The sequence below is a fragment of the Lactobacillus sp. A27 genome (genome assembly GCF_016742815.1).
In the GTDB taxonomy this organism is placed as follows: domain Bacteria; phylum Bacillota; class Bacilli; order Lactobacillales; family Lactobacillaceae; genus Lactobacillus; species Lactobacillus gallinarum.
On record NZ_JAEHNT010000013.1, the window covers coordinates 1 to 55,019 of the forward strand.

54 protein-coding genes and 4 pseudogenes are annotated in these 55,019 nt (G+C 36.3%); 41 read left to right on the plus strand and 17 right to left on the minus strand.

All coding sequences use genetic code 11. The features are described 5' to 3' along the window. Window positions 1-147: 147 nt before the first annotated feature. Window positions 148-606 (minus strand): annotated as a pseudogene (locus JEM49_RS02230) (transposase); the annotation flags it as partial. A 165-nt stretch (window positions 607-771) separates the two neighbouring features. On the opposite strand from JEM49_RS02230, the gene JEM49_RS02235 reads away from it, so the two are divergent. From JEM49_RS02235 to JEM49_RS10415, 6 genes and pseudogenes are all read left to right on the plus strand, one after another. Beyond that, window positions 772-960, plus strand: a complete 189-nt coding sequence (locus JEM49_RS02235) for a hypothetical protein (RefSeq protein WP_201873436.1) — start codon at window positions 772-774, stop codon at window positions 958-960. A gap of 270 nt (window positions 961-1,230) precedes the next feature. Continuing rightward, window positions 1,231-2,916: an arginine--tRNA ligase gene (gene argS, locus JEM49_RS02240; RefSeq protein ID WP_201873437.1), complete on the plus strand. Its 1,686-nt coding sequence runs from the start codon at window positions 1,231-1,233 to the stop codon at window positions 2,914-2,916. Between the two features lie 110 nt (window positions 2,917-3,026). Next, a complete protein-coding gene (locus JEM49_RS02245) occupies window positions 3,027-3,938 on the plus strand; it encodes a class II fructose-bisphosphate aldolase (RefSeq protein WP_025005521.1) in 912 nt (303 codons plus the stop codon). A gap of 69 nt (window positions 3,939-4,007) precedes the next feature. Continuing rightward, entirely contained in the window at window positions 4,008-4,535 is a 528-nt protein-coding gene (locus JEM49_RS02250; protein ID WP_087176095.1) for an NUDIX domain-containing protein, read from the plus strand. Continuing rightward, window positions 4,528-4,797 carry a hypothetical protein gene (locus tag JEM49_RS02255; protein ID WP_087176096.1) on the plus strand — a complete coding sequence of 90 codons (270 nt, stop codon included), beginning with the start codon at window positions 4,528-4,530 and terminating at the stop codon, window positions 4,795-4,797. Before JEM49_RS02250 ends, JEM49_RS02255 begins: the two co-directional genes overlap by 8 nt. A gap of 148 nt (window positions 4,798-4,945) precedes the next feature. Beyond that, a pseudogene (locus tag JEM49_RS10415) lies at window positions 4,946-5,319 on the plus strand (hypothetical protein); the annotation flags it as partial. A gap of 44 nt (window positions 5,320-5,363) precedes the next feature. Here JEM49_RS10415 and JEM49_RS02265 read toward each other — a convergent pair. After that, complete coding sequence (locus tag JEM49_RS02265; RefSeq protein ID WP_087176097.1) at window positions 5,364-6,014, minus strand: Crp/Fnr family transcriptional regulator; 651 nt, start codon at window positions 6,012-6,014, stop codon at window positions 5,364-5,366. 156 nt (window positions 6,015-6,170) lie between these two features. Between JEM49_RS02265 and JEM49_RS02270 the strand changes: the two genes are divergently transcribed. The 7 genes and pseudogenes from JEM49_RS02270 to JEM49_RS02295 all read left to right on the plus strand — a co-directional run bounded on the left by JEM49_RS02270 (window position 6,171) and on the right by JEM49_RS02295 (window position 10,467). Next, a complete protein-coding gene (locus JEM49_RS02270) occupies window positions 6,171-6,725 on the plus strand; it encodes a hypothetical protein (RefSeq protein WP_087235635.1) in 555 nt (184 codons plus the stop codon). A 10-nt stretch (window positions 6,726-6,735) separates the two neighbouring features. Then, on the plus strand, window positions 6,736-6,903 hold the full coding sequence (locus JEM49_RS02275; protein ID WP_164480599.1) for a hypothetical protein: 168 nt from the start codon (window positions 6,736-6,738) through the stop codon (window positions 6,901-6,903). Window positions 6,904-6,952: 49 nt separating this feature from the next. Then, window positions 6,953-7,123 (plus strand): helix-turn-helix transcriptional regulator, encoded by a 171-nt coding sequence (locus tag JEM49_RS02280; protein ID WP_201873438.1) that lies wholly within the window; start codon window positions 6,953-6,955, stop codon window positions 7,121-7,123. Window positions 7,124-7,227: 104 nt separating this feature from the next. Next, complete coding sequence (locus JEM49_RS02285) at window positions 7,228-8,343, plus strand: ATP-binding protein (protein ID WP_201873439.1); 1,116 nt, start codon at window positions 7,228-7,230, stop codon at window positions 8,341-8,343. Between the two features lie 110 nt (window positions 8,344-8,453). After that, a pseudogene (locus JEM49_RS02290) lies at window positions 8,454-9,100 on the plus strand (GyrI-like domain-containing protein). A gap of 54 nt (window positions 9,101-9,154) precedes the next feature. After that, window positions 9,155-9,385 (plus strand): hypothetical protein, encoded by a 231-nt coding sequence (locus JEM49_RS10420; protein WP_242509733.1) that lies wholly within the window; start codon window positions 9,155-9,157, stop codon window positions 9,383-9,385. Window positions 9,386-9,513: 128 nt separating this feature from the next. Further along, on the plus strand, window positions 9,514-10,467 hold the full coding sequence (locus JEM49_RS02295) for an MFS transporter (protein ID WP_242509734.1): 954 nt from the start codon (window positions 9,514-9,516) through the stop codon (window positions 10,465-10,467). A gap of 305 nt (window positions 10,468-10,772) precedes the next feature. On the opposite strand, the gene JEM49_RS02300 is transcribed toward JEM49_RS02295, so the two are convergent. Then, window positions 10,773-11,540, minus strand: coding sequence for a MurR/RpiR family transcriptional regulator (locus JEM49_RS02300; protein WP_025005529.1), 768 nt, complete (start codon window positions 11,538-11,540; stop codon window positions 10,773-10,775). 169 nt (window positions 11,541-11,709) lie between these two features. Between JEM49_RS02300 and JEM49_RS02305 the strand changes: the two genes are divergently transcribed. After that, complete coding sequence (locus tag JEM49_RS02305) at window positions 11,710-13,014, plus strand: PTS sugar transporter subunit IIC (RefSeq protein WP_201873441.1); 1,305 nt, start codon at window positions 11,710-11,712, stop codon at window positions 13,012-13,014. 195 nt (window positions 13,015-13,209) lie between these two features. Further along, window positions 13,210-14,319, plus strand: coding sequence for an ATP-binding protein (locus tag JEM49_RS02310; RefSeq protein WP_201873443.1), 1,110 nt, complete (start codon window positions 13,210-13,212; stop codon window positions 14,317-14,319). A 36-nt stretch (window positions 14,320-14,355) separates the two neighbouring features. Here the strand turns inward: JEM49_RS02310 and JEM49_RS02315 are convergent, their stop codons facing one another. Both JEM49_RS02315 and JEM49_RS02320 read right to left on the minus strand, forming a co-directional pair. Further along, window positions 14,356-15,465 (minus strand): acyltransferase family protein, encoded by a 1,110-nt coding sequence (locus JEM49_RS02315; protein ID WP_201873445.1) that lies wholly within the window; start codon window positions 15,463-15,465, stop codon window positions 14,356-14,358. Window positions 15,466-15,549: 84 nt separating this feature from the next. After that, window positions 15,550-16,437, minus strand: coding sequence for a LysR family transcriptional regulator (locus JEM49_RS02320; protein ID WP_201873447.1), 888 nt, complete (start codon window positions 16,435-16,437; stop codon window positions 15,550-15,552). A 103-nt stretch (window positions 16,438-16,540) separates the two neighbouring features. Here JEM49_RS02320 and JEM49_RS02325 point away from each other — a divergent pair, with 103 nt between their 5' ends. The 8 genes from JEM49_RS02325 (at window position 16,541) to JEM49_RS02360 (ending at window position 23,775) form a co-directional block, all read left to right on the plus strand. Continuing rightward, window positions 16,541-17,461, plus strand: a complete 921-nt coding sequence (locus JEM49_RS02325) for an acyltransferase domain-containing protein (protein ID WP_342211664.1) — start codon at window positions 16,541-16,543, stop codon at window positions 17,459-17,461. Next, window positions 17,458-19,101, plus strand: a complete 1,644-nt coding sequence (mdcA, locus tag JEM49_RS02330; protein WP_201873451.1) for a malonate decarboxylase subunit alpha — start codon at window positions 17,458-17,460, stop codon at window positions 19,099-19,101. Before JEM49_RS02325 ends, mdcA begins: the two co-directional genes overlap by 4 nt. A gap of 18 nt (window positions 19,102-19,119) precedes the next feature. Continuing rightward, window positions 19,120-19,419 (plus strand): malonate decarboxylase subunit delta, encoded by a 300-nt coding sequence (locus JEM49_RS02335; protein WP_013086721.1) that lies wholly within the window; start codon window positions 19,120-19,122, stop codon window positions 19,417-19,419. Then, window positions 19,409-21,067: a biotin-independent malonate decarboxylase subunit beta gene (mdcD, locus tag JEM49_RS02340; protein ID WP_201873453.1), complete on the plus strand. Its 1,659-nt coding sequence runs from the start codon at window positions 19,409-19,411 to the stop codon at window positions 21,065-21,067. Before JEM49_RS02335 ends, mdcD begins: the two co-directional genes overlap by 11 nt. A 14-nt stretch (window positions 21,068-21,081) precedes the next feature. After that, complete coding sequence (locus JEM49_RS02345; protein WP_342211665.1) at window positions 21,082-21,726, plus strand: malonate decarboxylase holo-ACP synthase; 645 nt, start codon at window positions 21,082-21,084, stop codon at window positions 21,724-21,726. 1 nt (window position 21,727) lies between these two features. After that, on the plus strand, window positions 21,728-22,525 hold the full coding sequence (locus JEM49_RS02350) for an alpha/beta fold hydrolase (protein WP_089143107.1): 798 nt from the start codon (window positions 21,728-21,730) through the stop codon (window positions 22,523-22,525). Window positions 22,526-22,535: 10 nt separating this feature from the next. Beyond that, window positions 22,536-23,354, plus strand: coding sequence for a triphosphoribosyl-dephospho-CoA synthase (locus JEM49_RS02355; protein WP_025005539.1), 819 nt, complete (start codon window positions 22,536-22,538; stop codon window positions 23,352-23,354). Between the two features lie 91 nt (window positions 23,355-23,445). Then, window positions 23,446-23,775, plus strand: a complete 330-nt coding sequence (locus JEM49_RS02360) for a hypothetical protein (protein WP_013086716.1) — start codon at window positions 23,446-23,448, stop codon at window positions 23,773-23,775. A 65-nt stretch (window positions 23,776-23,840) separates the two neighbouring features. Here JEM49_RS02360 and JEM49_RS02365 read toward each other — a convergent pair whose 3' ends face one another. After that, window positions 23,841-25,268 (minus strand): 6-phospho-beta-glucosidase, encoded by a 1,428-nt coding sequence (locus JEM49_RS02365; protein WP_201873455.1) that lies wholly within the window; start codon window positions 25,266-25,268, stop codon window positions 23,841-23,843. 131 nt (window positions 25,269-25,399) lie between these two features. Then, complete coding sequence (locus JEM49_RS02370; RefSeq protein WP_201873457.1) at window positions 25,400-26,131, minus strand: MurR/RpiR family transcriptional regulator; 732 nt, start codon at window positions 26,129-26,131, stop codon at window positions 25,400-25,402. Between the two features lie 189 nt (window positions 26,132-26,320). Between JEM49_RS02370 and JEM49_RS02375 the strand changes: the two genes are divergently transcribed. Both JEM49_RS02375 and JEM49_RS02380 read left to right on the plus strand, forming a co-directional pair. Beyond that, window positions 26,321-27,640: a PTS sugar transporter subunit IIC gene (locus tag JEM49_RS02375; RefSeq protein ID WP_201873459.1), complete on the plus strand. Its 1,320-nt coding sequence runs from the start codon at window positions 26,321-26,323 to the stop codon at window positions 27,638-27,640. A gap of 61 nt (window positions 27,641-27,701) precedes the next feature. After that, a complete protein-coding gene (locus JEM49_RS02380) occupies window positions 27,702-28,622 on the plus strand; it encodes an ROK family protein (RefSeq protein ID WP_201873461.1) in 921 nt (306 codons plus the stop codon). A gap of 45 nt (window positions 28,623-28,667) precedes the next feature. Here JEM49_RS02380 and JEM49_RS02385 read toward each other — a convergent pair whose 3' ends face one another. Continuing rightward, window positions 28,668-29,420: an MIP/aquaporin family protein gene (locus JEM49_RS02385; RefSeq protein WP_025005542.1), complete on the minus strand. Its 753-nt coding sequence runs from the start codon at window positions 29,418-29,420 to the stop codon at window positions 28,668-28,670. A 219-nt stretch (window positions 29,421-29,639) separates the two neighbouring features. On the opposite strand from JEM49_RS02385, the gene JEM49_RS02390 reads away from it, so the two are divergent. The 3 genes and pseudogenes from JEM49_RS02390 to JEM49_RS02400 all read left to right on the plus strand — a co-directional run bounded on the left by JEM49_RS02390 (window position 29,640) and on the right by JEM49_RS02400 (window position 33,300). Beyond that, the gene (locus JEM49_RS02390; RefSeq protein ID WP_241146831.1) at window positions 29,640-30,176 is read left to right on the plus strand and encodes an MgtC/SapB family protein; all 537 of its coding nucleotides are present in this window, start codon (window positions 29,640-29,642) and stop codon (window positions 30,174-30,176) included. A 197-nt stretch (window positions 30,177-30,373) separates the two neighbouring features. Further along, complete coding sequence (locus tag JEM49_RS02395; protein WP_098043838.1) at window positions 30,374-31,429, plus strand: alpha-hydroxy-acid oxidizing protein; 1,056 nt, start codon at window positions 30,374-30,376, stop codon at window positions 31,427-31,429. Between the two features lie 278 nt (window positions 31,430-31,707). Beyond that, window positions 31,708-33,300: pseudogene (locus tag JEM49_RS02400) on the plus strand (multicopper oxidase family protein). 77 nt (window positions 33,301-33,377) lie between these two features. Here the strand turns inward: JEM49_RS02400 and JEM49_RS02405 are convergent. Then, window positions 33,378-34,235, minus strand: coding sequence for an RluA family pseudouridine synthase (locus JEM49_RS02405; protein ID WP_098036482.1), 858 nt, complete (start codon window positions 34,233-34,235; stop codon window positions 33,378-33,380). A gap of 88 nt (window positions 34,236-34,323) precedes the next feature. Here JEM49_RS02405 and JEM49_RS02410 point away from each other — a divergent pair, with 88 nt between their 5' ends. The 5 genes from JEM49_RS02410 to JEM49_RS02430 are packed head-to-tail and all read left to right on the plus strand — an operon-like array spanning window position 34,324 to window position 41,430. Further along, window positions 34,324-36,381, plus strand: a complete 2,058-nt coding sequence (locus tag JEM49_RS02410; RefSeq protein ID WP_201873463.1) for a PBP1A family penicillin-binding protein — start codon at window positions 34,324-34,326, stop codon at window positions 36,379-36,381. A gap of 17 nt (window positions 36,382-36,398) precedes the next feature. Further along, window positions 36,399-36,749, plus strand: a complete 351-nt coding sequence (locus JEM49_RS02415; protein ID WP_025005546.1) for a YlbF family regulator — start codon at window positions 36,399-36,401, stop codon at window positions 36,747-36,749. Window positions 36,750-36,757: 8 nt separating this feature from the next. Further along, window positions 36,758-37,978, plus strand: coding sequence for a metallophosphoesterase family protein (locus tag JEM49_RS02420; protein WP_087235644.1), 1,221 nt, complete (start codon window positions 36,758-36,760; stop codon window positions 37,976-37,978). Continuing rightward, window positions 37,959-40,460: an ATP-binding protein gene (locus JEM49_RS02425; RefSeq protein ID WP_201873465.1), complete on the plus strand. Its 2,502-nt coding sequence runs from the start codon at window positions 37,959-37,961 to the stop codon at window positions 40,458-40,460. The genes JEM49_RS02420 and JEM49_RS02425 overlap by 20 nt, the downstream gene beginning before the upstream one ends. Beyond that, entirely contained in the window at window positions 40,453-41,430 is a 978-nt protein-coding gene (locus tag JEM49_RS02430) for a 3'-5' exoribonuclease YhaM family protein (RefSeq protein ID WP_201873467.1), read from the plus strand. The genes JEM49_RS02425 and JEM49_RS02430 overlap by 8 nt, the downstream gene beginning before the upstream one ends. A gap of 43 nt (window positions 41,431-41,473) precedes the next feature. Here the strand turns inward: JEM49_RS02430 and JEM49_RS02435 are convergent, their stop codons facing one another. From JEM49_RS02435 to JEM49_RS02450, 4 genes are all read right to left on the minus strand, one after another. Next, complete coding sequence (locus JEM49_RS02435; RefSeq protein WP_056945503.1) at window positions 41,474-41,896, minus strand: PAS domain-containing protein; 423 nt, start codon at window positions 41,894-41,896, stop codon at window positions 41,474-41,476. A gap of 138 nt (window positions 41,897-42,034) precedes the next feature. Beyond that, window positions 42,035-42,937: a peptidylprolyl isomerase PrsA gene (locus JEM49_RS02440; protein WP_025005549.1), complete on the minus strand. Its 903-nt coding sequence runs from the start codon at window positions 42,935-42,937 to the stop codon at window positions 42,035-42,037. A 117-nt stretch (window positions 42,938-43,054) separates the two neighbouring features. Next, window positions 43,055-43,390 (minus strand): hypothetical protein, encoded by a 336-nt coding sequence (locus JEM49_RS02445; RefSeq protein WP_201873469.1) that lies wholly within the window; start codon window positions 43,388-43,390, stop codon window positions 43,055-43,057. 9 nt (window positions 43,391-43,399) lie between these two features. Further along, complete coding sequence (locus tag JEM49_RS02450; protein ID WP_003627196.1) at window positions 43,400-43,837, minus strand: HIT family protein; 438 nt, start codon at window positions 43,835-43,837, stop codon at window positions 43,400-43,402. A 90-nt stretch (window positions 43,838-43,927) separates the two neighbouring features. Here JEM49_RS02450 and JEM49_RS02455 point away from each other — a divergent pair, with 90 nt between their 5' ends. The 7 genes from JEM49_RS02455 (at window position 43,928) to JEM49_RS02485 (ending at window position 48,107) form a co-directional block, all read left to right on the plus strand. Then, window positions 43,928-44,671, plus strand: a complete 744-nt coding sequence (locus JEM49_RS02455) for an ABC transporter ATP-binding protein (RefSeq protein ID WP_025005551.1) — start codon at window positions 43,928-43,930, stop codon at window positions 44,669-44,671. After that, a complete protein-coding gene (locus tag JEM49_RS02460; RefSeq protein WP_201873471.1) occupies window positions 44,664-45,863 on the plus strand; it encodes an ABC transporter permease in 1,200 nt (399 codons plus the stop codon). Before JEM49_RS02455 ends, JEM49_RS02460 begins: the two co-directional genes overlap by 8 nt. Window positions 45,864-45,874: 11 nt before the next feature. Beyond that, window positions 45,875-46,528 (plus strand): tRNA (guanosine(46)-N7)-methyltransferase TrmB, encoded by a 654-nt coding sequence (gene trmB / locus JEM49_RS02465; RefSeq protein ID WP_087176134.1) that lies wholly within the window; start codon window positions 45,875-45,877, stop codon window positions 46,526-46,528. Window positions 46,529-46,597: 69 nt separating this feature from the next. Further along, window positions 46,598-46,918, plus strand: a complete 321-nt coding sequence (locus JEM49_RS02470; protein ID WP_025005554.1) for a thioredoxin family protein — start codon at window positions 46,598-46,600, stop codon at window positions 46,916-46,918. Window positions 46,919-46,937: 19 nt separating this feature from the next. Beyond that, window positions 46,938-47,585 carry a YtpR family tRNA-binding protein gene (gene ytpR / locus JEM49_RS02475; RefSeq protein ID WP_012212147.1) on the plus strand — a complete coding sequence of 216 codons (648 nt, stop codon included), beginning with the start codon at window positions 46,938-46,940 and terminating at the stop codon, window positions 47,583-47,585. 99 nt (window positions 47,586-47,684) lie between these two features. After that, window positions 47,685-47,858 (plus strand): hypothetical protein, encoded by a 174-nt coding sequence (locus JEM49_RS02480; protein WP_198565284.1) that lies wholly within the window; start codon window positions 47,685-47,687, stop codon window positions 47,856-47,858. Between the two features lie 27 nt (window positions 47,859-47,885). Then, window positions 47,886-48,107, plus strand: coding sequence for a hypothetical protein (locus JEM49_RS02485; RefSeq protein WP_207187900.1), 222 nt, complete (start codon window positions 47,886-47,888; stop codon window positions 48,105-48,107). Window positions 48,108-48,325: 218 nt separating this feature from the next. Here JEM49_RS02485 and JEM49_RS02490 read toward each other — a convergent pair whose 3' ends face one another. After that, window positions 48,326-49,645 (minus strand): hypothetical protein, encoded by a 1,320-nt coding sequence (locus JEM49_RS02490; protein WP_201873473.1) that lies wholly within the window; start codon window positions 49,643-49,645, stop codon window positions 48,326-48,328. Between the two features lie 94 nt (window positions 49,646-49,739). On the opposite strand from JEM49_RS02490, the gene murC reads away from it, so the two are divergent. Then, window positions 49,740-51,053: a UDP-N-acetylmuramate--L-alanine ligase gene (gene murC / locus JEM49_RS02495; protein ID WP_201873474.1), complete on the plus strand. Its 1,314-nt coding sequence runs from the start codon at window positions 49,740-49,742 to the stop codon at window positions 51,051-51,053. A gap of 56 nt (window positions 51,054-51,109) precedes the next feature. On the opposite strand, the gene JEM49_RS02500 is transcribed toward murC, so the two are convergent. From JEM49_RS02500 to JEM49_RS10425, 3 genes are all read right to left on the minus strand, one after another. Beyond that, entirely contained in the window at window positions 51,110-52,444 is a 1,335-nt protein-coding gene (locus JEM49_RS02500) for an MATE family efflux transporter (RefSeq protein WP_201873475.1), read from the minus strand. 107 nt (window positions 52,445-52,551) lie between these two features. Continuing rightward, entirely contained in the window at window positions 52,552-53,529 is a 978-nt protein-coding gene (locus JEM49_RS02505) for an SLAP domain-containing protein (RefSeq protein WP_201873476.1), read from the minus strand. 98 nt (window positions 53,530-53,627) lie between these two features. Then, complete coding sequence (locus JEM49_RS10425) at window positions 53,628-54,932, minus strand: M1 family metallopeptidase (RefSeq protein WP_242509735.1); 1,305 nt, start codon at window positions 54,930-54,932, stop codon at window positions 53,628-53,630. Window positions 54,933-55,019 lie beyond the last annotated feature (87 nt).

Sequence of the window (55,019 nt, forward strand, 5' to 3'; positions counted from 1 at the left end):
TAAATAAAAGAACTTAAATAACCGTCTCAGTATAACAGTAACTGGGACGGTTTTTAAGTACACTATTTTATTTGACGCTTACTTAGAAACTGTCAAATCTTTTGTGTAAATAGTTCTTTCTCGTAAATTGATTTTTTAATCATTTATTTAATCAAAATAGGATTCTAAGGTATCCTGAACCTGACCAAAGCCTTTATGAATTCGGTTGAAATAGCGGTCATTGTAGCTCATTGCCTGGATGCCAATAAATGCATCAAGCGACTGTTCAGTTAGAAATTCTGCTTTAGGCTTAGCCTTGCGCTTAATGACGTTGTTAAAGGATTCAATCATGTTGGTTGAATAAATTGAAGCTCTGATTTGTTTGGGATAATTGTAGAAGACCAGCAAATCGGGCTCAATTTCTTTCAAACCTTTGATGACATGGCTATAAGCTTTATTCCATTTGGCATAGAATTCGTGCAAGACAGCTGCAGCTTCTTTTTTGCTTGTCTGTTGATGTATCTGCTTGAATTCGTTCATGATCTTTTCGCGGTCATCCACCCGGACTTTAGCACAGATATTGCGCATGACATGAACCAGGCAGCGTTGAAAATGAGCTTTAGGGTAAGTCCTGGTCATTTCTGTATGTGTTTTTTGTTCAAACCAATCATACGAGAAAGGAACTCCTTTTTCTAATGTTTAAAGAAATAAATTTAAGGAATCGTTCATCCTTACATAAACTATTTTACAGTCTCGGATTTTTACTTACATAAGCGTAAGACAGCAATTCAAGTGGCGTGGGAATTAAATAATTTTTCAAAAGAAAGAGAAATAAGGACATTATTGTCATTAGCAAAAGTAGATAATAATGTTACTGACTTTTGTATAGTTACTTGGCAACAAGAAGAAACGATTCATCAAGATAATGTAACGATCAATGTAATTCCACTTTATAAATTTTTATTAGCTGAACAAAGATAGTTTTTTACTCAAATCAGTAGCAGGAGCCGTCTTTTCCTGTTATAATCATCTTTGCTAGTAAGTTAGAAGTAGTAGTTATTTTCTTTATTTAAGCGAGTCTATGTTGGTGAAAGATAGGCAATAAAAAATAATGAAGGCGTGTCTAACTGAATTAATAATGATTTTAAATAAGCGGATACTTTGTATCAATTTGAGTGGTACCGCGGGTTAATGCTCGTCTCTTTCTATCTAGAATAGGAAGAGGCTTTTTTGTTTAGAAAAGAGGAAAATATGGACTTTAAGAATGAAGTTGTTGACTTAGTTGCTAGCCAAGTTGATTTACCAAAAGAAAAAATTGCAGCCTTAATTGAACGTCCAAAAAATGCTAAGATGGGTGATTATGCTTTCCCAGCATTTATTTTGGCTAAGACTTTGCATAAGAACCCTGCAATGATTGCACAAGATATTGCAGAAAACTTAAGTAGTGACAATTTTGCTAGCATCAAAGCAGTTGGACCTTACGTAAACTTTGCTATTGATCATGAAAAGCTTGTTTCTTCAACCTTGAAGGATGTTTTATCTGAAAAAGAACATTACGGTGATCAAAAATTAGGCGAAGGTAATGTACCAATTGATATGTCTTCACCTAACATTGCTAAGCCAATGTCAATGGGTCACCTTCGTTCAACAGTAATTGGTAATTCAATTGCTAAGACTATGGAAAAGGTTGGTTACACTCCAATTAAGATTAACTACCTTGGTGACTATGGTACTCAATTTGGTAAGTTGATTGCTGCTTATAAGCATTGGGGTAATGAAGAAGACGTTAAGAAAGATCCAATTATGAATCTTTTCCACTACTACGTTCGTTTCCACAAAGAAGCTGAAGATAATCCTGAACTTGATGATGAAGGTCGTGAATGGTTCAAGAAGCTTGAAGACGGTGATCCAGAAGCAGTTAAATTGTGGAAATGGTTCCGTGAAGTTTCTCTTGAAGACTTCAAGCGCATCTACAAGGAATTGGGCGTAACTTTTGATTCATACAACGGTGAAGCTTTCTTCAACGATAAGATGCAACCAGTAATCGATGAATTAAAGGAAAAAGGCTTACTTCACGAATCACGTGGTGCACAAGTTGTAGACATGGGACCTGATGAAAATCCAGCAATTATTGTTAAGTCAGATGGTACTTCAATTTACTTAACTCGTGACTTGGCAGCTGCTGAGTGGAGAATGAAGGAATACAACTTCGTTAAGATGATCTACGTTGTTGGTAACGAACAAGCTCAACACTTTGTAGAACTTAAGACTGTTCTTAAGAAGATGGGCTATGATTGGTCAGATGAGATTCACCATGTTCCATTTGGTTTGATCACTCAAGGTGGTAAGAAGTTATCTACTAGAAAGGGTAACGTTGTCTTCCTTGATCAAGTATTAAAGGATGCCGTTTCTCTTGCTAAGAAGCAAATCGAAGAAAAGAACCCAGATTTGGCTGATAAGGATCAAGTTGCTCATGACGTAGGTGTCGGCGCAGTTATTTTCCACGATTTGAAGAATGATCGTTTAGACAACTTTGACTTCGATTTAGATGAAGTTGTCCGTTTCGAAGGTGATACTGGTCCTTATGTTCAATACACTAATGCTCGTGCACAAAGTGTTTTGCGTAAAGCCGCTGCAATGGGTGAAAAGCCAAGCGAAGGAGCCTTTGCCTTAGACGATGACTGGGCATTTGCCGTAGCTAAGGATTTAGCGGACTTCCCAAGAATTATTGCAAGAAGTGCTGACAAGTTCGAACCATCTGTAATTGCTAAGTTTGCTCTTGATTTAGCTAAGAAATTTAACAAGTACTATGCAAACGTGAAGATCTTAACTAAAGATGACAAGATTGGTGCTCGTCTTGCCTTAGTTCAAGCTACTTCAATCGTTTTGACTGAAGCACTTAGACTCTTGGGTGTCAATGCTCCTAAGGAAATGTAACTGAAAAATTATGAAAATTAAAAAATAACGCTTACATTTTGTGAAAGATTGTTCATAATCCCAGAATTAGGGTACAATATGCATGTAAGATATTTAGGAGGTATTTTTTAATGGCTTATTTTGACAACGGTAATCAAATCTTTAAAGATGCTCGTAAGAACCATTACGCTGTAGGTGCTTACAACACTAACAACTTGGAATGGACTCGTGCAGAATTACGTGCTGCTGAAGAAACTAGAACTCCATTGTTGATCCAAGTATCAACTGGTGCTGCTAAGTACATGGGTGGTTACAAGTTCGTTAAGGACATGGTAGCTGACCAAATGGATTCAATGAACATCTCAGTTCCAGTTATCTTGAACTTGGACCACGGTGACTTTGAATCAGCTAAGGAATGTATTGCTCTTGGTTACTCATCAGTTATGTTTGATGGTCACGCACTTCCAACTGATGAAAACTTAGCTAAGACTAAGGAAATCATCAAGTTAGCTCATGAACGTGGTATTTCAGTTGAAGCTGAAATCGGTAAGATTGGTGAAAACCAAGGCGGCGGTGAATTAGCTTCTGTTGAAGATGCTAAGAAGTTCGTTGCAGCTGGCGTTGACAAGCTTGCTTGTGGTATTGGTAACATCCACGGTGTTTACCCAGCAGACTGGAAGGGCTTGAACTTCGACCGTCTTAAGGAAATTGCTGAAGCTGTTCCTGACACTCCACTTGTACTTCACGGTGGTTCAGGTATTCCTGAAGACCAAGTTAAGAAGGCTATCCAACTTGGTATTGCTAAGATCAACATCAACACTGAATTCCAATTAGCATTCCAAGAAGCTACTCGTAAGTACATCGAAGACAAGAAGGACCTTGACAAGAAGGCTAAGGGTTATGACCCACGTAAGTTGTTATTGCCAGGTGCAGAAGCAATTACTGCCAAGATGAAGGAAATGATTTCTTGGATGGGTACTAAGACTATCGATGACGAACTTAAGGATGCTTCATTCGACCGTTCATCATTGAACGAAGAATAATCATTGATTATCAATTAAAATAAAACTCAGCTTTGGCTGAGTTTTATTTTTTTCTAGAAAGAAAAAGTTATGAAAGAATTAAACCTCCAATTGAAAGACACTGAATGGCCATTAGAATATATTGATCATGATCGTAAAATAGTGCGAGCTATCGTGTTTGATGACCAGGAAAATTATTATTTTGTTAGAGCTAAACGTGATGACGACTTTGGTAAGGCAACGCTAATTGAAACTTCAGGTGGTGGCGTTGAAGCTGGTGAAGATTTAGAAACGGCGCTAAAGCGAGAGCTTAAAGAAGAATTAGGTGCTGAAGTTGAGATTATGCATAAAATCGGTATAGTTAGTGACTACTATAATTTGATTCATCGCCATAATATTAATAATTATTATCTTTGCAAAGTCACTTCTTTTGGTGAAAAACATTTAACTAAGGATGAAATAGAAGATTTTCATTTGTCGACTTTAAGGTTGAGTTATCGGGATGCTGAAAAAGAATATCAAAAATGTGCGGAAACTAAAATTGGTAAATTAATTGCGGACAGAGAGTTACCGGTTTTAAGAAGAGCAAAAGTGTTGCTGGGTGAAAATTATGCGTGAGATACCAGTTAAACAAGTAAAGTCATTAATAAAACAGCTATTGAAAAGCAAAGAATCAAAACGTGTGGTGTTGCTTACTAAGAAGAAAGATCGTTCATTAACAGTTGAAGTTGATGGTGAGCAAATGAAATTAACTGAGCAGGGATATGAGAATTCTGTTAATACATTTGCGATTGCTGATAATGTAGCAAAGCATGCTTTCACTGCGGCTTTTAAGCGTGAGTTTCCACGAAGTCATCAGGTTTATGTGAGTGAGAAGTGAGATTTAATTGTAATTAACTAATATGTATGTTTAGCTGATTTTTAGCTTATAATTAGAAGTGGAATATCTTAATTATTGATCAAAGCATGGCTCAACCTTTGTTGAGCTTTATTTTTTTGTAAATATGATGTCAAAATAGTGTGAATTTAAGGTTCAAAAAGTTAAGTTTAGAATAGAAAAAGTTCTTAACGTTAAGGGCCGCGGTGCTGGTGCACCAGTATATTTGGTTGCTTCTAAGGATAAGAAATATTCTAGTTGGACTACTCAATCTGGTTTGCAATACTATTACTTAAATAGTAAAGCAATGAAGAATGTGAAAAAGCCACTTATGAGAATTGCTAATAGATTGAATACTAGTCTTAAGAAAGTAAACAACAAGCGTGACTTTAATGCTGCTATGAAGGCTGCTAAGAAGTTGCATGGTAATCAAAGAAAGTTTGTTTTACGTTCATTGAAACAATTAAAAAAGATGGTTCAATGAACGTGGGTGGAACTAATCTATTAATTTTTGGTTTGCAATAAAATAAATAAGCTCAGCATCTGCTGGGCTTTATTTTTTACATAATTCATCTTTCCATCTTAATCCAGCGTCCATGTACTTCAATTTTGCCATCTTTTTCTAGTTCTTTTAACTTACGGCTAAATGTCTCCGGCGTAATTCCCAAATAGCTGGCTAAGTCCTTTTTCTTCAGTTCTAATTTGACTTCATTTTTACCTTGTTCATTGGCCAAGTCATTTAGGTAAGCCAATATCCGTTCTTTGGCATCTAAAGTATTTCTAAGCACTGAATTGTGTTCAATTGCCACTAATTTTTCACCAAAATTATTTAAAAGCTTCAATGATAAATCCGGTGTTTTTTGCAAAAGGTTTTGAAAATCAGCACGATTAATTGAGCATACCCAGGTGTCCTCCACAGCTTCAACAAAATTTTCACTTTCGCTTTGTTTGAATAAATGTTGCTGGCCTTCGATATCACCTTTTTGGAGTATACCTAGCACAACTTCTTTACCATCTTTTGATAGATTGTAGACTTTTGCTTTTCCCTGATCGATGACAATCATGCCATCTTTGCCGTCGTCAGGTTGCCTAATGATACTTCCTTTAGGAAATTTTTGTTGGTGTTCGGAGACGGTTACTAGTTTTTCTTTTAATTCAATTGGTAAATCAGTAAAAAGGGCTGCTTTGCTTAAGCAAGCAATTGGTGAATATTTTGTCATAAAAATCATCTTTTCTAAAATTCTTGATTTAAATCAATTTTATCATAATAGCTTCTTAATTATAATTAATTACGATAAGTGTTGAGACAACAAATTATTACTCAAAGATTGTATGATGAATTTGAAAACATCATAGTATAGAGAGGAATTATTAAGATGAAAAAATATATTGCACACATTACCCCATTAAATGCAGATAAGATCGGTTGCGAAGCTCATGGCACCGCTGAATTTACTGAAGATGGCGACAAGCTTCATGTCAAAGTAGAAATGTTCGATACTCCTAAGAATATTGAACACTGGGAACACTTCCACGGCTTTCCTGATGGTAAGGAAGCTCATGTTCCAACTATGGCTCAGGATAAAAATCATGATGGTTTCATTGATTTACCAGAAACTGAAGAAGTATCAGGTACAACCATGGTGCCATTAGATGATGCGCCACAAGACATGAACATCCCTCACGATGGTTATCCTGTTGCAGACGAAAACGGTCATTACGAATACGAAATTGATATTCCATTGGAAAAATTACAAGCTAAGTTCAAGGATGCCTTTGGCACTGAAGATCTTCAATTAGATAAACGTGTAGTTTATGTACATGGTGTACCAAAGGATCTTGAATTGCCTGACACCGTTGGTGGTTGCGTAATGAGCTATGATGCGCATACAACTTTGCCAATTGCTGCAGGTAAGATTGAAAAAGCTTAAGGTGAATTTAATGCAAAGTATTTTTTTGAAGATTTTGTGGTTAATTTGTTACTTAATTACCGCGTATTTTACCTTTAGCGGAAAAATGATGCCGGCAATGGACTGGATGGCAGGAACAATGCTAGCTGAAGCGATTGTTTCTTTCGTTTATTGTTTGATTAATAAGAAAAAAGCTTAATAAAAAAAGCCCGAAGTTTGTAGTGCGGTACAATTTCGGGCTTTTTTGATTGGTAGCTGATAAGGATGGGTCACAGGAACAATTAGCTAAGAAAGTTGATGTTTCAAGACAGACAATCTCGGCGATTGAAAAAGGTAATTACAATCCATCGGTTAATTTGTGTATTAAAATTTGTCAGACACTAGATAAGACTTTAGATGATCTGTTTTGGCCAGAGTGAGAAATTGAGTTAATTATAAAAGAAGTATAAAATAAAAGATAATAATTATAAAAACTCTATAAAACGTAAATTTTGATTATAAAAAATCTATAAAAAGGAATCTTATGGAAGAAAAAATGTTAAATCCGTTTATGCCTAGTTTTGGACGTTTTCCTAAAATTATCATTGATCAACAAGAAGCATTAACCGATTATTTGACAGGACTGCAAACACATAATGCTAAATATCAAACGTCTTTGGTGTATGGAACGAGAGGATCGGGAAAAACTGTTTTTCTTTTAAATGTTCAAAGGTCTTTAGAGAAATTAGACAATTGGATATTCATTCGTTTAAGCAATGGGCAAGGTAATCTATTATTCCAATTAATGCATGGTCTTCAACGAGCAGCAAGGATTTCATTAGTTGATTTATTAAAGAATGTTAAAAGCTTAAATATTATGGGAAATGGTATTACCTGGCAAGCATTACAAGAATCTCAGCAAATTGATTATGATGAATATATTTCTATTTTATTGAGTCGCTTAAAAAAGCAAGGCAAATCTATTTTGATTGGCATTGATGAAATTGAAATTAGTGATGATGTGCGAGCCTTTGGATCAGAATATCAAACTTTAATTGGTGATGAATATGATATTTCATTATTAATGACAGGATTACCAAGCAGAATTTCTGAAGTACAGAATGATAATACTCTTACTTTTTTATTGCGTAGCAATCGGATTTACTTATCTCCGTTAGATGAGGAAACAATAACCGCTAGCTATGAGAAGGCATTTACTAAAGGTAAACGTGAAATTGACTTCATGGTATTAGATGAAATGAGTCGTGCGGTAAAAGGCTACGCTTATGCTTTTCAAACTATTGGTTACTATGCCTGGCGTTTTAGTCAAGAGTCTTTGCAGCTAGATGAGGAGGTCTTAAAGCAGACAATAGAGGCCACTAAAAAAGATTTATTCAGAAATGCTTATGAAAGAATGTATATGGACATTTCTAAAACCGATCGTGACTTTATTAATGCGATGATTAAAGCTGGAACCAATCGGGTGACAACAAAGCAATTGCAAGATATTTTGCATAAACCGATTAACTATATTTCAGTATATCGTGCACGCTTGCTAGATGATCAGTTGATTACTTCACCTGAAAGAGGAGTAGTTCAACTGGCACTGCCATTTTTTGCAGAGTTTGTGGAAAAATCTAATTTAGAACATTTAGCTTAAAGAAAGTGAAGATATAGATATGAGTAAATACGATCAATTATGGCTTTGAAGTGAAGAAAATTTCACTTAAGAATAAGACAGTTAAATTTCATCAACTATAGAGGCAGAATATGGCTTACGATTTTAAAAAGAAGAAAAACAATTCTATCGTCCGGGCAAGAAGCCTGAATTGGTTGATGTTCCGCAGATGCAATATCTAGCTGTTCAAGGTCAAGGCGATCCCAATCAAGAGGGCGGAGAATACAAGCAGGATCTACAATTGTCGTATAGTCTAGCCTATACAATTAAAATGAGTAAAAAAGGCTCACATCAGATTAAAGATTATTTCGACTTCGTGGTTCCACCGCTTGAAGGATTTTGGTGGCAAGATGGCGTTGAAGGCATTGATTATGCTCACAAAGAAAAGTTCAATTTCATTTCCTGCATTCGGATGCCTGATTTTGTGACAGATGATGTTTTGACTTGGACTAAAAAAGAAGCTGCAGTTAAGAAGGGGTTGGATTTTTCACCAGTTAAATTACTTACTTTGACTGAAGGAAAATGCGTGCAAATCATGCATCATGGCAGTTATGATGATGAGCCAGCTACAATCGACAAGATGCATCAATTTATTACTGAAAATAATTTGAAATTAGATTTTTCGGATAAGCGGCGTCATCATGAAATCTATTTATCAAATCCTCAACGTACAAAGTTAGAAAATTTAAAAACGATTATTCGCTTGCTAGTTAAAGAAAAGAAGATGAAAAATGACTAAAAAGTTACGCCACGTTTGGTGATGGCGATTTTATCCGCAAGGATGCTCTCGTTTTTGGGAATCCTTGACGAAACGGCAACGACAGTTACTTTTCCAATCTTGACCAGAGATTTTGCGATTACTACCGATCAAGTTCAATGGGTTAACACCTTGGTGTTGCTAGTGATTGCGACGATTGTACCGATTAGTTCTCAGATTAGATTGCGAATTCCTACTAAAAGTATTTTTATTCTAGGAGTTTCGTTATTTATAGTGGGTTTGCTGATTGATATCGTTACTCCATAGTTTGACCTTTTGTTAGTGGGTCGAGCCTTGCAAGGAATCGGTACCGGTATAGGCTTGCCGCTGATGTACAACATTATCTTAGTTGAAGTACCTAAAGAAAAACTCGGCTTCATGATGGGATCGGGACGATGATTACCGCTTGTGCCGTGGCCTTTGGGCCGGTGTTCGGTGGTATCGTAACTGATGCACTTAATTGGCGTTGGATTTTCATCATTTCACTTTTTCTGATTATTATTAGCCTGCTAACAGGGATGTATTCAATCGGGCAAATCAATCCTTTGCAAAAAGTGAAGATCAAGTACGGTCAGTGGCTGTCTCTTGCTGTTGCTTTAGTTTGCTTAATGCTAGGCTTTACTCGAATTGCCAAATATTCATTCCTGTCAGTTCCAGTTTTAGGCTTTTTAGTTTTAGGAATCATCAGCTTATTAATTTGGCTAAAAATATCTTGGTCCGATAAGGAAGCCTTGATTAGTCCTCAATTATTTAAAAATTTGCGTTTTAGCATGCAACTAATTGCCTATTGTTTTGCTAAAATTGCGACTTTGGCCTTAGGCTTCATCTTTCCAATCTATGTGCAAGCCGTTAATCATGGATCCGTTTCTCTGGCTGGTTGGATTACATTTCCAGGTGCGGTGATAAATGCCTTGATGGCAGCCTTAGCAGGAAAGCTGCTCGATAAAAAAAGTGCGCGTTTGCCGATCATTATTGGCGTAATTGCCAGTCTAACTAGTTTGATTTTGATGAATAAATTAGCACCACTCAGCAGTATTGCCATTGTATTATTGTATGTTCTTTATTATGGCGGTTATGGGATGTGTTTTGGCAGTCTGATGACCAGTGGATTGATTACTTTGAGCAAAGCCAACCATGCCCAAGGCAATGCGATCTTCAATACTTTGCAGCAATTTTCTGGAGCACTCGGAACTGCATTAGCTGGGACTTTGATTGCGATTGCACAAAATAATCATGTAGGTAATGGCACGGCAATAGGTTCTAAGTGGACGTTTATGGTGCTGCTTGTGCTGATAATTGTTAATTTAGTCCTTGCACTAGTATTTGTACCGAAGAAGAAAAGTAAATAGTAAAAGGTTAAAATTATGACTTTTAAAAAATGATAAAAGTTTAAAATTTTTAGATACTGTGGAAGCATTGCAAGGCAAAAAAGAGGTAGAAAATCATACCATTGCTAAAATTGGTAGTTTAAAAGATTTAGATCAATGGATGGATAGTTTATGATTTGTAAGTTCAGTGAAAGCTGAACTTTTTTATTTTGCTTTGTTTAATAATTAAAATCTTCGAAAAATTGATCAATACATTAAGCTAAATCATGGTAATTTTGATTAATATAGAAAGCATAAAGTAAAAGGCTCAGCAAAAGCTGGGCCTTTTATTCACGTTCTTTTTCCTGATCTTGTTTTTGCTTAATTAGATCTCGATTCTTTCCAATTAATATTTCAACTAGTCCTTCAACTATATACATTGCCGGAATTTGTGAAGAAAGATCACAATATTTAAATAATCGTTGCTTATGTTCTTGATAATTAAGCACATATTTACTGATGTTTGCAATAGTACTAGTTGGATTACTGGTGATAGCTACTACTTGATTATCAGAACGTTTAGTACAGTAATTAAGTTGTTCGATTAATTCGGTAGTTTCACCTGAGACCGAAAAGCAAATAATGGTATTGTTACTGGTATTTTCTAGTTGTCTATTTAATGGATAAAAAGGATCGGTAATAGGAAATGCGTTGAATCCTAATAATGCTAGCATTCTTGCAGCATAGACGGCGGTGGAGGCAGAATTGCCAGTTCCCATGATAGGAATATTATCAGATTGATAAAGTTGATCAGCAACGACTCGCAATTTGTTTTCAATATCATTAGGAAAATTTTGTTGATCAATAAATGTTAATGCTTTTTGAGGTGCAACGGTTTGATTGATATTTTTTAAATAGGCTTTGAATTCAGGAAAGCTTGCAAAGCCTATTTTATGAACAAAACGCATTACTGAGGAATTAGCCACATGCGTCTTTTTGGCAATATCACGTACACGCATATACGCTACTTTTTCGGGATTATTAACAACAAAACGGTAAACGGAGAGTTCTACATCTGATAAGGATGAAAGATTATTAAAATCAAAAATAGCCATTCTTTTCCTCCCAACGAATAAATTTATAATTCAATTATAAAGAACACAGTGTTCGAATAAAAGAACAGAAACCTAAAAGTATAGATTTTTACCAGATAAGGCTAAAACTATTGTACTATTATAAGCGCTTACATAGAATAGAAAGCGAGATGAAAAAGGAGGAAAGATTGTGAATAATCTACAAAAATTTCTAGATAAGTTTTTAGCACCAATAGCTAAATGGATGGGAAACAATTTGTTCTTCTCATCTTTAGCAGATGCTTTCATGAAAGTAACTCCAATTACTTTGGGTGGTGCCTTCGTTCTGTTAATTGGTAATTTACCAATTCCAGCTTGGACTAACTTTTTACAAAAAATAGGTTGGGCAACACAATTTAACGCTGCACAAAATGCAACTATGAATGTATTGTCACTCTTTGTTGTATTTAACTTTGCTTATGTTTACGCAGAAAAATGTAAATATAATCCATTGCCAGCAGGATTGCTTGCTGCATCAAGTTTTATGATTTTAGCTCCACAAGATTATATGGCTAGAGCATTTGGGACGCACGCTAAGTTGACTCAAGTGACAGCATTTGGTACCAATTACCTTGGTTCATCTGGTATGGTTGTTGCTATTCTTGTTGGTTGGGTTGTCGGGATGCTTTACGTATTCCTCAATAAAAAGAATATCGTAATTAAATTGCCTGACAGTGTTCCACCTAATGTTTCAGCTTCACTTCAGCCATCATTAATTGCCGGAATTATTTTGGTATTAATGACTTTAATTAGAGGAGCATTTAGTTATACTGCATTTGGTAACATCTTTGATTGTGTTACTAAATTGGTTCAAACACCACTTCAGACATTTACTGCTTCTCCAATTAGTATTATTGCTATTTACACCTTGGCTAATGTTTTATGGTTCTTTGGTATTCACCCTAACATGGTTTATGGTATTGTAATGCCAATTATCATTGCTAACGGTATTGTTAACCAGAATGCATTTAAGGCTGGTCAACCAATGCCATACGTCACCATGGCAATGCTTTCTGTCATTTTAAACAGTGCTTTTGGTGGTCAGGGTGCTACAATCGGTTTAATTATTTCTATGTTTAGAGCAAAATCTGATCGCTACAAACAAATGTTAAAATTGGCCGGAGTACCAGCATTGTTCAATATTAATGAACCATTGGTATTCGGGATGCCAATTATGTTAAACCCTGTTTTCTTCTTACCAATGCTGTTTGAACCTATCATTAATGGTTTGGTAAGTTGGGGATTGATTGATTTGTTCCATGCTACTGTTAACCCATTTATTCAATTACCATGGACTATGCCTGGTGTTGTTCAAGCATTCTTCTCAGGTGGTATTCCATTCTTTATCATCGCTATGGTTGTAGTAGTCTTAAGTACTTTGATTTGGTTCCCATTCTTCAAGATTGCCGATAATAAGGCTGTTGCCGAAGAACAAAAGAATGCTAAGAAAGCTTAATTACCGTAAATTTTAAATAAAATTATAAAAACCAAAGATTTAAATAAAAGAAGTTACTCCACATGAGTAGCTTCTTTTTTATCTTAAAAGAAATTTTATAAGATCTAAAGAGATCTAAAAATAGACAGAAGATCTAAAGAGATCTAAAATAAATTTCAAGAACTAAAAAGATATAAAAGTAGGTGGATTAAAATAATGACTAACATGAATAATCCTTTTGATCCTAACTTTGGTAAGGTACCAAAAATATATTTAGGGCGACAGAAAATAGTAGAAGATATAGTCCAATCACTTGAAAGTGGAACAGGTCCTTATCAAACTTCAATGATTTATGGGATGCGTGGCGTAGGAAAAACTTCTTTGTTAGCTGATATAACCTCCACATTAGAACAGAAGAGTAATTGGCTCGTTATCTATTTAGCTATGACTAATGATTTGCTTGCCACCTTAATTCAGAGTATTTATCAGGAAGCTAATAATACAATTAAAAAAGCACTAGATAGGATTGATGGGGTGAAGTTCTCAGCATTTGGTTTTGAACTTGAAGTGCATGTTTCTAATCCTCAGTCTACTTATCAAGTTTTATTAGAAGAAATGTTAAAAGTATTAAAAAAGCATGATCAATCTCTATTGATTGCAATAGATGAAGTTAAAGAAACTCCTGAAATTGTTAATTTGGCTTCTATTTATCAGATAATGGTGCTAAAGGAGTACCCTATTAATATTATGATGACGGGGGTACCTAAAAATGTTTCTGAACTGCAAAATAATGATGTCTTAACTTTTCTTCTGAGAAGTGGGCGCGTGCCATTAGGTCCGCTTGATCTTTTTGACATTAAATATCGCTATCAAAAAGCCTTTGAGAGAGGAAACAAAGAAATCGATAATAATACTCTAATGAAAATAACCAAACTGACTAAGGGATATGCTTATGCATTTCAAGATCTGGGATATTATGTCTGGCAAAATTCTGATAATAAGGTTACGGAAGAAAGTGTGGAGAAATCTATCCCATTATTTAAAAATGATCTTTTTCGTAATGCTTATACTAAGATACTATCTGAATTGTCGCCAACAGATAGGAAATTCTTATTTATTATGGCTAATTGCCCTAAGAATATTGTGGAAATAAGTTATATTCGTGAACAAATGAAAAAGAGTTCCAATTATATTTCTCAATATCGCCAAAGATTGATGGACAGTCAAGTAATCGTAGATACAGGATATGGTAAGGTCACATTTTCATTACCATTCATGAAAGATTTTTTGCTGGAAGCTGCAGAATTATATGGAATTGAAGAATAAAGCAAAAGAGGTTACTCCGCGTGAGTAACTTCTTTTTTATCTTAAAATTAAACTTTTTGCTTTCATCCACCAGACATGCAAGCAATATGCGGAAGTGAAAGACAGGATCCACGTTAAAATCCAGGTGCCAAACAAAGTCAAGATTGGATGATAGATTGCGTGATATTGCATGTTAAGTCCGCGCCAGACTAGTTGATTCCAAAAGACATTGGATAAGTATGCTCGATAAGCATAAGTAGCTAAAAAGTGAAAGACGTTTAAACTAGCCCGTGAATTTTTTCTAACTTGGTGCAAACAAAATGCAGAGATTAGTGCAATAACTGCTAAACAGTACAAGGTCATTGATGGCTTGTAGTATGGTGCATTGTTAAAGTTGATGGGATGACCAAATTTTTGTAATTCGATGTTAGTCCAAATGAAGCAACCGATGAACAAAATTGAGATCAGCCACCATAACTTAGTGACTAGCTGGTTGTAATAACCTCGCAGTTGCCAAGCTAACATCCCGTACACACCATAGATAAAGAATGAAATGAACACGCGATCAAGCAGATACCAATCATGTTCATGCACGCCGTGGAAAACGTAGTAGTCATATAACCACAGCCAGGCGAAGTATAGCACAAAAGTAATGATTGCAACCCAAATTCCGCGTGTTAAGTTATGACCGACAAAGCGGCTTAGTGCCCAAAAAAGTGGCATTAAGATAATGAATTGCAACATCATCGTGTTGTACCAAAGGTGTGGTGCCGCATTACCATTAATAAATTGCCAGCAAAATGAACCGATGCTATTAAAATGATTGACTTGTTGCACCCATGGCATCCCAAAAAGGTAAATCAATGTCCACCAAATAGTCGGTACAAACAGATTAGACCAGTTAGCTCGCATATGTTTGGCATATGAGAAACTGCCTTTTTCATCATTAGTCCGAATGGTAGTGTACAAAATACCAAAGATAAAGGCCGGTGCCGTATATTTCACTAAATTATAAAAAATGCCAAAAACGTTCTGCACATGAGTGGGCTGCCCGGTACCCATGATCATCGACATAATTGGCTGCGATATCACAGCCGTACAGGCGAAAACTTTCAAATAATCACCAATATCAGCTGCACTAGAGCTGTTAAACTGATATTTTTTCATAAAAATCTCTCTTTTCTTTTGAATTGTGAGATCCAAAAGAAGTTCAAGTTTAATTTAACGGTATTTTTTGAAAAAAGCAACGGCTTAAATTAATAAATATTTTGTTGCGGCATCTCTTTCTTGCAAGAAAACATTGGCAATTTCATTGCTAAAAAGACGCTGTGTATCAGTCAAATTATGATGAGGCGAATTTAAATAAATCGTGCGTCGAGGAGCTTCAGGATAAATATGAGCCTTAGTGATATTTTTAGTTTCAAAATCCTGCCAACTAATGGCTGGGATAAAACCGATTCCAATTCCGCTTGCAATTAATTGCCGCACCGTTGCTGGTTCATCGGATTGATATTGATAATTTAGTTTGATTTTGTGAGCCATTAAAAATTGATCGATAGTTTGTTGTAGTTCGGTTTCTTTATCAAGGCCAACAAAGATATATTTTTCTAAATCTTTTAATTCAATAAAATCCTTGTTAGGAAGGATGCCTTTTTTAGCGCCGATTAGTAATTCTTCGGTGGTGATGGGGATGCTATTAAAGTTAGGGATCTTGGCAGTAGAAATAATAAAGTCAAATTGTTCTAGATCTTTGGCAAAACTATTTTTCTGATGAATATTCAAGCTGATATTGGGTAAAACTTCCTGCATGCACAAAATTATTTTAGAAATTAAAGGCGAAGCAACAGTAAATAAGACATTCAAAGGGCTTTGATCGATATTTTTAGAACCTTGCACTGCTTTAATCCCGCGATCAAGCAAATTTAAACTGTCGGAAACATAAGAATAAAACAATTTTCCTTGTTGATTTAGCTTGATCGTTCTGCCTTCACGATCAAATAATTTCACACCGATTTCGTCCTCTAATTGTTTAATAGTTTTGCTGACGGCAGATTGACTGACATAGGCTTCCTTTGCAGCTTCGGTGATTGATCCAAGGGAAGCTACCGAAATAAAGTATTTTAATGTAGTTAGATTCATTTTACTCGCTCAATTCATAACTATTTGGTTAAGTATTATTCTATTTATATATTATAAATTGTCATTCAAACGTTTTAAACTAAAAAATGTGAGATCCAAAGAGGTGATTATTTTGCGAAACTTATGGTTATTTCCGGGTCAAGGTGGTCAAAATCCGGGCATGCTTGACAAAGTCGATCCTCAACTGAAAGAGCAGGTAGAAAAATGGACCAATGTCAAGCTACTGGATACTGCTGAGGGCTATCAAGATTCAGTTCAAATTCAGCTAAGTATTTTGCTTTTGCAGATTGATCAAGTCGATCAATTGAAAAAGTTAGGCTGGCAGCCGACTTTAGTTGCAGGACATTCTTTAGGCATATTTGCGGCAGCTTATGCAGCTGGTGTCATAAATAAAGAAGATGTTTTCAAGTTAGTAGCTCTTAGAGCTAAGTTGATGCAGGAATGTTATCTAGAAGGCTACGGCATGGGTGTTGTAGTTGGCTTGAGCCGTCCAGAAGTAAAAAAGTTAGTTGCTGAAGTTCATTCAGATACCAATCCAGTTTATATTTCTAATCAAAACTCAGAAATGCAGAATACTATTTCTGGGAAACTCAGTGCGATTAAGCAAGTTCTAGCATTGGCTAAAGAAAACGGTGCATCAAAAGCAAAATTGCTGCATGTGCCTAACCCATCGCATTCGCCGCTAATGCAAAAGACAGCTGATCAGCTGAATACTTTTATTGCTCAGCTTAATTTGCATCAACCTAGTTGCATATATTTAGCTAATTACAATGGTCACGCAGTAAGGAGCTTAAAAGATATCAAATATGATTTAGGCAACAACGTAATTTACCCAGTACTTTGGGAAACGATGATGCAGGTTGCTCTTGAATATCAACCTGATGTTAGCTCCGAATTTTCACCTGGAACAGCTTTTACCAAACTACTAAAAGCAAAGACGGATCAATTACATATGGTTACGTTATCGGCAATGTCGATTGATGATGCGGACTATTTATTTAACAAATGGGAGAAAAAAGAATGACAGAAGAAAAGAATTGGCATACTCATCGAGATGCGAAAAATGCACGTTTAGCAAGCGCCAGTTCATTATTGAATGGTAAATTTGCTAAAACTGAAGATGTCGTTGAAGTGTTGAATACTTTAATTAAGCCAGGCGACAAGGTGGTGCTTGAAGGGGATAATCAAAAGCAAGCATCATTTTTATCAGAAGCTTTAACTAAAGTGGATCCTGAACGTGTTCATGATTTACACATGATTATGTCTAGTATTTCACGTCCAGAACACCTTGATATTTTTGACTTAGGTATTGCCTCAAAGATGGACTTTTCATTTGCCGGCCCACAAAGTACACGTGTATCGCAAATGATTGCTGACGGCACAATGACGGTTGGTGATATTCATACTTATCTTGAATTATTTGGTCGTTTATTTATTGATTTGATTCCGAACGTTGTCTTGGTTGCCGCGGATAAAGTTGACCGTGAAGGTAACCTTTACACTGGTTTTAACACTGAAGAAACCCCAACAATTGTGGAAGCCGCAGCCTTTCATAATGGAATCGTGATCGTGCAAGCAAACGAAGTTGTTGATAAATTACCACGTGTTGATATTCCTAGCGACTGGGTCGATGTCATTGTTCCAGCTGATAAGCCATATCAATTGGAGCCTTTGTTTACTCGTGATCCACAAGCAATCACCGAATTACAAATTTTGATGGGGATGATGGCAATTAAAGGAATCTATGCTAAGCATCATGTTCAAACCTTAAATCACGGTGTTGGCTTTAACACTTCTGCAATCGAACTTCTATTGCCAACATATGGTGAACAATTAGGACTCAAGGGCAAGATCTGTCGCAATTGGGAATTGAATCCAACTCCAACTTTAATTCCAGCAATTGAAAGTGGTTGGGTTCAATCAATCCACTCATTTGGTGGCGAAGTCGGGATGGAAAAATACATTGCCGCTCGTCCAGACATTTTCTTTGTTGGTAAAGATGGTACCATGCGTTCTAATCGTGCTTTAGGTCAGGTTGCTGGTCAATATGCACTTGATATGTTCGTTGGTTCTACTTTGCAAATTGACCAATGGGGTAACTCTTCAACTGTTACTAATGGTCGTTTGTCAGGCTTTGGTGGTGCACCTAACATGGGTTCTAACCCAACTGGTCGTCGTCACTCAACTCCAGCTTGGCAAAGCTTAAAGCCAGATGATGATCCATTGGCTAAGGGTCAAAAATTGGTTGTTCAAATGGTTGAAACCTTTGGTGCAAATAAGAAGCCAGTCTTTGTTGATCACTTGGATGCTGAAGAAGTTAGAAAAGAAGCTAAGTTGGCTAACGTGCCAATCATGATTTATTCAGAAGATACCACGCATATCGTCACTGAAGAAGGTATCGCATATCTTTACAAGACCGACAGCATGGAAGAAAGAAAAGCCGCAATTGAAGCAATTGCTGGTGTAACACCTGTTGGTTTACGTTCAAATCCAGAAGAAGTAAATAAGCTGCGTGAAAAGGGCATTGTAGCTTTACCAGAAGATTTAGGCGTACGTCGTGAAGATGCTAAGCGTTCACTTCTTGCAGCTCAAACCATGGATGATATTGTTGAATGGTCACATGGTCTTTACAATCCACCTGCAAAATTTAGATCTTGGTCATAATTTAGGAGGTACAAGAGAATGGAAAAATTACACTTTGAATATCAAAATTCTACACCTGTAAAAAGCTTCGCACATGTTGGGGTAGTAGCCTCCGGTGACTTAGAAATCTTGGTTTATCCAGCAGATGGAGATAAGACAACGTTGGATATTACTACTGGTAGCGATGGCTTCGGCAAAGTTTGGCAAAATGTCTTGGATCGTTTCTTTGCTCGCTATCCATTAAACGGTAAATTTATTGTGCACGACTTTGGTGCAACCCCTGGTGTTGTTAACTTACGTTTGACTCAAGCAATGGAGGCATTAAAAGATGAAAAATAGTTTTGTTGAATTAAATGGTCGTCAGCGTGCATTTGCATTGGTTGATGAAAATTCTGGTCGCGAATTAGTTGGTCCAGAATATGATATGATTTCACCTCACCTTGAGCCACAAAATATCGTGCCTGAAAGTGATGATGGTGTCATCTTAGTTAAAGGTACTTTGAACGGTAAAAATGTTGTCGTTATTTCAATTGAAGGTAAATTCCAAGGTGGTGGTATCGGTGAAGTGTCCGGTGCCAAGATCGTTGCCGCTTTAGAAGAAGCACTAGATGACAATAAGAATGGGAAAACTATTTATCCAATCATTGTTTTAGATACTGGTGGTGTACGTTTGCAAGAAGCAAATTACGGACTTTTATCAATTTCTGAAATTCAAAATGCTGTCATTGCTTTAAAGAAGTACGTGCCTGTTATTGGTTTGGTTCCAGGGAGAGTAGGTAGTTTTGGTGGTATGTCAATTACCAGTGCTGTTTTGTCATATCTTATTACTACTCAAAAAGCTAGAATTGCTTTAAACGGTCCAGAAGTTATCGAACAAGAAGCCGGTGTACGTGAATTTGATTCTAGCGATAAAGATTTAATCTGGGATACTTTAGGTACTCGTCAAAGAGTAAAGACTGGTATTGCCGATGAATTAGTTGAAGATGATGTTGAAACTATTAAGAATGCGATTTCTGAAGCAATCGATCAAAAGAAGGATGCTCACAGAACTGATAAGGCTGATTTCTATTTGACTTTGCTTGATAAAATTGATTTCTCTAAGCCTTTGACTACTGAGGAATATCGCAAGATCTTTAATGAAACTAAGGCTGAAAAGCATGAAATTCCTGAAACTGTTGCTAGCGATACACCAGGTGACAAGAGCCGCGGTCGTTTATGGTTTGAAAAATTAACTGGCATTAAAAATGCTAAGTCAGAATATCCAACAGTTTTAGCAGCTGAAGTTGATGGCAAAGAATATATTGCTATCGTGCCAGACAAGAATAATCGCTTTCCACGCGTACGTAATGGTGAAGTGGGCTTGCAAGAAGGATTTGTCATCTCTAAGATCGTTAATGAGATTGTTGAAGAAGACAAGGATAAAGAGGTCAAGCGTCCAATCATTTTGATTGTAGATGTACCAAGTCAGGCTTATGGTTACAAAGAAGAATTAATTGGAATTCACATTGGATTAGCTTCTAGTGCTGCTACTTATGCTAAGGCTCGTCAAGCTGGCCACCCAGTAATTGACTTTATTCCTGGGGATGCTGTTTCAGGTGGTTTCTTAGCTCATGGTTTGCAATCTAACCGCATGATCGCCTTAGCTGATAAGTCAATCACTATTCAAGCGATGTCTAAGGCATCTGCTGCTAGAATTACCCAAAGAACTATTGCCGAACTTGAAGAAGCTACTAAACATGTTCCTGCAATGGCTTACGATATCTTCAATTATGAAAAATTGGGTGCTTTATACAAGCTAGTGCATGATGTTTCATCTTGGGATGCCAACGATGATGCAGTTAAGGAAGTTCATGAATTAATCGATGAAGCTATTGCAAGTACAAAGGATCAACCAACTGACTTGCGCTTCCGTTATGAGACTCCAATTGCAATTGAAAGTGGACGTAAGGCTACGATTAAGATGCGCGAAATGGTTGATGATCAATAGGAAAAATAACTAATATTTGGCCGCATGATTTATTAACGTTTACCAATGATGACGACTTAATATTAGAAGAGAATCCTTTACCTGAATGGGCAAAGGATTCTTTGTCTAAGGCTAAAATCGTAGTGGTCAGACGTGGTCAATTCAAAAATGGTTTAATTCCGGTAGGTTTGCGCGGTTACGAGCGTAATCAACGCTTGGCTGGCTATTTAAAAAAGTCTAGTATAGTTAAGCAGTATCATCCAGATTATTTTATTAAGCATGAGTCTTGGTGTGATTTGCCAATTGAAAGGCAAAAATTAATTGCTTTTCAAGCACTGGTTAAGATTGCACCACTTTTAACTGATTATCAGTGGGGAATTAGTGGTTCACTTGCTTATGAAATGGCAACTGGTGTAAAGATGGTCAAAGAAAGTCCAGAGCATACTAGTGATTTAGACTTGATTATGCCCGATTTACCTAAAATGAACGTAGCTGAAGCAAGAAAATTTTTAGCTAGATTAAATCAATTTGGCACGCATGCGGATGTACAAGTAGTTTATGGTGAGAATAGCTTTTCTTTGGAAGAATATGCATTGGGACGTGATCAGCAGATTTTAATTAAAACTGCCACTGGTCCAATTTTAAGTGAAAATCCATGGCAGGCAATTAAAGAGGGATGAAATGGATTTTGTAACTAATGATGGAATTAAAATTAATTACCAGATAAAAGGTAATGGCAAACCAATTATTTTTGTTGCTGGCTTTGGCGGTTATCAAGAAGTATGGACTATGCAGGTTGACTATTTTACTAAAATGGGATATCAGGTGATCACATACGATCATCGCAATTTTGGTCGGAGTCAAAGAACAAAAAATGATCATACTTTACAACGTCTAACTGATGATTTGATTGAATTGGTACAATGTTTAGGCATAAAACAAGCTGTGTTTGTCGGTCATTCAATGGGTGGCAGTTTACTTTTTAATTTGATTAAAACCGAACCAGATTTAGTTAAACTGGCGGTTATCGTAGACCAAACGCCTTTTATGTTGAATACTTCGGATTGGTCATATGGTTTTATGAACTATACGTTAAGTAACTATGTAAGAGAAGCTAAAATGGTTCCTGCTGTGCATGAGACTTTGCACGGTATAGATAATCGAGTAGCGATGAAACTGAATAATGCTAGAATAGATCACCCTTTTAGTAGATCTGATAATTTTGATTTGTTGTGTGAGCATATTGCCCATGATTGGCGTGGGGTGGTCAAAGATAGCCAAGTACCTATCGATGTAATTGCGGCCGTTCAAGGTCCATATTATAATTTTCTTTTTGCAAAATGGATGACTACACAAAATGATCGCGTAAATATGGCTTTGGTTGATAATTGTGGACATGATATCATGGCAGAGGTACCAGATCGTTTTAATCAGATTTTGCGGCACTTTTTGTTAAAAAATCGATACTTGAGTAATTAGAAAGAGACAAATGGCAATAGAAGAGATCGCTCAAAATGCATTAAAAGCATTACTTTATGAAGTAGTTACTAATCCTAAGCCTGGCTTGGTTGATCCAGCTGATGTGGGTTCTCATCCCGATATGAACGTCTATATGTTCATTGATAGTAGCTTAAGTTTGGAAAAATATTTTGTTCAAGCCGCTGAGATTGGTTTTAACTTTACTGGACAAGATTTAAGACAGATGTTTGAACTGCTGCGACAAGCTGGGATTAAGGCAGAGAAGGCAATGCTTGCCGCTACGAATAATGTGAATACGCATAAAGGGGCGGTTTTTTCATTAGGTTTATTCGTCTGTGCATGTGCATATTGTCAAAAACATGGCGGTAATGAGTTTGAAGTAATTCAGATGATGACTAAGGGCTTAGTTAAGCATGATTTGGGAGAGAAGAGCGAGACTGCTGGCGAAAGACAATTTTTGCAATATGGCAAAGGCGGCGTTAGAGCAGAAGCAGAGGCAGGCTACCCTTTGGTGAGAAGTGTCGCATTGCCATTTCTAGCACAGACAAGTGGCGACTTGAATACGCGCTTGCTTGATACCTTGATGGAGATTGTTAGTGAGATTGAAGATTCTAATTTGATTAAAAGGGCTGGTAATGTTGAAGTAATTGATTGGTCGCACAAGCAGGCGCAAAAATATTTGGTATTGGGTGGTTATGGCACTCAAGCTGGCAAGCAATTCATGTTAGAGTTAAATCGTATTTTTAAAGAAAAGAATTATAGCCTTGGCGGTAGTGCTGATTTGCTGATTATTACTATCTTTATGGGGTTGCAGCGTGGAATGATATAAAAATCTTAAGTCATATTGTTTGGGTATTTTCAAAAAGGACATCATACTGAAAGTGAGAAAAATGATTTTTCACGAAAGGATGGGAAATGCAATGGACGATTATGTAATTGATTTTGATTCCTTGAATTACTTAAGACCAGAAACTTTGGCCATCATGAAGCTCTTGGTAAAGAAATACAATGAAAGCAAAGATGATGATGTTTTACAAGATGGAGTAGTAGTTAGCTTTGATGAATTAGCAAAAGCAGCCAAAATTCCAGTTGATAAGTTACCCGATGAGGTCTTTAAAGATCTAGATGCCGAAAGAAATCAGTTTGATGAGGAAAAGAGAGGCTATGAACCATTAGTCGCTAGTTGTTTAGCTGATGAAGAAGATCGTGAATTTAGAATTATCATTAACCACCGCTTGTTTGAATTTTAAAATAATATCAAAAAAGATCGATGATCAACGTTTTTTAACGAAGATCATCGATCTTTTATTTGTCATTAATCTAAATCCGCACCATTTGAGGCAATTACTTTTTTATACCAGTAAAAAGAATCCTTAGGGTAGCGCTTGAAGCTGCCTTTACCATAATCATCTTCATCAACGTAGATAAAGCCATAGCGTTTCTTCATTTCACCGGTACTTGCACTAACTAAATCGATGCATCCCCATGGCAAATAGCCGATTAAGTCAACACCATCATCGATTACTGCTTTTTCCATTTGCTTAATGTGGTCACGGAAGTACTGAATGCGATAATCATCGTGAATTTGATGATCAGCAGTCATTTTATCGTAAGCACCAAGTCCGTTTTCTACGATAAATAATGGCTTGTGCCAGCGAGTCGTCATCCAGTTCATTGCATAGCGCAAACCAACAGGGTCGATAGCCCAGCCCCAATCATTAGTCTTGATATATGGGTTGGAAACTAAATCTTGATATTCACGATAATCCATGTGATCAGTGTATTTGGCAGTGAAGGACATGTAGTAGGAGAATGCAATATAATCTACTGTACCATTTTTCAATATCTGCAAATCTTTTTTAGTAATATCTAAGTGATAATTCTTACGATCGAAGTAGGCTTTTAACCAATTTGGATATTCACCGTTAACATGCACATCGCCAAAGTAAAGACGTGAATCCATTGCACGCTGGGCAAAAAGAATATCTTCGGGTTTAGATGAAGCAGGGTAAATAGGGCAAAAGGCCAACATACAGCCAATTTGTAATGATGGATCAATAGCGTGTCCGATTTGAACGGCTTCAGCACTAGCTACTAATTCATAGTGTGCTGCTTGATACATCATTTTTTCTTTATCGTCACCTTTTTTGAAAAGTAGACCAGAATTTTTTAACACATTGCCAATATCTTCATAATTGGCTTGATTGTTAATTTCATTAAAGGTCATCCAATACTTAACTTTGTTGTGATATCTTTCAAAACATACATGAGCAAAGCGAGCAAAGAAATCAATTAATTTGCGGTTGGACCAGCCACCATATTCAGTTACTAAATGATAAGGCATCTCGAAGTGGGAAAGGGTGACAACGGGTTGGATACCATATTTTAACAATTCATCAAATAAATCATCATAGAATTTAAGTCCTGCTTCATTAGGCGCATCTTCATCGCCATTGGGGAAGATGCGTGTCCACGCAATTGAAGTTCTAAATGCTTTGAATCCCATCTCTGCCATCAGTTTAATATCTTCCTTGTAGTGGTGATAAAAATCGATTCCTACATGGTTAGGATAATATTTATCTTTTTCGATGGTTTTAGTGATTTCACGAGGATGATCACGATCGCCAAGAGTCATAATGTCAGCGATGGAGATTCCTTTTCCGTCTTCTTGATATGCACCTTCAAGTTGATGAGCAGCAACGGCGCCACCCCATAAAAAATTCTTATCTAAAGTTCTAGTCATAAAAAAACTCCTTTGATTCATTACTTACTTGCATTATATGAAATCGCTTTCTAACATACAATGAAGTTCAGGAGTTTTGGTATAGTTCGATACTTTTGAAACAATAGTTTATTTATGGAACAAGGTGTTCTTTATAACTTAGATTGCTTTTCCATTAAACTGGTTATTGCTTCTGCAATGTAAACAGCTGGAATTTGAGAGGAAAGGTCATAAAATTTATTAATTCTCGTCTCTGGTTCTTGATATGATAGTGAGAATTTACTCATTCTCGAAATAGTACTCATTTTATTTCCTGTAATAGAAATGATTGCAGTATCTTGATTATTTACAAAAGGATTTAAGCCTTCTATTAATTCAGGTGTTTCGCCAGACACTGAAAAACAGATAATAGCATTATTGCTCGTATTAGCTAGTTTATTGGGTATTGGATAGGTAGAATCTGTGATTGCCATCGTGTTAAATCCTATATTAGCCATTTTGCGAGCAGCGTATGCTGCAATAAAACCGGAGTTTCCTATGCCAAAGGTAATAATGTTATCACACTGAAAAAGAAAATTTGCTACAACAGTTACTTGTTCTTCAATATCATCTGGAAAGCTACTCTTATTAATGAAATGAAAAGAATTAGTAGGTGATTCCTGAATATTTGGAGTACTTTTTATGTACGCTTTGAAGGCAGGAAAACTTGAAAAACCTATTTTGTGAATAAAGCGCATTACTGAAGAATTAGAAACATGAGCATTTTTTGCTATATCTCTTACACGCATATAAACTACCTGTTCTTGATGTTGAGTGACATAGCGATAAATAGTCATATCAACATTAGATAGGGATGATAAATTTTTAAAACCAAAATAAGCCATATTGTTTCCTCAATTTCTAATAATCATGTTAATTGTACCATAGGGAACATCTTGTACCATAACTGAAACAAGCGGCATAAGGATGAATAATTACCAGTATTAGCTAAAAGTATTGAACCAGAATTGAATTTGCTTATAAAATAAAGTTGTCAAATGAAAGAGCTTACATTAGAGGAGAGGGAATATATCATGGATAATCTCCAAAAGTTTTTAAATAAATATATTGCTCCGGTTGCCAAATGGATGAATAATAATCTGTTCTTCTCATCTCTGGCTGAAGCATTTATGAGAATTACGCCTATTACATTAGGTGGTGCATTTGTACTGTTGATCGGTAATTTTCCTATTCCAGCATGGACAAATTTCTTAAATAAAGTAGGCTGGGCTGCTAACTTTAGCGCTGCGCAAAACGCTACTATGAATGTTTTATCTATGTTTGTAGTATTCCTTTTTGCATATGTGTATGCTAAAAAATGTGATTACGATCCACTTCCAGCGGGATTATTAAGTATTTCATCATTTTTGATTTTAGCACCACAAGATTATTTAGCTAAGTTAGCTGGTACTTCTGCTAAATTAGCTCCTACCACAGCTTTCTCCACTAATTATTTGGGAGCTTCAGGCATGGTGGTAGCTATTTTAGTAGGTTGGCTCGTTGGAGCATTATATGTTTGGCTGAATAAGAAGAATTTAGTAGTTAAGTTACCATCTTCAGTTCCACCAAATGTTGCAGAATCATTAAGACCTTCATTTATTTCTGGTGTTATTTTAGTTTTGATGGCAGTCATTCGTGGTCTATTTGTATACACTAGCTTTGGCAATATTTTTGAACTTGTAACCACTATTGTTCAAACACCATTGCAACACTTTGCTGCATCCCCAATCAGTCTAATTGCCATTTACACAATTGCTAACGTTTTATGGTTTTTCGGTATTCATCCAAATATGGTTTATGGTGTAATTACTCCTATTTTAACTGCAAATGGGATTATGAATATGGATGCATTTAAAGCGGGTAAAGCAATGCCTTACTTAGTGATGGCGATTATTACCATTTGTTTAGGTAATGGTTTTGGTGGTCAAGGAACAACTATTGGATTAGTTATTTCAATGGCTAGAGCTAAGTCTCAAAGATATAAGCAATTGTTTAAATTAGCTGCTGTGCCAGGTTTGTTTAATATTAATGAGCCATTAATTTTCGGTATGCCAATTATGCTGAATCCAACTTTCTTTATACCAATGCTAATTGGACCAATTGTTATTGGCTTGGTTTCATGGGGATTAATTCCATTATTAAATGTTGCTAAATTTTATAACCCATTAATTCAATTACCATGGACTACACCTGGTGTGATTCAAGGGTTCTTGGAAGGTAGTTTCTCTTTTGGAATTATTACTGTAGTTGTGACAATTATTAGTGTCTTGATCTGGTATCCATTCTTTAAGATTGCAGATAATGCAGCATATAAGCAGGAACAAGAAGATGCTGCTAAGGTACAAAAGAATTAAGTAAAATTACTAAGTTAATAAGTACCGTAATTGGTACTTATTTTTTATGAGGTGATAAATAATGACACAATATTTAGTTTTTGATGTAGGTGGAACGAATTTAAAATATGCTCTCATGGATAAAACAGGACATATTGTTGAAAAAGGCAGCACGCCGACGCACCATGAAAATTTAGATACTTTCATGTCTTCGATGTATGAGGTGGGAGATAAATATCAAAATCAATTTGAAGGAATTGCCGTTTGTGCACCAGGCAAGATTGATACTAAAAAGAAAGTAATTCACTTTGGTGGTGCCATTCCTTTTTTAGATGGTTTAAATTTAAAAGAAACATTAGGTGAAAAATATCAGGTTCCTGTGGGTGCAGAAAATGATGGTAAAGCTGCAGCGCTATGTGAACAGTGGATAGGTGAGCTTCATAATGTTAACACTGGTGCAGTAATGACATTAGGTACAGGAGTTGGTGGCGGTATCTTAATTGATAATCGCGTTTTGCATGGTCGTGATTTTCAAGCTGGTGAATTAAGTTGGATGGTTATTAATTCTGGGGCCGGTATAAAAAATATGGATGCCTATACAGGACAACTTTGTTCAGCTGTTGGAATGATTAGAGCTATCAATAAGGAAATTGAAAATGGTAATTTGAATGATGGCAAGGCTGCCTTTGCTGCAATTAAGAAAAGAAATGTAAAGGCAAACAAAATTTTTAAAGAATATTGCCGCAATGTAGCAATTATGATCTTAAATATTCAAACCGTGATTAATGGTGAGAAAATTGTTATTGGTGGTGGAATTAGTGCTCAACCGATCTTGATTGAAGAAATTCGTCATCAATTCAAGTCGCTGCTAACTAACAATAAAATGCTTGGTAATCAAGTTACTCCGCCTGAAATTGTAGCAGCTAAGTATAAGAATGATACAAATTTATATGGCGCTTTATACGCATTACTACTTGAGATAAATGGTCAAGAAGTAAGATAAAATAAAAATGATCATGCCAATTTGACATGATCATTTTTCTCTTTTTTATAATCCAAATGCAATCTTGTATAACAATGCACCACAGATACCACCAGCGATTGGGGCAACTACTGGCACCCAGCCGTAGTCCCAATGAGCGGAACCCTTATGTGGTAATGGGCAAAGTGCATAAACGATACGTGGACCTAAGTCTCTTGCAGGGTTTAATGCAGGACCTGTAGGACCACCAACAGCCATAACCAATGCGGTGATTAAGAAACCAACACCGATGTTGGCAATATCTTCTGATTGCTTGAAGAACATGCCACGGTATAAACCAACAGCTACGAATAAAAGAATAGCTGTACCAACAAATTCAGTGATAAAACCGTTCAGCTTACTGTTGGCAGAGTCACCAGTCGCAAAGCTGGCAAAAACAGCGTCATCGCTGGCAGTTCTCTTAATGTATGGCCAGTAGACAGCGACTAACAAAAGCTGACCTACGATTGCACCAAGCATTTGCACCAAGATATATGGCAGAACTTGATCCCAAGGAAATGCACCTGCACATGCTTGTGCAAGAGTTACGGCCGGATTCAAGTGGTTACCTGAAATTGAACCGAACAACATTGCAGGAAGCATGACACCAAAACCGAAGCCAAATGCGATAAGCAGCCACCCACCATTGGCTTGTCCATCGCGACTGTTACCTCCAGTGTCACGCAATACTGAATTGGCAACTGAACCGTTGCCTAAAACTACCAAAATAATCGTACCGAAAAATTCAGCGAAATATTTCATTAACCAAGTATGTTCCATAGTAGATACTTTTTACTCCTCCAGTAGAAAAAATATGTGAAAAATAGTACAACCAAAGATTATACTCTTAACTGAGAAAATAGATATAGTTATTTTGAAAAAATGCAAGAATTTTGCTCGAAAATAGCTTTCGTTGACTATTCTTAATTATTTTTTTGAATAAAGGTGTAAGAAAGAATAATTTTTGCCCATTGGGTATGGAACCAAGTTCCCCAGATTATGATGAGTTTCAAACTTAATTTTTTAGAAATAATTTTACGTTTATCAATGGCTACAATTTTTGCGGCAATTGTTGGCTTGGATAGAGAAGAGCATAATCATCCAGCTGGCCTTAGAACGCATATCTTGGTTTGTCTAGGAGCGTGTATCTTAGCATTGATACAAGAAGCAATTTGTAATCAGGTTCTGTATTACGCTAAAAATTACCACGAGTTGTCAACCGTTCTCGGAGTCGATCCAGCCCGTCTAATCGTTCAAGTGATTGACGGCATTGGCTTTATCGGCGCAGGCACCATCGTTATTACTCACCATTTTGTAATGGGACTTACTACAGCGACATCTTTGTGGGCTACTGCAAGTATCGGTTTAGCAATTGGCATGGGATATTACTGCATTGCAATTGTCGGTGGAGCGTTTGTTTTGCTGGTGGTAGTCATTTTACGTAAAATTGTTAAAGTAAATACATATAAGCAGGTTGAATTAAAATATACTGATCGTCATACACTTGATCAAGTTTTACAGCCGTACTTTAAGTAGAATAAAATACAGGTAAAACATTTTAATTTTAAAGTTGATGCTAATAAGCAAATTGATGCGCAAAATGTGTATATCTGCGTTTGCAACCTTAAGTTTCCTAAAAATATGACTTATTTTAAGATGGCGCAGGATCTGGCGATGAATAATAATATTTTTGAAATCAGTCTTGTTACGTTGTGATTTGAAAGGGGATTTTTATGAATAAAGACAATCAAAATGATGTAGTGACGGGCGCATCCCAAACTATTGATGTTAATTCTGGTTCATCTTTGATGGAGCCTGATAAAAATAAGAGTGAAGAGACAGTGCAAATCAAAAGTGAATGGCCTGGTCCTAAAGGAATGATTCCAGTAACTAGTGGCAAGGCTGATGACGCTAATGTTCATAATCGTGTCTTCTTAGATAACATTTTAGTGGAGATGCGCGTGATCGATGCGGTAGAACCAGATTTAACTACTACAATCTTAGGTAGAAAATATTCATCCCCATTAATGCCAGCCGCTGTATCTCACTTGAACAAAGTATTAAGTGATAAAACTAGAAAACCAATGCAGGAAAAGGCAATAGCTGCACGCAACATGGATTTACTGAATTGGATCGGTATGGAAACAAATGAAGAATATGGTGAGATTGTAGCTCAAGGCGGCGATACTATTCGAATCATTAAGCCATTTGCGGATCACAATAAGATCTTAGATGAAATTAAATTCGCCGAAGAAAAAGGTGCCGTTGCTGTTGGGATCGACATAGACCATATTGCAGGTAAGAATGGTAAATATGATGTAGTTGATGGTATTCCATTAGGTCCAATTACGATGGAAGATTTAAAGCATTATGCTGAAAGTACCAATTTACCATTTATTGCTAAAGGAGTGCTGTCAGTTTCGGATGCACTTAAGGCGCGTCAAGCTGGCTGCAAGGCGATTGTAGTATCTCATCACCATGGACGCGTACCATTTGGTATTCCGCCTTTATCAATCTTGCCCGAAATTAAGAAAGCTTTAGCTGGTAGCGGTATGGAGATTTATGCTGATGGGTCTTTAATGAGTGGATATGATGCATATAAGGCTTTAGCTTTGGGTGCAGATGCAGTTTTGATTGGTCGCGGAATTTTATCAGAATTATTGAAGAGTGGTACTAGGGCGACAGAAGATAAGCTGAAAAAGATGAATGAAGAATTGGCTGAAATGATGATGTATACAGGAGTGAAGGATACAAATTCATTTGATGCTAGTGTGTTGCATTATGAATAATAGCAGGTAGATGAAAAGATTGATTATTATAAATCACATTATGTGATGCAAATAATCAATCTTTTTATTTTTCATAAATTAATAAAGCTGTTTAAATGATTAAATAACTATTTTAAGAATTATTAAGTATTTGTAATAAATTTAGGTGATAAAAATTAATATAGCTGAGAGGTGGTTGAATTAAAAAATAACAGAATCCAAATGCTTTGCTTGCTTAGAAAGAGGGTGCTAAGACAAAAGTGAGTAAAAACATAAAGAGTATCGAAAGAGTGAAAGAAATGTCTGAAAAAATTTATAGAGATTATTTTGAAGATAAGGAAGACTTTGACAAAAATCACTTTGACTATAAGAATTTGAAAATTCCTGAAGGAGTAGAAGCTCAGCCGTTAACTGTTCCACCAGTATTAAAGCCTGATAAGGAAACTGCTACTGATGTTTGGTTCACACTAGAATCAATTGTAGGTGAAAGTCAAATTTTACCTGGTGAGAAGACTAAGATTTGGGGCTATAATGCACCTTTATTAGGAAAGACGATGGTAGTTGAGAAAGGCAAACGTGTTCATGTAACTTTAAAAAATAGTTTGCCAGAATTAACTACTTATCATTGGCATGGTATAGAAGTTCCAGGGTCTATTACGGATGGTGGTTGTCATGCCCCAGTTTATCCCGGTGAAGAAAAGCAGATCGAATTTACAGTTAATCAACCAGCTGCTTTAACTTGGCTGCATGCTCATCCATGTCCATCAACGGCTGCCCAAGTTTAGATGGGTCTTGCGATGGGTGTAGTAGTAACTGATGAAAACGAAGCTAAGCTGCCAATTCCAAAAAAATATGGTATTGATGAATTTCCGGTTATTTTACAAGATCGTACTTTCCATGAACATAACCAATTGGATTATCGGGCTGAGTACAATCAAATGGGGATTTTTGGCGATACTCCGATGATTAATGGAGTCGTTCGTCCTTACGTTGATGTTACTACGCAAAAGGTCAGATTGCTTTTCTTAGGTGGCTCTAACCGACGTGAATGGCGTTTGCACTTTGATGACGATTTAGTTATGACTCAAATTGCAGGAGATGATTCTTTCTTACCACATCCAATCAAGATGACGAAGTTGTTAGTAACACCAGGTGAGAGATTACAAGTTGTAGTCGATTTTGGTCAATACCATGAGGGCGACGTAGTAAGTCTTTACACTGATGACTTCAAATTGATCGAATTCCGGATTCATAAATTTGAGGATGATAATTCAGAAATTCCTGCCACTGTGTTTACACCAGAAATTCCAGAAGTTGACCCAAGTTTACCCGTTCGTAAGGTCACCATGGATGGCTGTGATAAGATGAATGGTAAACGTTTTGCTATGCAAAGAATCGATATGAAACAAAAAGTCGGTCAAGCTGAATATTGGGACGTTACTAATTCAAAAAAAGAAGGTATGATTCATCCATTCCATATTCACGGCACGCACTTTTTAGTAGTATCTCGTAATGGAAAAAAGCCATATCCAAATGAAGTTGGTGTTTACAAAGATACAGTTCCTGTTGCACCAGGAGAAACTGTGCGCTTATTGGTTAAATTCCCACTTGAGGGAGTCTTTATGTATCACTGCCATATCATTGAACATGAAGATGCCGGTATGATGGCACAAATCGAAATCTTTGATCCAGATCATCGTAAGACTTATAAGTTAATGGATATGAAGACTTTGACTAAGGCCTTTGCCGAAGAAAGAGGAGTGAAGCCAGAAGATGTTTGGATGCCAGGCATGGATACCGAAGGATGCGATATGAAGAAGGCTGATGTTGTTAGCGGTGCTAGTGAAGAAGCAGATCATGCAGATGCATCTACTGGTGCAAGTGAGCAGTAAAAATAATGTTGTTATGAGTGAAGAATAAATAGTTTATAACTAAAAACCGTAGTCTTTGATAAGGCTACGGTTTTTTTTTACAATTTGATTTTTTCTTTTGGTAATTTAATTGTTAATTTCTCAAAAGAAAAAGGTTTAATCAACGAAATTTCATAAGCGTCAAGCGCTAAATCTTCTCCAGCAAAGCTGGGGTTATATAGCGGGTCGCCAACGATTGGTGTACCAAGGGATGCTAAATGCACACGGATTTGATGAGTACGACCAGTTTCCAAAGTTAGTTTGACTACTGCTGTATTATCATCATTTCTTTTTAACACTTGATAATGTGTTACGGCATGAAGTCCAGCAGGTGAGATCATTCTTTTTCGCTGATCATCAGGATCATGATCAATTGGCTGATTAATTGTACCTTGATCGTTTAATTTCTCTGCATGATCAACTTTAGCTAAATAATCACGATGAAAAGTTTTGGTGGTTAATTCACGATTTAAAATCGGCACTACTGCAGGATTTTTTGCAACAAGCAGTAAGCCACCTGTAAGCATATCTAATCGATGAACAATGTAGGGATTTTGTCCTAAATAAGTGGCGCAATCATTTAAAGCTGTGTCAGTTTCATTTAAGTTGGGGTGAGTTTTTTGCCCCTTCTTTTTATTAATAATCAATAAATTATCGTCTTCGTAAATGATATCGGGTAACTTTCCACTAGTTGGATATTTTTGCTGGGTAGATTCAACTTGATCTAATGTGATGTCAATTTTATCGCCTGGCGAAATTTCCTGATTAAAATAGCGGTATTTGCCGTTAATTGTAATGTTTTGTTCAATGCGCAAGTAGTGACGCCATTTTCTCGGAATAAGCAATTTACGCAATACGTCATTGACGGGTAAGGGTTCGAGATTTTTAGGATAAAAAAGTGTAAAATGATAAACCATAAATATTTCCTAAGACTGTTGCCAGTCTAAACAAGTGTACTAGCAATGTGATACAATTTTCTTGTTTCTAAAAAGGAGCATTGTATTAATGAATAACGACCAACCAAAAAGAAGTGGTTTTAAAGATGTTTGGCATCGAATTGATCGCCGCTTCTTTATCGGACGCTGGATTATTTTAATCCTGCTCACTCTTATATTGATAACTTGTACATATTATACAATTAAAGTTAAGACTTCGAATATCTCAAATTTGAAGGCTTCACTTTCAACAACGACAACTATTTATGATTATAAAGGCAAAAAAGCTGGTTCTTTATATTCACAAAAAGGTACATTCGTTGAATATGATAAAATTTCTCCCAATATTCAAAATGCAGTAATTTCGACAGAAGATCGTACTTTCTGGAAAAATCCTGGTTTTAGTATTAAGGGAATGGCGCGTGCAGCAGTAAATTTGGTTATTCACCACGGACAAGTAACTGGTGGTGGTTCGACTCTAACCCAGCAACTGGCTAAAAACTCGCTTTTGACCCAGCAGCAGACTTTTTCACGAAAATTAGAAGAATTATTCTTTGCGATTGAAATTAACCATGTTTATTCCAAAAAAGATATTCTAACGATGTATTTGAATAATGCATATTTTGGCAATGGTGTCTGGGGCGTGCAGGATGCCAGTCGCAGGTATTTTGGTAAAAATGCCAGTGATGTGACAGTAGGAGAAGCTGCTACATTAGCAGGAATTTTACGTAATCCAAGTTTTTATAATCCTGTTGATCATATGGCCAATGCTTTGGCGCGGCGTAATTTGATTTTAGGATTAATGGCTGATAATGGTAAGTTGACTGCTGCTCAAGCTAAAGCTTACTCTAAGCAAGGGTTAACTTTGCGGAATACCTTTAGAAATAAAGATGGCTATCGTTATCCATATTTCTTTGATGCTGTAGTAGATGAAGCTATTAGCAAATACGGCTTGACTGAAGAGCAAGTAATGAATAAGGGACTTAAGATTTACACTACTCTTAATCAAAATTATCAGGGAAGATTGCAAGATACCTTTAATGAAAGCTGGCTTTTCCCACAAAATGGTACTGATGGCACAGAATGTCAGGGTGCAAGTGTGGCAATGGATCCAAAAACAGGTGCTGTACGAGCTGTAATCGGTGGTCGTGGTAAACACGTTTTCCGTGGTTATAACCGTGCAATTCAAATGAAGCGTCAGCCTGGGTCATCAATTAAACCAATCGCTGTTTATGCACCGGCTCTTCAAGATGGTTATCATTATGATTCTGAGCTTTCTAACAAGTTGCAAAAGTTTGGTAAAAATGGTTATGAGCCGCATAATGTTGATAATGGCTATTCTGATAAGATTCCGATGTACCAAGCTTTAGCGGAAAGTAAAAACGTTCCTGCAGTATGGCTGCTTGATAAAATCGGTGTAAATAAGGGTGTACAATCTGTTCAGAATTTTGGTATAAAGGTACCTAAGTCAGATCGCAACCTAGCTTTGGCATTAGGTGGACTTTCTACAGGGGTTTCGCCTTTACAAATGGCTCGTGCATATTCTGCTTTTGCTAATAAAGGTAATTTACCTAATAATTCTTACTTTATTACTAAAATTACTGATGCAAGTGGCAATGTGTTAGTCGAAAATAATAATCCAGGTAATCATAGAATTATTTCTGAGAATACTGCTAAAGAAATGACGACGATGATGCTTGGCGTTTTCACTAATGGTACTGCTCAGACTGCTCAACCTAATGGATTCCGTGTTGCTGGTAAGACTGGTTCAACTGAAGTTCCTAACTCATATGGTTTTGGAACAAAGGATCAATGGATCGTCGGTTATACTCCTGATATCGTGTTAGCTACTTGGGTTGGTTTTGATCAAACAAGTAAGCAGCGTTATATGCAAGGAGTATCTGAAACAGGAATTACACGATTGTACAAAGCAGAAATGGAAGGGATCCTACCATATACTGCTCAAACGCAATTTACCGAAAAATCACCAGGTCAGCTTGTCAAAAACAATGGATCCAATTTTGATTGGACCAACGGTTGGGGACAAAAAATTCAAGATGGTATCGGATCTGCAGGACAGAAAATTAATGAATGGTATAATGATGTCAAAGGTTTATTTGGCCGATAAAATTTAGGAGGACCCATATGATTAATATTTATGATTCAGCTAATCAATTAGCACAAGATTTAACTAAGACTGACCAATACAAGGCTGTAGGTGACGCTGTTAAGGCTGTTCAAGCAGACAGTGAAAGTGCAGCAATGTTTAAGAAGATGGATGAACTTCAAGCTAAGATCATGCAAGCTCAACAAAGTGGTCAACCTTTATCTGATGAAGATCAAAAGGCTTACCAAGAATTGAATGCTCAAGTTCAAAAGAACGATAAGATCGTTGCTCTTCTTAAGAGTGAACAAGGTTTGTATGATTTGTTAGGTGAAATCCAAAAGGCTTACACTAAGCCAATTAATGATCTTTATGAAGGTCTTAGAAACTAGAATTTGCGATGAAATTTATTCATTTTGCAGATGCGCATTTAGATAGTCCATTTCGCGGGCTATCTTTTTTGCCATCTAAGGAATTTAATCAGATATATCAAGCAGCAGACCAATCATTAACACGGATTGTAGATTTGGCGTTGGCTGAAAAGGTCGACCTGGTTTTAATTGCAGGTGATACCTTTGATAGTGCTAAGCCATCTCCACGTTCGCAGTTGTTTTTTGCACAGCAGATTAAACGTTTAACAGATGCGCAGATCCAAGTAGTAATGATTTTTGGTAATCATGATCATATGCGACGTGAAGATTTATTGGTTAATCAGAGCCCATATTTTAAATTGATTGGTGCAAATGAAGCAGTAGAAAAAGCAACATTTAAGACTAAAGATAATTTTAACTACGATGTTGTGGGCTTTTCATATTTAAATAATCATATTACAGAAGATAAAATTCCAGATTTTCCTGGAAAGGAACATAATTATACTTTTGGTTTAATGCACGCCCAAGAAAAAGAAGCTGATAGCCGTAAAAATGTTTATGCACCGTTTACGGTATCTGAGGTTCAAGCATTGAATTATGATTATTTTGCTTTAGGACATATTCATGCTCGGCGTAATTTGAGTGAAAAGCCATGGATTGTTTATTCAGGCAATATTCAAGGACGTCACATCAATGAAATGGGTGCTAAGGGATGCTACCTTGGCGTGATTGATGAGAATACTAAAAAAACAAGTATTGAATTTAAGACGACAGGCCCAATTTTATGGCAAGGAGTACAAGTTGAATTAGATACTCAAATTAGTAAAGCTGATTTACAAAATGAAATTATTGCAAGTCTAAATAATGCAAAACAAAAAACTTATTTCAGTTTAACTACTGCTGGCGCCCAATTTATGACTGATGAAGAACAAGAGTTAGTGCAAGACACGGATTTTTGGCAAAACATTTCACAGAATTTGCCGTTTGATTCGCAATTAGTAGATGTACGGTTGAAAATAAGTTCTAATTTGGAACTTAATGAAAATGATCAGCAAGCCTTTGAGCAAGCTAAGGCAGAAATATTTGAAAATGATGAGTTTGATAAGATTGTTAGCGATTGGAAGAAAAAGGATCCTATAGCAGCTCAATTAACGGAAGATCCCGCTTTTATTAAGGCTGTGAAGCAACTAACTGAGGTTAAGTTAATGGGTAAATTGAAAGGAATTACTGATGAGACTGAAACAAATTAAGATAGTCAACTTTGGCCAATTCTCTAATAAAAAATTTGATTTACCTGGTGACCAAATTAATGTCTTTTTTGGTGCTAACGAAGCCGGCAAGAGTACAACTGTAGCTTTTATTAAGCAAATAATGTTTGGTTTTCATTTGCGTAGCAATGTTTCGCCATTTTTTGAAGACTATACGCCGCTAGCACATGTTAGTCCAATGGGCGGTAGCTTGATTTTTGAAAACGGTGATTCAGAATATGAGCTGGAACGTCTTTATGCCAAGGGTGATAAGACTAAAAAAGGAATTTTAACCGTTAAAAAAGACGGTCAAGTTGTCCCTGAAAGCTTGTTTTTTGACCAGATTCAAAATATTGATGGCTCTTTTTATGCTGATAGCTTTATTTTTAATCAGGAAATGTTGGGCCAAGTTACTAGTCTGAGTCAGGAAGATTTGCTGGAGCGTATTTATTATTTAGGTGCGGCTAATAGTGGTCAATTACTGAAATTACGTGATGATTTTGCCAAGGAAGCTGGCAAACTTTTTAAAAAGACTGGGAAAAAGCCAGAAGTTAACCGCCTATTAAGGCAAATAGAAACGGATCGTGACAAGTTAGTTCAAACTAAAGCGGAATTTAGTGATTATGAAGAGCTTGCTCAGGATCTGAAAGATCATCAAGATCGGTTGAAAAAGGCACAGCAGGCTTTAGCAAATATTCAAACTAAACAGGCAAGTTTGCATGATTTACAAAAAGAATTAAGCAACTATACAACTTTATTAGATTTACAAAAGCAGATAAAAGATATCAAATTTGATAGTGAAAACTACCAAAAAGCTCAAGATTTAATGGCTCAAGGGCGAAATTTACAAAAGATGATGCAATCTTTACAAAAGCAATTATCTGAGTTAACAGAAGAAGACTTAATTGATCTAAACGAATCTAAGAAAGTTGTTCAACAAAAGCCGCAGTTATTGCAATGGCAGGTTGAATATCGTAATTGTTTACAAAAAGCTGATCAGTTGAAGCAAGAAGAGCAGCAACTACTTGCTTTATCACCTGAAATTAATGAGCTACGCGATTTAAATACAGAAGATATTAAGCAGCTAAAAGAAGATTTCTTAGCGTTGCCAGCAAAACAAAATGAAGAAGTTAATGAAATTAGCTCTAGTGATAAACTTTGGTATATTGTTGGTGCTGTACTAGTAGTTCTAGGTTTAATTTTATTAGGAACTGCTGGAGTGGTAGGGATTATTGTATTAATAGCTGGTATTGGACTTGCAGGCTTTGGCTATGTCAAAAATACACAGGCAAGTAAACAAGCAGCAGATATTTTAGCAAAACAAAAGGCAGTTAAAAATCAAAGGCAAGCTTTTTATTCAAAATATAATTTGGATCCTGATATGTTGGATCTGAATAGTGTGTTGACTAATTTAAATCAATACAAGCTTAAAGAGAGTGCCGAAAAGACTAATGCGGAAGAATTAAATAAAATTAATCAGCAAGTTGCTCAATTAGCTGCCAATGTCCAGAATGTCTTAAGAGAGCCGATCGACGATGATTTTGATCAGGTTTTGAATGGATTAGATGAGATCGAAGAACAAATTAATAAACAACAAGAATTAACGCAGAAGAAGTCTAATTTAACTAGTTCACTGAATCAGGATAAGCAAGAGTTAAAAGAGCTTGGTTTAAAATTAAAGGCTGTGTTTGCGCAAGCTAATGTAGAAAATATGGCGGATTATGATGCAGCTTATCAAGAGTCTTTAGATCAAGCTAAAATTAAAGCTCAATATGATGCTCTTGAAAAAAGTTTGCATGATGATTTAGATGAATTAAAACAAGAAGCCAAAGAACCAGGCAAGGTTTTAGCACAACTTCAAAGTCTGGCTGCCCAATCTTCTGATGTAACTGAAGAAATTGAGGAATTACAGCAGCAGGTGGCTAAATTGCAGGTTCAATTGGACAATTTGGCTGATTCTACTGCAGTTTTTGAGGCAAAGCAGGAGCTAGCCAATACCGAAACTAATTTCGTTAACAGCAGTCAAGAGTATCTGGCTAATTTGCTAGCTTCTAAGTGGATTAGCCGTTCACTCGATTTAGCTTCCAATGAGCGTTTCCCTAAGATGCTGAATGCCGCTAAGGAATATTTTGCTTTGCTTACTGGTGGTCGCTACGTAAATATCGTTTTAGATAAAAAGCTAACGGTTATGCGTAAAGATGGTAAGAAGCGTGAAGTGAAATACTTGTCTCGTGGGACAGCCGAACAGCTTTACTTTGCATTGAAATTAGCATTTATTGAACAAATCAAAGATAAGATTAATTTACCAATTTTAATTGATGATTCATTTGTTAATTTTGATGATCGTCGAATCAGCTATATTAAGAAATTACTTGAAAAGATTAGTGAAAATAATCAAGTATTGATTTTTACTGCTCAAGAAAAATTGGTTGATCAATTAGAAATTACGCCTTTAACTTTTACGAAAGGAACTCAAGATGCTTAAACGATTGTTAGATTATAACGATGGCGAAGAAATGGACATTGTGGTCTTAATTAAGAATTCACAATTGCGTCATAATAAGAAAAATAATCTTTATTTAGCTATGCAATTTGGCGATGGCTCAGGTGAAATCCGTGGCAATTATTGGGATGCTAATAATCAGGATGCAGCGATCTTTAGTACTGGTACGATCGTTGAGTTAAATGGTAAAAGAGAAGAGTATCAAGGGCGACCACAGATTCGAATTTATAGTTTGCGTGTTGTAGGTCCACAAGAAGGATATGAGCTTGATCAGTTTATTAAATCTGCTCCTGAACCAATTAATGAAATGGAGCAGGAGATTAACAATTTTGTGGCTCAGATTCAAAATAAGACTTGGAAGACAATCGTAGAATATTTGCTTAAAAAATGGGGTAAAAGATTCTATGATTATCCAGCGGGCAAAAGTAATCACCATGCGGTTCGAGGCGGATTAGCATTTCACACATTATCGATGTTAAAGGATGCTAAAGGTTTGTCTGATAATTATGAGCAAGTTAATCGGTCTTTGCTTTACGCAGGATGTATTTTACATGATATGGGCAAAGTTTTAGAGCTTACAGGACCTGCTGCAACACAGTACACGGCTGAAGGAAATCTAGTTGGTCATTTAGTATTAATAGATGAACAAATTATGCTTGCAGCTAATGAATTAAACTTTGATCTTGAATCAGAAGATTTGCTTTTGCTTAGACATATGGTCTTATCGCATCATGGTAAATTTGAATATGGTTCACCTAAGTTGCCAGCCTTGCTTGAAGCTGAATTACTTCACCGCATTGATGATTTAGATGCGGCTGTGTATGCTGTAACGAATGCTTTGCAGCATACGCCTAAGGGGCAGTTTACAGAACCATTGCTTAGCCAAGATGGTAAGAGGTATTATCACCCTAAGCATGATCCAGCACTGGAAAAGGCACGACATTTAGAATAGAGAAAAGCAGTACAAATTATCGTTTGTACTGCTTTTTTAGTAATTATTTTTTGTGAATTATATTTATAAAATTACGCCATTTACTACCTTTAACCTGATAACTTTGGACGGGTTGAGTAACTTCTACGCAGCCTAAATATTTACCATTATCATCGTGAAGGCTATAAAAAGAAATATTTAATGGCTGTCCGTTTTTGTGAATATTGATTGAAATTGAATTACGCTCACCTTCGTGCATTTGTTTTAAAACTGCTTTAACTCGTCCTTGTGAGTGACCGGGATGCACTTCGAAGACAGTTTTACCAATATCTTTCTCGGTTCTAGGGAAGATGCGATGCTCATTCATTGATGACCATACGACGATATCATTTTCATCAAGAACATCAAATTCTTGTGGAATGGTAGTAAAAATTGCGTTTAATTCGGGAAGTGATAAGTGACCACCTTTTAACTTGATTTCATTCATAATTAAAGCTTCTTTCTATACTTTAATTGTAGCATTAAAGCGGTTACTTACGCTGTTATTAAAAGGATAGATAATTAAGAGTAAAGAAAAAATCCAACTCTCAAGCGAGAATTGGATTTTTTAATTTAGTAAAATTTATTACTTAGTAGCACCAGTTGAAACGTAAGCTGATAATACATCCTTCAAGTCGTTATCCTTGATAGAAACGTCTGCCTTCTTCAATACAGTAGCAATAACGTCCTTCATAACAGCTTGATCTTGAGCCATTGATGCGTAAATTTCATCATCGATAGCCTTCTTGTGATCAGCAAACTTACCCTTAGCTGGGTGACTAATCATCTTGATTACGTGGTAACCAGATTGTGACTTAACTGGACTTTCAGTAACTTCACCAGTCTTAAGCTTGAATGCGGCAGTCTTGAATGCACTGTCTAAAGTGTTATCAGTTGAATCAAATGCAGGAAGCTTACCGGCTTTATTCTTAGTAGCAGTATCAAGTGAGTACTTCTTAGCTAAACTCTTGAAGCTCTTACCATCCTTCAATTGCTTGATAATGTCTTCAGCAGTTGACTTCTTAGCAACTAAAATGTGTTGAACAGTTACCTTAGGTTGGTAATTCTTCCAAGCTTCTTGTTCTTGCTTTTTAGAAATCTTCTTAATGTGCTTCAAAGCTGCTTCAGAAAGCAAGTTAGTCTTCAAGTTTTGCTTAAATGTTGAAGCGGTCATACCATTTTGTTGTAAAACAGCACTAAATTGTGAACCGTATTGCTTCTTGTAGTTGTTGTATTGCTTGTCAACTTTCTTTGATGAAACGTATTTGCCGTATTGTTGTTCCAAAGCACGGTTAATAATCATGTTAGCCAAAGCTGACTTACCAGCTTGAGACTTCTTCATTTCATCGTAGTATTGTTGTTGAGTAATCTTACCACCCTTGTATGAAGCAACAGTAGCATTGTTGCCGCTATTTGAGCAGGCAGCAGTAGATAAAGCAACACCAGCTACAGCAACAACTGCAGCAACTTTTTTCATATAACTCTTCATATAAATAAATCTCCACATCCTTAATTAAGTAACTGTCAACTAATATACCATAAAATTAGTTGTTTCGTTTTCAAATAAGCAATATTCATAAAAAAATCAAATTTTCTTTAATATTTCTTATTTAACGATATTATTTTCACCAAAATCTTGATTTAATTGATCACTTTTTTGTTTGATTTTATCAACAGTTGGTTCAATATGTCTTGAATATTTTTCAATATTATCACTGATATCACTAATAGTTCGTTCAGCTTGAGACATTTGATCATTTAAATCTTGACTAGCTTTTTTGGCTTTTTGTAAAGCTTGATTAAAGCGGCTAGTTTCATGCTTAAATGCATCAAATTCATCTTTGAGTGGTTTGCCGGGACGATTGCCTTCGCTATCTTTCATGCAAGAAAAAACGGTTCCAGCTGCTGCACCAAAAATAGTACCTAAAAGAAAATGTTTCATTATTTCTCCTTAAAATTGAGCTTTAATCTTATCAGCTACTTCATTGTATTTTGCTTCATCGTATTGATCGGCGTTGTTACGAGTCATGAGCTTCAAGCCATCGCCTTCAAAACGAGGAATGAAGTGAATATGTGAGTGCATTACTACTTGGTTAGCTGACTTACCGTTGTTAGTGGTAATGTTCATACCAGTAACGTTAGGAAATGCCTTTTTGATTGCATTAGCAATTTCAGGAATGTATTGCAAATATCTTTGGGCATCTTCCTTAGTGTAGTCAAATAAGTTAGTGATGTGCTTCTTAGGGATCATCAAAGTGTGGCCTGGGTTAACTTGAGAAATGTCTAAGAAAGCTTTAACGTCGTCGTTTTCAAAGACAGTGTAACTTGGAACTTCACCGCGGATAATTTTGCAGAATAAACAATCGTCAACTAAATTTTTATTTTCCATATAATTACCTCTTATTTGTTAGACTTTAGTTTCTACTAATATCCATGATATTATAAAACATGATAGTTTACTAAGGAAAGAAACGAAGAAATGACATTAAAAATTGAACACTTAACTGGGGGCTATACTGGTGTCCCAGTTATTAAAGATATTAATTTGGAGATTAAGCCAGGAGAAGCACTGGGCTTAATTGGTTTAAACGGTGCGGGTAAGTCGACTACGATTAAGCACATTTTAGGTTTGCTTAGACCACAGAAGGGTAAGATTTTACTCAATGACGTGAATTTGACGATGCAACCAACCAAATTTAAGCGGCAAGTTGCTTATATTCCTGAAACACCAGTTTTGTATCCAGAATTAACGTTAAAGGAACATTTGGAATTAACCATGCTTAGTTATGGCCTTGATGCAAGTAAGTCATGGGATCGAGCACATGAATTGCTTAAAATGTTTAGATTAGATGATAAGCTTGATTGGTTACCAATTCACTTCTCTAAAGGGATGCGACAAAAGGTAATGATCGTGTCAGCCTTTTTAGCAGATACAAGCTTGCTCGTTATTGATGAACCATTTACTGGGCTTGATCCACTTGCAGTAGCCAATTTGATAGATTTAATTAAGCAGTCAATCGCTAACGGCAAGATGGTGCTGATGACTACTCACGTATTAGCTGATGCGCAACAAGCAATTTCTAATTATGCTGTTTTAAATCGCGGAACAATTGAAGTGATTGGCAATTTGCAAGAAATTCGTCAGCACTATGGTTTAAGGCCTGATGATCCATTTGATAAACTCTATTTAGCTTTGAATAGAGAGGATAATGGCAATGCGTGATTTAGCGAAAAAAAGGTTAAACGAAAACCTTAAGCAATCAGTTAAGTATTTAACACTGGTTTTCAATGACTTCTTTATTTTGGCTTTGATCTTTTTATTCGGGGCTTTGATGTTCTGGTATGCACAAGCCATGAAAGTGATCCCCAATAACTTATGGTTTTACAAGCCATTAGTGGGCTTTTTATTGTGGCTACCGCTATTAACGGGGCATTTGGTTACTTTGTTAAAAGATGCTGATATGCAGTTTTTGTTCACTCAAGATGAGCAGATGGATGAATATCTCAAACCAATGATCAAGTATAGCTTGGTTTTGCCAACAATCTTGATTGTACTCTTAGGGGGAATTTTATTTCCATTTGCTACGATTAAGGCAGGAATTCCAGTCTGGTCATATGTTTTAATTTTAATTGGGACGATTCTCTTAAAGGCAGTCATGATATTAATTGAAAAAGAGAATTTGTATTTTTACTACAATTTTCCTAATTGGGTTAGCTTATTAATTACCTTGGTGGTTTTATTAATTGGTAGCCTTGGTTCTTATGTATATCCGATTGAAGTCATTGTTTTAATGATGATGGGTCACTTAGGTACAAAAAAAGATAAGGGAGTTTTTAACTGGCGTTATGCTGTTGAAAGTGAAAAAGCAAGAAAAGACCGTGTCTACAGCATCTTCAGCATGTTCACCGATGTTGAAGAAAAACAAGTGACGATTAAACGTAGAAAATATCTTGATTTTCTTTTACCTAAGGCAATTGCTAAAGAAAATCCTAACTTATTCTTGTACCGGAGATCACTGCTTAGAAATCCAGAATACTTGAATTTATTAGTTAGAATGACAGTTTTTGCCATTTTGATTTCCTGGCTAGTACAAGATTGGCGCTGGGCACTTGGTTTGTCCTGCTTAGTTATTTTCTTGACCGTTTACCAATTATTGCCAATGGCAACCGAATTTGATTCAAACATCATGTATCGTGTTTATCCCATTGTGCGTGATAATCGCGGGAAAGACTTAGTCAAAGTCTTAAATTTAGGACTTTTGATTCAATGGTTATTAGTCAGCGTATTCTGGTTGATATTATTGCCAATTGATTCTCATCTTTGGATTAGTATTGTGGTATTGTTTGTCTTCACGATGATTATCAATTATGGTTATTTGCCAGTTAGAGTTAAACAACAAAAAATAAAGAGATAGGAATTGAAAGAATGAGATTAAGAAATAAACCTTGGGCTGTAAAGCTCGTTAATGAACATCCTGAAAGTGTTTTGCAAAATCCTGACCCTGACAAGAAGATTGATTGGGCAGCACGTTTTGGTAATGACAATCCAATTGAAATTGAAGTAGGTTCTGGTAAAGGACATTTTATTACTACATTAGCTGAAAATAATCCCGATAAAAATTATGTAGCACTTGAACTTCAAACTACTGCAGCTGGGATTATTTTGAGAACTAAGCTTGAAAAGGGTCTAGATAACTTACAAATTTTGCGTGGGGATGCGGCTGATATTAACTGTTTCTTCCCTGAAAACAGCACAAATGTCATTTACTTAAACTTTAGTGATCCATGGCCAAAGACCCGCCACGAGAAGCGTAGATTGACTTATAAGAGCTTTTTAGCTAAATATCAACAAGTCTTAACTAATGACGGTCATATCGAATTTAAGACAGATAATTCTGGTTTGTTTGCTTATTCTGTGCAAAGTATGAATAATTTTGGGATGCACTTTGATTTCGTTTCAGTAGACTTACATCACGAAAAGCCCGAAATCGTGGAGAAGAATATTGAAACTGAATACGAGCATAAATTTGCTGCTAAAGGCAATCCAATTTATGCATTGCATGCAAGTTTTGAAGCATAGCACTTGTAAAATGAATTTTTAATCATTAAAATACTTATAAATAGTAAGCTGATAATGAGGGATAAAATTATGGAAAAGATTAAAGAATTAACAGAAGATCAATTAACAGAAATCACGAAGTCAGGCCGCGTTGTATTGGAATTTTCTGCAAACTGGTGCCCTGATTGCCGTTTCTTAGATCCATTCTTGCCAGAAATTGAAAAAGATTTCTCAGATGCTAAGTTTTACCAAATTGACCGTGATGGCTCAATGGATGTTGCAAAAAAATTAATGATTATGGGAATTCCTTCATTTGTTGTCTACCAAGATGGCAAAGAAATTGGTAGACTAGTAAATAAGGACCGTAAAACTAAAGATGAAGTAGAAAACTTTTTACGATCACTTGATTAAAAGGAGAAAATAGAGAAGCATGATTACTAGTACTAATAAAGAAGCTTATCCTAATACTTTGATCGTGATTATGGGTCATGATGAAGGCCGTAGTTCATTTGAAGAAAAAGAAGATGTTACTCGCGTAACTAACGATGAAGGCAAGACTATTGGCTTTAACTTTTTCAATGTTGATAAGTTAATCGACTTTGACAAGTTGCCAAATGGTCCAGTTAAGCTTTCAGATGATGAACTTGCAGCATTAAATAAGAAGCTTGCTGAAGTTGGTTTTGATGATAAGTTAGCTTATGGCAAGCCAACTCTTGTTTACGGCTACGTTAAGACCTGTGAAAAGCACCCAGATTCAGATCACCTTCACGTAACTACTGTTGAAGTAGGTGACGGTGAAGAACACCAAATCGTTTGTGGTGCTCCTAACATTGCACAAGGCCAAAAGGTTGTTGTTGCTCTTCCAGGTACTTTAATGCCAAATGGTGAACAAATTTGGCCAGGCGCTCTTCGCGGTGTTGATTCATACGGTATGATTTGTTCAGCTCGTGAATTAGGACTTCCACACGCACCACAAAAGCGTGGTATTATGGTTGTTCCTGACAACTTTGAAGTTGGTGCAGAATTTGAACCAACTAAGTGCGACGAATTGATCGCTAGTGGTGAAATTACTTTATAATTTGAATTTAGTATATAAAAAAGATTGCAACACTTGAATGGTTTTGCAATCTTTTTTGATTTGATTTTGTATAATATTATACTCAAAGGATATGATTTTATGTCAGATACTGAACAAATTATTCGCTCAATTAATGCCGTTAGTCTAATTGATGTTGAGCAACGTTGTAATGATGCAAAAGATCAAGATGAATGGACATTATGGAATAGTATTTATAATTATATTCTGGCACAAAAACAGCAAAAACTTATTAGTCAAGGTGGACCGTATTAATGCCTATTTTGTATATTTTTTGCTGGTGTGAATGGAGCGGGGAAATCCACATTAACTCAAAGTCAGTTTAATAAAGTCATACCATATGAAATAAATGCAGATGAAATAAGTCGTCGAAATGGTTGGGATTGGCAAGATATATGTTTACTTTATGTAGGTTTATCATCAGCCGAACTGGCAATTGAGCGTGTTAAAATTCGAGTAGCAAACGGTGGTCACGGTGTTAGAAAAAATATGATAGATCCTTAAATACATTATACGAATTGATAAGAAAGTTTGATTCTGTAAGTATCTATGACAATTCAGGTGACTCATTAATTAGAACTTATCAGCGGATTGATAATAAGCATTTTATGACTTCTGAACTACCTAATTGGTCAAGAAAAATAATAGCACATGATAATTAATAAAAATATAAAGTAAAAAGTTGATAAACTAGTTTTGAAGCTAATTTATCAACTTTTTTGTTAGCTTAACCACCATTTGCCGTCTGGAGCTAGAGTGTACAAGCCAAGTTCTTTTGAAATTAATTTATTGTTTAAATTTTTGCTACAGGTGTAGTAAACGTATTTAACAAAATCACCATTGTCATTGTACTGCTCTTCATAATCACTGAAATACATTTGATGATTCTTCATAAATAGAGGCAATTGACTTTCAGTACAAGTTAGGGTGAATTTTTCAGGGAAAACACCTTTGACTACGGAATTTTCTGTTTCTGAGTTCTGATCAGTATTGCTGATTAATTGTACTTGATTATCAGAACGTATTAGATATAGATCATTTAAATTTACCGCATTTAATGAGCAGATAAAAATAATTTCTGCTTCTTGTTCAGGATAGTATTTAAAAATATGTAATTCGTTTGCTTCAATGTTTACTTGAGTAAAATAGAAAAATCCATCATTGAAAATAGCTTCACCGTAACAAATATTAGGCTTAGCTGAAAATGGTGAAAAAGTTTTGCCAGTCTTTTGATCAAAAAAGATCAGACGATTACCAGGATAGATTCTATTTTTCCAATAACTCTTACGTAGATCTTCAAAATTAGTATAATCAGAAATTGTTACCCAATACCGATCTTGACCATTTAACGGGTGCTGTTCTCCCCAATAAGGCAAGATGAAACTATCATTAACTTTTTGCCATAGACCATTAGATAGCAAGATGATATTTCCTTGCATGTTGTTGAGAACATGATCATTAAAATCTTTGATGATTATCCGATCAGGAATGTGTTCGTATTCGTTATCTGAATAAAAGTCACTATTTTGTTCAAAGTAAAGCTTGTTATCATCGATGAAAAGCAGGCTTTGATCGGGTTCATTAACTACGGAAAATTTTTGCGGATAGTAGAAGTCAATGGCATCATTAAAAGAAGCAATCCAGACATGTGCTCGATCATTAACTAGCGATAAATTAAGAGTATGTAAACCAGTAAGTGGCATTTGATGAATAATTTCAGGTTTTTGACTAGGAAGATATTTGAATAAGGTTAGTTGATCTTGATCAAGTTGGGCGTGTAAAAAATAGAAATAACCATTTTGGTAGATAACGCTAAAGAAGAATTGGTTTTCTTTACGTGACATCGGTTCAAATTTTTGTCCAGTTTGAAAATTGAAGAAGACCAATTGATTACCTGGAAAAGGATTATCTTGCCAGTATTTGTCAGTAGTTAAATCATAAATATCGATTGTGCTATCTTGGCAGTCAACGCCGTAGCGTGATTGACCTTGGACGATTGTTAAGTCATTGCCAGTTACGGGAGAAAATTTATCAAATTTCATATTGGGTACCTTTCTGTAATTTTTCAAAATTATATCATACAAAAATGGTAAAATAGTTAACGAATAAAAACGTTAAAAATTCGAGGGTAAATAAATGTTAGACAAGAATAAACAAATTTGGTTCATTGGTATTAAGGGTACAGGTATGGCATCCCTTGCCTTGCTTTTACATGACTTAGGCTACAACGTAGCAGGTAGTGATATTGAAAAGTACACCTTCACTCAAGTTCCACTTGAAAAAGCTGGTATTGAAGTTAAGGACTTTGACCCAAGCAACATCAAGGGTAACGATGAACAAGTAATCGTTAAGGGTAACGCCTTCAAGGAAGATAACCCAGAAGTTAAGGCATGTCTTGATAAGGGCGTTAAGTGGCAAAGCTACCCAGATACTGTTGAAGAAATCGTTCAAATGCATACTTCAATTGGTATTTCAGGTACTCACGGCAAGACTTCAACCACTAGTCTTTTGTCACACGTTTTAGGTGAAGTTGCACCAACTACTTACTTAATTGGTGACGGTCGTGGTAAGGGTGTTCCAGACTCACGCTTCTTCGTTTACGAAGCTGATGAATACCGTCGTCACTTCTTGGCATATCACCCAGATTACCAAATTATGACTAACATCGACTTTGATCACCCAGATTACTTCAAGGATCAAGCTGACTACACTAGTGCATTCCAATCAGCTGCTGATCAAACTAAGAAGGCATTGTTTGTATGGGGCGATGACAAGCGTCTTCCAAGCCTTAAGACTGATATTCCTAAATACACTTACGGCTTTAACGACACTGATGACTTCCAAGCTACTGACATTAAGAAGTCAACTACTGGTTCTAAGTTCCATGTTTTAGCACATGGCAAGGATCTTGGCGAATTTGAAATTCACTTGTTTGGTGACCACAGCATTTTGAACTCAACTGCTGTTATTGCGGTTGCCTACACTGAAAAGGTACCAATGGATGACATTCGTGATGGTCTTCTTACCTTTAAGGGTGCTAAGCGTAGATTTAGTGAAAAAGACTTTGGCGACATTGCAGTTATTGATGACTATGCTCACCACCCAACAGAAATGCGTGCAACTATTCAAGCCGCTCGTCAAAAGTTCCCAGATAAAAAGTTAGTCGTAGTCTTCCAACCACATACTTTCTCAAGAACCAAGAAGTATCAAAAAGACTTCGAAGAAATTTTGCGCGATGTAGATAAAGCATACGTTACTCCAATTTATGCTTCAGCTCGTGAAGCTAATGGTGATATTTCAAGCGAAGACTTAGTTAAAAATATTCCAGGTTCTGAAGTAATTGATTTGGATAATATTGCTGATTTGACCAAGAATAAGAATTCAGTCATCGTCTTCATGGGTGCCGGCGATATTCCTAAGTATGAAGATGCTTTTGAAAAATTGCTTTAATTGAAAGATAAGCATGAAAAAAACTGTTCTCAATAAGAGAGCAGTTTTTATTTTGGCTAATCTTTGATTTTATCCTTGAGATCCAGGCTCTTTTCATAAATAAAGTAACCGATGATGCAGGTGATGATATCACTGGCTGCTTGAGCCCAAACGATACCGTGGTAGCCAAATGTGACTTTTAGAATTTCTAATGCGATAAAGTAGACAACGCCTTGACGAGTAATTGCCATGATGAAGGCGGCCCAAGCATTACCTACTGATTGGAAGACGGTAGTGTAAACTAAAATGATACCAACGATTGGTGTAGTAATGATGGTCGCAATTAACATGTAACTGCCGGCATTAACGATGTCCGGTTGATTCATAAATAAAGCAGTAACTGGACGAGCAAAGAGGAACAATAGTCCACCTGAAACTACAGCGTAGACAACTTGCACAAGAATATCAAAGTTTAGAATTTTCTTTAATCGTTTCCAGTTTTTAGCACCATAGTTGTAACCAATTAAAGGTTGTGAACCAAAGGCAAAACCAACGATTACCAAGATAACGATACTGTAAATCTTTTGGGTGATTCCCATTGCGGCAACTTTTTTTGCACCGTATAGAGCTAAAGATGAGTTAAGAAGTGCCATGCCAAAGCTTTGAGCGAAGTTGGTGATTGAACCGGGGATGCCGATGGCTACGATATCATTGATTGTTTTACCGTTAATTTTGCTGTATTTTAGCTTTAATTTGATATATTCGGTTTTGTATAAAACATAGTAGATAAGAATAATATCGGTGACTAAATAACCAGTAACATTCGCAATCCCAACACCAATTGCGCCCATTTTTAAACTAAATAGGAAAATCGGATCAAGAATAATTGCCAAAATTGTGCCTGTCATTGTGGCAACCATTGCTTGAGTAGCTAGGCCTTCTGTTCTGATTAGATTTTGCGGAATAATTGAAAAGATAATTGGCGCAGCGCCAATTGATATTACACGATAAAAATCGGCAGCATCTTGATAGGTGGCAGCTTTTGCTCCTAAAAGATGAAGGATCGGATTTTCAAAAAATAGTAAAATGGCTGTTAGTATTAAACCAGTAACAAATCCACCGATCATGCAAAAACTGCTTACTCGTTTACTTAATTGATAATTTCTTTCACCGAATAGCCGTGAAATTAGTGAAGAACCACCGAGACCAAAAATGTCGGAAACGGCAATTAAAAAGGTAAAGAGCGGGGCACCGATCGTGATTCCTGCTACCAAGTTTGTATCACCAGTTTTGGCAACAAACATTGTGTCTGCCAGGTTGTAGATCATGGTAGTGATCATCCCTAGAACAACTGGCAATGCTAGCTTAAAGTAGACCTTTTTGATCGGGGCTTTAGCAAATAATTCATCCATAAATTTTCTCCTACATTGAAAAAAGCGACCTAGAAAGATACTTTGAGGAAAACCTCACGATTCTAGGTCGCCATATATTATCGTTAATTTAATTTTAGCATATTATCTTAATTAGCAAGGTGATTATCTAAATTGAAGTTACCTTGAAATTCATCAGTAGTGCTTTCTTGATCCATACCATATTCAGCATCGTCGCCCCAGTAAATGTATTGTGCGTTTTTACCTTTGGTACCGGCAATTCTGAAGTAAAGTGCAGCGCTGTCGCCTTTACCAGTGGTCTTGGTGGCATCTACCTTAACTTTTTGACCAATCTTGAGCAACTTGCTGGTTGACTTAAGATTATTATTCAAAACATGGATCTTGTTTAAAATAGTGGCTGTAGTGGTGCCAGAAGCTTGGTAAAGAGTGTTGCCGTTAACAAAACCAGCATTTGAAGCATAAATATAAGCACCGTTGCCTAAAGCATAAAAAGGCTTGCCCTTGATAGTGGTTGTATTCAAACTTCTTTTCTTAGATCCGCTAAGATTTGCAAAGTAGAAAAATACGTCATTCTTAGTTGTGGCGTGGGTTTTAGCTGGCGTTTTAACTAGCATATATTTAGGAATAAGCGACATACCGTTGAAAGTAGTGCGGTGACCGTTTTTATCATAAATGCGAGAGTTGGAACTTAAGATTAAAACATTTTGTCCATCCATTGAGCTAACATTCAAAGATTTGATGTAGCGTTTTTTACCGATGTTAACGTAAGAAGCGGTAGTGTAGTGGTAGTTCTTAGAAGTTTTTGCATCTACTTTTTTACCTTGGATCAGGATAGGCTTGCCATAATATTTAAAACTTGAGCCTGATTTAACCGTTGAAGCAACAGTCATCTTCTTGCCATTGACTTTTTGGGTAGTGGTAGTGGTATTGCCTTTGCTGTTGAAGACTTGAACTGTGCCGTTAAAGGATTTCTTGAGAGTAACTTTACCTTTTTGTGATTGCGTAGCTGCTTGAACTGTGTGAACAGGTTGATTGATAATAGCAGTTGCTGGTGTAACACTGATTAATAAAGCCGCTGCGATAGTTGCTAATTTTTTAGTAGTCATATTTAATCTCCTTTGTAATAATCCATTAAGTTGATTTTAGCACTTATGAGACTATAAAAATAACCTCGAAACTCAAACGTTTTCGGGGTTATTTGATTTTATTCACTTAAGTACTTAGGATCAATAAATTTATTGATCACGTTGTTAACCTTCTTTGAATTATCGTACTTACTGATAATGTTCAAGAAGTCTTGCGTGGTTGCTTGCTTCAAGTAGTAAGTTTGGTAGTAATCGTGTAAAGCATCAAAAAACTTATTTTCACCCATGGCTACTTTTAAAACAGCAGGGAAATCCATACCAAGTTCGTAAGCCATGTCTTCAGTATCAACACCTTTTGGTGGATTATTAACAGGGTAGTTGATGTAGTTGGCCTTTTGATTCTTATTAATGAATTGGTTAGCATTTTCTTTTAAGATCTTGTTAGCACGCTTGACGTTCTTACGAGTGTAGAACTTGCTGTGCATCAGTTTAGCACAGTAGGACTTACTCTTAGTGTAGGTCAAATCGTAAACGCCATTTTCAAGGAGGTTGGTAAGACCTTCGTCAAGCCAAGGTTCCATGTATTCGTCGCTGCCGACAGTGCCGTAGAACCATTGGTGACCAACTTCGTGAGAAACATCTTCAGTTAATTCATTATATCTATCAAGTGGGTGCTTCTTTTGTAAAAAGCCACTAGCGTCGATCATGATCAAGCCAGGATATTCCATCCCACCGGTATCTTTACCAAGCAAGCCTTCAGTAATATCGATTTCTTTGTAAGGATATTTGCCGATCTTCTTGGTAAAAATGTGGAAACTGTCTTGAGCAGTCATCAAAGCTAGCTTGTTGTATTGCCTGCTGTTTTTGCTTGCAAGGTAATAGTCGTTGATTCTTACGCCGTTTGCATAAGCGTGATCAACCTTGAACTTGTTGGAAGCTGTGATGCCGACTTCACGCATGTTGTTGGCAACAATTGTGGTTTTACCATTCTTAGTGGTATTTTTACCAGAAGCTGCAACCTTGTAGCTCTTAGGTGCAAAGAAACTAACGTGGAAGTTGCTTACAGCACTGTTGCGGTTTTCACCGGCGTCGTAGTATGGGTGATAATTCCACTTACCGTTGCGATAATCGCTTAAGTATGGGAAACAGAATGACAGGTTATAAACCTTACCGCCGTTGATATTTTGGTAGCCAAAACGATCTTGTCTCTTAGGTACACCGGTAACTACGTTGACAGTTAAATCAGTAGATTCACCTGTATTTAGACTTTTGTTAACAAATAAATTGCTCTTGTCTTTACCCGTAGTGTAAGAAAGCTTTTGACCATCTGATGAAATGCTTTTAACTGAAGTTGTCGCATTTCTTGTAGCCTCAAAATGCTTGTGGTCGTATTTCAACACGCCGCTAGCAATATTTCTAACCAATAAATTTTTAATGAAAAACGCCCGAAAATCCCCGTATTTTAATGCGGGGATGGATAGGGCTTACCGTCTCTAACGGCATTGTAGATC

What these genes read in the sequence shown, in the direction of transcription:
- JEM49_RS02490 (WP_201873473.1), bottom strand. Translation starts at nt 49,645, where the DNA reads ATGAAATTTGATAAATTTTCTCCCGTAACTGGCAATGACTTAACAATC.
- JEM49_RS02395 (WP_098043838.1), top strand. Translation starts at nt 30,374, where the DNA reads ATGAATAAAGACAATCAAAATGATGTAGTGACGGGCGCATCCCAAACT.
- trmB (WP_087176134.1), top strand. Translation starts at nt 45,875, where the DNA reads ATGAGATTAAGAAATAAACCTTGGGCTGTAAAGCTCGTTAATGAACAT.
- JEM49_RS02315 (WP_201873445.1), bottom strand. Translation starts at nt 15,465, where the DNA reads ATGAAAAAATATCAGTTTAACAGCTCTAGTGCAGCTGATATTGGTGAT.
- JEM49_RS02310 (WP_201873443.1), top strand. Translation starts at nt 13,210, where the DNA reads ATGACTAACATGAATAATCCTTTTGATCCTAACTTTGGTAAGGTACCA.
- JEM49_RS02460 (WP_201873471.1), top strand. Translation starts at nt 44,664, where the DNA reads ATGCGTGATTTAGCGAAAAAAAGGTTAAACGAAAACCTTAAGCAATCA.
- JEM49_RS02245 (WP_025005521.1), top strand. Translation starts at nt 3,027, where the DNA reads ATGGCTTATTTTGACAACGGTAATCAAATCTTTAAAGATGCTCGTAAG.
- JEM49_RS02455 (WP_025005551.1), top strand. Translation starts at nt 43,928, where the DNA reads ATGACATTAAAAATTGAACACTTAACTGGGGGCTATACTGGTGTCCCA.
- JEM49_RS02410 (WP_201873463.1), top strand. Translation starts at nt 34,324, where the DNA reads ATGAATAACGACCAACCAAAAAGAAGTGGTTTTAAAGATGTTTGGCAT.
- ytpR (WP_012212147.1), top strand. Translation starts at nt 46,938, where the DNA reads ATGATTACTAGTACTAATAAAGAAGCTTATCCTAATACTTTGATCGTG.
- JEM49_RS02335 (WP_013086721.1), top strand. Translation starts at nt 19,120, where the DNA reads ATGGAAAAATTACACTTTGAATATCAAAATTCTACACCTGTAAAAAGC.
- JEM49_RS02415 (WP_025005546.1), top strand. Translation starts at nt 36,399, where the DNA reads ATGATTAATATTTATGATTCAGCTAATCAATTAGCACAAGATTTAACT.
- mdcD (WP_201873453.1), top strand. Translation starts at nt 19,409, where the DNA reads ATGAAAAATAGTTTTGTTGAATTAAATGGTCGTCAGCGTGCATTTGCA.
- JEM49_RS02505 (WP_201873476.1), bottom strand. Translation starts at nt 53,529, where the DNA reads ATGACTACTAAAAAATTAGCAACTATCGCAGCGGCTTTATTAATCAGT.
- JEM49_RS02450 (WP_003627196.1), bottom strand. Translation starts at nt 43,837, where the DNA reads ATGGAAAATAAAAATTTAGTTGACGATTGTTTATTCTGCAAAATTATC.
- JEM49_RS02470 (WP_025005554.1), top strand. Translation starts at nt 46,598, where the DNA reads ATGGAAAAGATTAAAGAATTAACAGAAGATCAATTAACAGAAATCACG.
- JEM49_RS02440 (WP_025005549.1), bottom strand. Translation starts at nt 42,937, where the DNA reads ATGAAGAGTTATATGAAAAAAGTTGCTGCAGTTGTTGCTGTAGCTGGT.
- JEM49_RS02380 (WP_201873461.1), top strand. Translation starts at nt 27,702, where the DNA reads ATGACACAATATTTAGTTTTTGATGTAGGTGGAACGAATTTAAAATAT.
- JEM49_RS02275 (WP_164480599.1), top strand. Translation starts at nt 6,736, where the DNA reads ATGCAAAGTATTTTTTTGAAGATTTTGTGGTTAATTTGTTACTTAATT.
- JEM49_RS02265 (WP_087176097.1), bottom strand. Translation starts at nt 6,014, where the DNA reads ATGACAAAATATTCACCAATTGCTTGCTTAAGCAAAGCAGCCCTTTTT.
- JEM49_RS02480 (WP_198565284.1), top strand. Translation starts at nt 47,685, where the DNA reads ATGTCAGATACTGAACAAATTATTCGCTCAATTAATGCCGTTAGTCTA.
- argS (WP_201873437.1), top strand. Translation starts at nt 1,231, where the DNA reads ATGGACTTTAAGAATGAAGTTGTTGACTTAGTTGCTAGCCAAGTTGAT.
- JEM49_RS02355 (WP_025005539.1), top strand. Translation starts at nt 22,536, where the DNA reads ATGGCAATAGAAGAGATCGCTCAAAATGCATTAAAAGCATTACTTTAT.
- JEM49_RS02250 (WP_087176095.1), top strand. Translation starts at nt 4,008, where the DNA reads ATGAAAGAATTAAACCTCCAATTGAAAGACACTGAATGGCCATTAGAA.
- JEM49_RS02270 (WP_087235635.1), top strand. Translation starts at nt 6,171, where the DNA reads ATGAAAAAATATATTGCACACATTACCCCATTAAATGCAGATAAGATC.
- JEM49_RS02365 (WP_201873455.1), bottom strand. Translation starts at nt 25,268, where the DNA reads ATGACTAGAACTTTAGATAAGAATTTTTTATGGGGTGGCGCCGTTGCT.
- JEM49_RS02430 (WP_201873467.1), top strand. Translation starts at nt 40,453, where the DNA reads ATGCTTAAACGATTGTTAGATTATAACGATGGCGAAGAAATGGACATT.
- JEM49_RS02255 (WP_087176096.1), top strand. Translation starts at nt 4,528, where the DNA reads ATGCGTGAGATACCAGTTAAACAAGTAAAGTCATTAATAAAACAGCTA.
- JEM49_RS02445 (WP_201873469.1), bottom strand. Translation starts at nt 43,390, where the DNA reads ATGAAACATTTTCTTTTAGGTACTATTTTTGGTGCAGCAGCTGGAACC.
- JEM49_RS02420 (WP_087235644.1), top strand. Translation starts at nt 36,758, where the DNA reads ATGAAATTTATTCATTTTGCAGATGCGCATTTAGATAGTCCATTTCGC.
- JEM49_RS02500 (WP_201873475.1), bottom strand. Translation starts at nt 52,444, where the DNA reads ATGGATGAATTATTTGCTAAAGCCCCGATCAAAAAGGTCTACTTTAAG.
- JEM49_RS02350 (WP_089143107.1), top strand. Translation starts at nt 21,728, where the DNA reads ATGGATTTTGTAACTAATGATGGAATTAAAATTAATTACCAGATAAAA.
- JEM49_RS02435 (WP_056945503.1), bottom strand. Translation starts at nt 41,896, where the DNA reads ATGAATGAAATCAAGTTAAAAGGTGGTCACTTATCACTTCCCGAATTA.
- JEM49_RS02320 (WP_201873447.1), bottom strand. Translation starts at nt 16,437, where the DNA reads ATGAATCTAACTACATTAAAATACTTTATTTCGGTAGCTTCCCTTGGA.
- JEM49_RS02385 (WP_025005542.1), bottom strand. Translation starts at nt 29,420, where the DNA reads ATGGAACATACTTGGTTAATGAAATATTTCGCTGAATTTTTCGGTACG.
- JEM49_RS02390 (WP_241146831.1), top strand. Translation starts at nt 29,640, where the DNA reads ATGATGAGTTTCAAACTTAATTTTTTAGAAATAATTTTACGTTTATCA.
- JEM49_RS02360 (WP_013086716.1), top strand. Translation starts at nt 23,446, where the DNA reads ATGGACGATTATGTAATTGATTTTGATTCCTTGAATTACTTAAGACCA.
- JEM49_RS02405 (WP_098036482.1), bottom strand. Translation starts at nt 34,235, where the DNA reads ATGGTTTATCATTTTACACTTTTTTATCCTAAAAATCTCGAACCCTTA.
- JEM49_RS02285 (WP_201873439.1), top strand. Translation starts at nt 7,228, where the DNA reads ATGGAAGAAAAAATGTTAAATCCGTTTATGCCTAGTTTTGGACGTTTT.
- JEM49_RS02375 (WP_201873459.1), top strand. Translation starts at nt 26,321, where the DNA reads ATGGATAATCTCCAAAAGTTTTTAAATAAATATATTGCTCCGGTTGCC.
- mdcA (WP_201873451.1), top strand. Translation starts at nt 17,458, where the DNA reads ATGACAGAAGAAAAGAATTGGCATACTCATCGAGATGCGAAAAATGCA.
- JEM49_RS02370 (WP_201873457.1), bottom strand. Translation starts at nt 26,131, where the DNA reads ATGGCTTATTTTGGTTTTAAAAATTTATCATCCCTATCTAATGTTGAT.
- JEM49_RS02295 (WP_242509734.1), top strand. Translation starts at nt 9,514, where the DNA reads ATGATTACCGCTTGTGCCGTGGCCTTTGGGCCGGTGTTCGGTGGTATC.
- JEM49_RS02425 (WP_201873465.1), top strand. Translation starts at nt 37,959, where the DNA reads ATGAGACTGAAACAAATTAAGATAGTCAACTTTGGCCAATTCTCTAAT.
- murC (WP_201873474.1), top strand. Translation starts at nt 49,740, where the DNA reads ATGTTAGACAAGAATAAACAAATTTGGTTCATTGGTATTAAGGGTACA.
- JEM49_RS02300 (WP_025005529.1), bottom strand. Translation starts at nt 11,540, where the DNA reads ATGGCTATTTTTGATTTTAATAATCTTTCATCCTTATCAGATGTAGAA.